Consider the following 57,671-nt stretch of genomic DNA (forward strand, 5'->3'; position numbering starts at 1 on the left):
TATGTAAAGCGTTTCAGTAACACTTTTCCTGCATTGTAAAGTTATTCAGTAAAGGAACAAAATGAGAGTGAAGTAAATTAGTAAAACAACAAGAAAAGTGTAAAGTAAAATCAGTTAAAGTCAAAAGTGGCGCTATTGCATGATAAAAGTGGCGCTATTGTAGTGTAAAAGTGGCGCTATTGCACCCTATTATGCTTGTTTATATCCCTTATTCATTGCACACTTCTTTCCCAGTCAGCATAATCGACTGTGCGTAAATAAGTTATCGCTGCACGCTCAAAATTCGAGAATTTCGCACCAAGGATTTCTTTGTGCGCTGAGCGAGGAGTATTGAGCGTTAGAAATGCAAATATTGTCTGGCAAACTAACCGATAAACAGGAATTTATCTAACGAAGTTGAGAGTTGAAATTTGAAATTTGAGAGTTCTTGCTAAGGCAAGCGGCAAAGCCGAGCGATGATTACTCTTATTAAGTATATTATAATCAATATGATTAACTATCATACATATCATAACTCTCAACTCTCCATTCTCAACTCTCAACTAAATAAACTGCAATTCACAAGCTGTCGAGGCAAACTTAGGAGGCTATGGCGTCCCGCCGTAGCCACGCACCCACCCATAGCAGAAACGCCAATCAGCGCCGTGTCTCGAGGGGACACGTATTCATCAGAAACCCACTACAAGCTCCGAAGGAGCGCAGCTGTGGGATAACCTCCACACCATCCCTTGGTTCCGCAAAGCGGGACCGACTATCATCCTAAACATCATACGGGATGCATCAGTCCCCCTTCGGGGAACTATATGTGGTGGAGGTATCGTACGTACCCACAGCTGCGCTGCTTCGCAGCTTGCAGTGGGTTTCATGATATAGGTCCCGCTCCGCGGAACCCGCAGCTCATACTCAATCTGCTTGCATTTGTGGCTGCGGGGCTACGGCGAGACGCCATAGCCTCCTAAGTTTGTCCCATAGCATACAGTCAACAAAAAAATCATGTCTTCATGTCTTCCTGTCTGAAAAATCATGTCTTCTTGTCTTCATGTCTAAAAATCCCGTCTTCATGTCTTCCTGTCAAAAGAAAACCTGCATTCTTGTCGGGAACCTTATTTTTTTCTGCTTTTACACAATAATTATATTACATAAGCGTTATACATACGTGTTTAAACGCAAGATAATTATAATATTCGGGCTTACGCTTGTCTCGCTTTTGAGCCATGCGCAGTACGACGTGTCCTTCAGTCACTACTTCGACATGGAACCGTCGTTTAATGCTGCGTCCGTAGGTAAACAGCCCAAGCTGAACGTCTCGGCAGCCTATGCCATCGACCTTGCCGGATTCAAGCATAACCCGCAGACCATGTACGCGGGCACCGACATGCCCTTTATGTTCCTCAAGACCACGCACGGAGCCGGACTCCAGTTTATGAACGACAAGATAGGTCTGTTCACGCACCAGCGACTCGCCCTGCAGTACGCCGTCAAGATGAAGCTATTCGGCGGACAACTCTCCACCGGCGTCTCGGCAGGAATGCTCAGCGAGAGCTTTGACGGTTCGAAGCTCGACCTCGAGGACTCCAGCGACCCCGCATTCACCTCGTCAAAGGTGGACGGCAACGCGCTCGACCTCGCCGTCGGACTCTATTACACCCACCGCAACTGGTATGCCGGCATCTCCGCACAGCACATCAATTCGCCCCTCGTCCGTCTCGGCGAGACCAACGAGCTGAAGGTGGACGCCACCTATTATTTGACCGGCGGATGCAATATTAAGCTGAGAAGTCCGTTTCTTACAATAAAGCCGTCCTTCCTTGTGCGCACGGACGGAGTGGCATATCGCGGCGACATCACCACGCGCCTCGTCTATACGCATGAGAAGAAGATGATGTACGTGGGAGCAGGATATTCGCCCACCAACTCCGTGACGGTGCTCGTCGGAGGAAACGTACACGGCATCGTGATGGGCTATTCCTACGAGATGTATACCTCCGCCATCAATCCCGGCAACGGCAGCCACGAACTCTTCATCGGCTACCAGATGGACCTCAACCTTCAAAAGAAGGGAAAGAATCTCCACAAGAGCGTACGCATACTATAAGAGACTGACAAACAGACCATAATACTAAGAAAGAAAATCAGATAAAACATAGATGAAAACAAGAAAAAGCATACTCCTACTTTGTGTCGTGGCATTCTCCATGATACTGACTGGCTGCTTCGGCAGCAAAGCCTCCTCGTCAGCAGGACGCGGCGGCGAAGTGGTCGGCGTGGGCGGACGTTCCTTCGCCGAACCGGCTCCCTACGGCATGGTGAAGGTCGCAAGAGGCTACCTGCGCATGGGACTTGAGAAGCAGGACTCGCTCTGGGGAAAGCAGACACCCGTGAAGGACGTCTCTGTGGACGGATTCTGGATGGACGAGACAGAGGTGACCAACTCAAAATACAAGCAGTTCGTCATGTGGGTGCGTGACAGCATCATCCGCACACGCCTCGCTGACCCGCAGTATGGTGGCGACGAGACATACATGATAACAGAGGACAAGAACGGCGACCCCGTCACGCCACACCTCAACTGGAAGAAGCCGTTGCCACGCAAGCCCAACGAGGACGAGCAGCGTGCCATCGAAAGCGTATATACACGCAACCCAATCACCGGCGAGAAGATGCTCGACTATCGTCAGCTCAACTATCGCTATGAGGTGTATGACTATACGGCTGCAGCTCTGCGCCGCAACCGCCTCAATCCTGAGGAGCGCAATCTCAACACCGACGTAAAGGTAAATCCCGACGAGGTGGTGATGATATCGAAGGACACGGCTTACATCGACGACGAGGGACGCATCGTACGCGAGACAGTCAACCGTCAGCTCTCCGGTCCGTGGGACTTCCTCAACACATATATAGTAAATGTATATCCTGATACGACGTGCTGGGTGAACGACTTCCAGAACGCCGAGAACGAAACATACCTGCGCAACTACTTCTCTAATCCCGCCTATAACGACTATCCCGTCGTGGGCGTGACATGGGAGCAGGCCAATGCCTTCTGCGCATGGCGCACCGACTATCTGCTTAAGGGTCTTGGCCCTGAGGCACGCTTCGTGCAGCGTTATCGTCTGCCGACCGAGGCGGAGTGGGAGTATGCTGCACGCGGAAAGGGCGGCAACGAGTTTCCGTGGGAAGACAAGAGCGTGAAGAGCGGCGACGGATGCTTCTTCGCCAACTTCAAACCCGACCGAGGCAACTACACCAAGGACGGCAACCTCATCACGTCAAAGGTGGGAATATATAACGCCAACTCTAACGGACTCTTCGATATGGCTGGCAACGTGGCAGAGTGGACCAGCACCGTATTCACCGAAGCTGGCGTGGAGGCGATGAACGACCTCAACCCGACGCTCTCCTATAACGCAGCCAAGGAAGACCCCTACCGTCTGAAGAAGAAGAGCGTGCGCGGAGGATCGTGGAAAGACCCCGAGTCGTTCATCCGTGCGGCATGGCGAACATGGGAATATCAGAACCAGCCCCGCTGCTACATCGGCTTCCGCTGCGTACGCAGTCTTGCAAGCACGTCCAGCGTGAAGGGTAAGCACAAGAAGAAGTAGAAAAAATCCTAAATAAACTCTAAACACCAAAGATCATGACAGTATATAGCAAATTCAACATAGTCTACCATCTCCAGAAATGGATGGACAGTGTCCCCGGACAGACCTTCCTCAACTATGCGTATAGCTGGGGCGCCTCTGTCGTTATCCTCGGTACGCTCTTCAAGCTGACTCACCTTCCGGGAGCCAACATCATGCTTTTCGCAGGTATGGGCACTGAGGTGTTTGTGTTCTTCCTTTCAGCCTTCGACCGTCCCTTCGACAAGACGCAGGACGGCAAGGAGCTGCCCACCCATATCGATGACGAGGAGATAGACAATGAAGAGGCAGAAGTGGAGGCAGCTTACGAGGCTGGCAGAAACGGAGAGTCGCCCGCTGAGGCAGCAGCCCACGTGGGTGCAGCCGTAGGTGGTGGCGGAACCATCATCATCGGTGGAGCCGTGTCATCTGGCGAGGCCGTGCAGGGTGGCGTATTCCAGGGCGGCGCAGCTGTTCAGAGTGGCGTAGCCGGAGCTGGCGTAGCTGCCGGTTCGGACGCAGCAGCCGTGAACGTGGCAGCCGCAGCAGCCGACTTTGCCGCCAACCGTGAGGTGGCTGTGCAGCTGGCAGACGCCCAGGCAAGCTACTTGGAGCAGCTCAAGAACCTCACCGAAACCCTTCAGAAGGTGTCGGAGCAGAGCGTCCGCCTTACACGAGACAGCGAGGAGATGGAGAATCTCAACCGTACGCTTACCGGCATCTGCAAGGTTTACGAGATGCAGCTCAAGGGAGCCAGCCAGCAGATTGGCACAATCGACCAGATTAACGAGCAGAGCCGCCACATGGCACAGCAGATTGAACAGCTCAACTCTATATACGCCCGCATGATTGAAGCCATGACTGTGAACATGAACCTCAATCAGAAGTAAAGAAAAAGGAGCAGACAAAGAATATGGCAATAAAGAAGAGAACCATATCACCCCGCCAGAAGATGATCAACCTCATGTATGTGGTGCTCATGGCTATGCTGGCGTTGAACATCTCGTCAGAGGTGCTCAACGGATTCTCCATCGTGGAGGAAAGCCTTAACCGCACCACTGCAAACTCTTCCAAGGAGAACGAGGTGCTCTATGGCAACTTCGCGGAGCAGATGAAGGCCAACCCGCAGAAGGTGAAGGAGTGGTTTGAGAAGGCCACGGCGGTGAAGCGCATGAGCGATTCGCTCTACAACTTCGCGCAGAGCCTCAAGGAGCAGATTGTGCTTGAGGCGGACGGCAAGGACGGCAACATCTACGACATAAAGAACAAGGACAACCTTGAGGCGGCAAGCCACGTGATGCTCGCTCCCGGAACAGGTCAGGGCAAGCGTCTTTACAACGCCATCATCTCTTTCCGTCAGCGCATCCTAAGCATGGTGACTGACCCGCATCAGCGCTCCATCATAGAGAGCAACCTTACCACCAAGCTGCCGAAGAACGCTCATACGATGGGCAAGAACTGGCAGGAATACATGTTTGAGGACATGCCGGTGGCTGGTGCCGTGACGCTTCTCTCAAAGCTTCAGAGCGACGTGCGCTACGCTGAAGGCGAAGTGCTCCACACTCTTGTTGCCAACATCGACATGAAGGACATCCGCGTCAACAAGCTCAGCGCCTTCGTCATTCCCGAATCGAAGACCGTCATAAGCGGCGACCAGTTCTCGGCACAGATTGTCATGGCAGCCGTGGACACCACACAGCAGCCCGAAATCTACGTCGGCGGACAGCGCATCAGCAACGGACTCTATCGCTTCACGGCTGGAGCGGTGGGCGAGCATTCCTTCGGAGGATACATCACCATGCGTGACGGCAGCGGCAATGTCATCCGTCGCAACTTCACACAGAAATACACCGTAGTGGCACCGAGCGCTACTGTTTCGGCAGACCTCATGAACGTGCTCTACGCAGGATATGACAACCCCATCAGCGTCAGCATTCCGGGCGTGCCTCTCAGCGCCGTATCGGCTTCAATGTCGGGCGGTTCGTTCCGCAGCATCGGCATGGGACGCTACATAGCACGTCCTTCAGCCGTAGGCAGCGACGTCACCATCAGCGTGGCAAGCAACGACAACGGCAAGTCACGCCAGATGGGCAAGTTCACGTTCCACGTACGCAAGTTGCCCGATCCGGCTGCTTACCTCAGCATAGGCACCGACCGCTTCCGTGGCGGCGGACTGGCAAAGGCTTCGCTTATGGGCGCTCACGGCATCAAGGCAGCCATCGACGACGGCATCCTCGACATCGAATTCAAGATAACCGGCTTCGAGACCGTCTTCTTCGACAATATGGGTAACGCCGTTCCGATGGCGTCAGCAGGCGCTTCATTCTCAGAGCGTCAGCGCGACACCTTCCGCAAGCTGTCGCGTGGCAAGCGCTTCTACATCTCGCGCATCACGGCAGTGGGCCCCGACGGCATCGCAAGAAAGCTGAACGGATCGATGGAAGTGATAGTCAAGTAAGTAAATACATAATACAGCACAACCAAATACTGAAAAATGAAGAAAGTAATAATGATACTGCTTGCAGCCTTCTTCGCTTCGGAGATGGCGACAGCCCAGCCGGCGGCACGCCGTCGTGAGCAGGCACAGCAGAAGCAGCAGAGCGACCAGGGTCTGAGCGTACGCGCCCAGATATCCTTCCCCACGCAGAAAGCGATGGACGAGGACGTGACGTGGCGCCGCGATATCTACCGTGAGATAAACCTCACCGAGGACGCCAACGCCGGACTCTACTATCCCGTGGAGCCGGTAGGCTCGCAGATGAACCTCTTCACCTACATCTTCAAGCTGGTGATGCGCCGCGCCATCACGGCTTATGAGTATCGTCTGGACGGCAACGAGGTGTTTGACGAAGCCTCGAAGGTGAACCTCAAGTCGCTTCTCGACAACTATCACATCTTCTATGAGCGCACCGACCGTGGCATCCGCATCGACGACAGCGACATTCCGTCGCGCGAGGTGATGGCATACTACGTGAAGGAGTCGGCTTATTACGACGACCGCAACTCGGCTTTCCACACGAAGGTGTTGGCTCTGTGCCCTATCTTGAAGCGTGAGGACGACTTCGGAGACGCTGCCACAAGCTATCCTCTCTTCTGGGTGAAGTACGACGATCTGGCTCCGTTCCTCACCAAGCAGACCATCATGACCTCCAATCTCAACAATGCCGCCACTATGTCCATGGACGACTTCTTCACGAAGAACATGTACAAGGGCAAGATATACAAGACCACGAACATGCTGGGCAAGACGCTCGCACAGTATTGTCCCACGGATTCTGCCATGAAGAAGGAGCAGAAGCGCATCGAGGGCGAGCTGCAGGCGTTCGAACAGAACGTATGGGGCAAGCCTGAGCCGAAGGACTCGCTGGACAGCATCGCTGCCGTGGACAAGAAGGCAGCCAAGGCATTGAAGAAGAAAAACCGCCGCGCCGGTGGAACCACCACTAAGAGAACAAAGGTGAAGAAGCAGCATCCCGCATCATCGTCTTCGTCATCGTCAGGTTCGGCACGTGTTACGGTTCGCAGACAAAGACATTAAAGCAAGGCGTAGGAGCTCACAGCTCCTACATTTGCCATTAAGTTATATTTATTAACTAACAACAAAAAAGGTATGAAGAAATTATTTACAGCAGCTATCGTTGCCCTTTCGATGATGTTCGGCGCCAACAACGCTCAGGCGCAGGTGCAGTTCGGTATCAAGGGTGGTCTTAACGTTACAAGCATGAGCCTCGACAAGGACAAGCTCCTCGACACAGAAAACCAGGCAGGCTTCTTCATCGGTCCGACCGTGAAGTTCACCCTTCCCATCGTAGGACTCGGCATTGACGCTTCTGCACTCTATGACCAGCGCGAGGCAAAGATCAAGGGCGACGGCGACGACAAAGACATCACATCAGCAAGACTGAAGACCCAAGCCATCAACATTCCTATCAACTTACGCTATGGCGTAGGTCTCGGTAGCGTAGCCAACGTCTTCTTCTTCGCAGGTCCGCAGTTCGGATTCAACGTAGGCGACAAGAACAAGTCAATCTTCAAGGACGCAGCAGAATGGAAGCTCAAGTCTTCCAACTTCAGCGTTAACGTAGGTCTTGGCTTCACCGTCCTCAGCCACCTTCAGGTGTCTGCCAACTATAACATCGCTTGCGGCAAGACCGGCGACGTTACCGTTTCTGACGCAGCTAGCACAGCTCTCCAGGAGATGATTGGCAACAGCGGCAAGGCCAATGCATGGCAGGTAGGCTTGGCTTACTACTTCTAAAGAGTTATTCACTCAACATAATAGCGGGGGCGTAAACCTCCGCTATTTTCTTTTTATCACACAATTACTGTCCGCAAGTATAAATCCAAACCATTAAATTCCCGTCTATACCAATTTTATTAGTCCATATTAGTTCTTATATCATTATTTTAACGTACCTTTGTCAACGTAAAATAATGGTATATATTTATGAGCAAGAAGGTTTATTTATTTGATTTCGACGGAACAGTTACTTCCGCCGACACATTACTCCGTTTCATACGATTTGCGTGTGGAACGTGGCGCTTTCTGCTCGGATTTTTTCTTCATTCCCCGATGATTATCGCAATGAAGCTAAAACTCTGTGATAACGGCAAGACTAAGCAGAAAGTCTTCTCGTGGTTCTTCCGCGGGATGAACATTGATGTCTTTGACAATCTCTGCAAGCGTTTTGCAACAGAAAACTTCAACTTAATGCGCCCTAAAGCCACAGACTTGCTCAACCGGCTCTTCCGTGACGACGAGGATATCGTCATCGTCAGCGCCAGTTTGGTCAACTGGGTTAGCCCCTTCTTCACCCATATCCAGCGCGACAGCAAGTCTAACTTCCACGTTCTCGGTACTATTCCAGAGGTAAAGGACGGAGTGATAACCGGACGCTTCCTTACATACAACTGCTACGGAGCAGAGAAGGTGCATTGCATACGCCGACTCTATCCCGACCGCGAGAACTATCATTTCATTGCTTTCGGCGACAGTAACGGCGACAAGCAGATGCTTGCCTTCGCAGACGAGAGCTACTATCGCATATTCTGATGCCCGCCAAACAAGGGCAACCCCAAACTATCATACTTCCTCCGCATGACTCATAACGATATACTGACACCCCAGCAACGCGACCGCCTCGGCGAGGTGGTACGCTTTGGCTTAGTCGGTGTTGCAGCCACCCTTCTTCAATACGCCATCTATTGGGTGCTGCTCCACTGGCTCTCGCCAAGCTTTGCGTTGACAATAGGCTACATCATAAGCTTCTTCTTTAATTTCTGGGCGTCCACCCGCTTCACTTTCCGCGTGAAAGCCTCGGCGAAGCGAGGCGCAGGATTCGCCCTATCGCACGTCGTCAACTACGTCTTGCAGCTCGCAACGCTCAACTTCTTCATCTGGGTTGGCGTCAACGAGAAGTGGGCACCCATCCCGATGTTCTGCATCTGCGTCCCCGTAAACTTCCTTCTCGTAAGGTTCTTCCTGAAGAGATAACGGCGTAAGAATCGCCACCTCCTATTTTTTATACCATCATTCACACCATATTAATCCGTATGCCAGCAAACAATAAATTATCAGAAATATTCCGTTCGCTCTCCGGCGTCTTCCGTTCGCTCTTCCGCATAAAGCGTGAGGAACGATGTCTCGCGTCTTTCCTCCTCATAGTGTTCCTTGTTCTTGATGCTTTAGTGGTGTGCAAGTATTACGACGTGTTCACACCGCAGACCCGACATTACTGGCATCTCTTCATATCGAAGTTCCACATATCCGGTTTCGACCCCATCACGTACAGCGTGGTGTCTGACTGGACGGCAGGATATAACGTCTATCGCCATCCCTTGCTGGCGTTCTTCATGTATGTGCCATACCTTATCAATCAGGCACTGATGTGGATTACGGGCATCAACTGCGCCATATTCATCGTCTCCGCCATCCAGACATTCTGCGCTTTCTATGCCTCAATGTTCCTCTATCGCATCTTCCGCGAGATAGTCGGAGTCAGCCGAACCGACTCATCCCTGCTCACCATATTCTTCTTCGGCTTCTCCTTCGTGATGCTCTCGGCGATGGTGCCCGACCATTTCATCATCTCCATGATGCTCCTTCTGCTTGCCCTTTATGTCTCAGGCAAGCTGATACTGAAGCGACGCAGCCTCACCATCTGGCAGTCTGCGCTCTACTTCTTCCTCACCGCAGGCACATCGCTCAACAACGGACTGAAGATCTATCTCTCAATGCTCTTTGTCAACGGCAAGCGAATCTTCCGACCAAAATATCTTTTCTTCGCCATTCTCCTTCCTGCCGCACTCACATGGGGAGCGGCACGCATGAGTTATGACCACATCGTCTGGCCCCGCGACGTGGCGGCAAAGGCTGCACGTGCCAAGGCAAAGGCTGCGAAGCAGAAGAAGCAGGAGGAGGAAAAGCTCCGCAAACAGCACGACGACTCGGTGCGCATAGCCTCTTTCACAGCCTATCAGCTCGACTCGCTCTCTGCCGACTCAGCCAGACGCGACTCCATAGCCAAGGCAAAGCCGAAGCCAGTTAGACGCCGCAAGAACGGCAAACCCATCAGCAACGGCGAGTTCCTCAGCTGGACAGACGTCACTACGTCGCGTACAGAATCGGTGGTGGAGAACCTTTTCGGCGAAGGAATACAGCTGCATGAAGACCATCTGCTTGGCGACGTGCTCAAGTCGCGCCCCATGATAGTGAACTATCGCCACGCCTTCAACTACATCATCGAGGCAGTAATCGTCCTTCTCTTCATCGCTGGCATCTGGTGCGGACGTCGGTCAAGGTTTATGTGGCTGGCAATGTCTTACTTCGCCCTCGACATGGCGCTGCACGTAGGACTCGGTTTCGGCATCAACGAGGTGTACATAATGTCCGCACACTGGATATACGTAATGCCTATAACAATGGCTTTCCTTATGAAGGCAATGGCAGTACGCCGCCGTCAGGCACTCGCACTGAAGACCCTCGTGGCTCTGCTTGCGACATATCTGTGGATATGGAACGTCAGTCTCATCGTCCGCTATCTCTATTTCACCAGATAAATCCATCTATACATTATGTTAGGACTACGTAAAGAGGAGCGGCGACTCGCCATAGTAGCCGCCGTCGTCTTCACCATACTGAACGGTCTGCTCATCTATTGTCATTACGACTCGTTCACACGCGGTGCACGTGTAGGGTTTTGGTCTGTGTTTTACAACCATCTCTGCATGTCGGGCTATGACGTCTTCTCGCTGATATTCATATCGTGCATGAGGCTTCACTGGAACGCCCTGCGCCATCCGCTCTTCGTGACTGTGCTCCTGCCGATGTACTGGATTAACCATTGGCTGATGCCGCAGACCGAATTCAACTTCGCCGTCTTCCTCATGGCGGCGCTTCTCATAGCCGCAGACGTTTGGGGAGCCGTACTGCTACATCGCATCCTGCGCGACATCGTAGGGGTGAAGTTCGGCGACGCCACTCTGCTCACAGCCCTCTTCTACGGCTTCGCCCATGTGATGACGGCAGCCATCGTGCCCGACCATTTCGCACTTTCGCTGCCCCTGCTGCTCCTCGCCCTCTTCATGACGGGCCGTCACCTGCAGCGCGGCACCCGCTTCACATGGCTGCAGCAGGCGCTGCTGTTCTTCCTTACAGCCGGCGTGACGCTCACCAACGGCGTGAAGATAGCTCTGGCGGCATGGATGGTGAACGGCAAGAAGGTCTTTTCGTGGAAGAGCATCCTTTCTTTCGTTGTGCCCACGCTGATGCTCGGTGCCGTCTTCGTATGGCAGCAGGAGACCATCATCAAGCCGCAGGAGCAGCGCATCAAGCACATTGAGGCTGCCGTGGCAAAGAAAGACCCTGCCCGCATAGAACGCCTGAAGACGCATGACGCCTTCGTCAAGAAGCAGAACGGCGAGGCACTCACCAAGGACGTGCCGCTCCTGGAATGGAGCGACATGACCACATCGCGCATACGATCCGTCGTTGACAACCTTTTCGGCGAGTCGCTACAGTTGCATAAGGACCATCTCATGGAGGACGTACAGCAGACGCGCCCCGTATTCGTCAGCTACGGGTCGACGATAAGCTACGTAGTGGAGGCATTGCTCGTGCTGCTCCTCGTCGCGGGAGCATGGGTGGCACGCCGCCAGCGCTTCTTCCTCATCGTCGCCACGTGGTTCGGTTTCGACATGCTTATGCACCTCGGCTTCGGCTTCGGCATCAACGAGGTATACATAATGACAGCCCATTGGGCATTCATCATCCCCATCGCCGCAGCTTACCTGCTCCGCCAACGTCAGGACGCATGGCTCCGCTTTGCCGTCGCCGCCCTCACAATATGGCTGTGGGCATACAACGGCACGGTGCTGGTGGGTTATCTTCTAACCATCTAAAACTATACAGACTTATGAGAATTTTCCATCTTATCACCCATTTCGATCTTGGTGGCGCCGAACGTGTGGCTGCCAACATCGCCATGTCGAAGACGCCCGACATGGAATATCATATTGTAGAGATAATGCGTGGCAAATCTCTTTACACCAATAAGTTCATAACCGAGATGAAGCAAGCCGGCGTAGTGTGTCATCGATCCCTTATGCCCGACGTCAATTTCCACTTCGTCTTCCAGCGCATAGCTGCCATTCTCTTCCCCCTGCGCATGCTCTACATCATGCTGCGCTGGCATCCCGACGTCATACACGTCCACACGGAGACACCCGACATGTGTATTTACGCCTTCTCGCGCATCTTCCCATGTCTTCTTCGCCACACCCGCATCGTGCGTACCATCCACAACACTCGTCTGTGGAGCGGTTTGCCTTCCATCGCCTCGCTTATCGAACCCTACTATATTCGCCATAACGCCAACATCGGCATCTCTGATTCGGTATGCCAGTCGTATAAGCAACGCTTCGGAGCCGATGCGCCCATCATCCACAACGGCGTGAGCGTAATAAAGCAGCAGATTTATCCGCGCCTTGTCCACAGCAAGCTGAACATCCTCTTCGCTGGACGCTTCGAGCCCCAAAAGGGCATCCCCGTGCTCTGCGACGTCATCTGTGCGCTTGCCAACGACCCGCGTTATCATTTCCATATAGCCGGCGACGGTTCGATGATGCCGATGGTGGAGGAACGGTTGGGTGGACTTGCCAACACTTCCATCCTCAAGCCCATCTTCGGTCTCTCCTCCTTCATGTCGTCCTTCGACTATCTCTTCATGCCTTCCGAGTTTGAGGGTCTGAGCATGCTGTCAATGGAGGCAAGCATGAACCGTCTCCCCGTCATTGCAAACCGCTGTCCAGGCTTGAGCGACACGCTTCCCGAGGATTGGCCCCTGATGGTGGACAACAACAGCCTCAACGCCTACCTCCATCTCTTCCGCGACATCCTCCCCACAGCCGACCACAACGCATTAGCCGACAAAGCCGCCACTTTCGCCGAGCAGAATTTCTCAATTAGGAAGATGCAGGAGGAGTATGAGAAGGTTTATAAGGGTATGTCAAAATAAGAAAAACACAAGGTTACACAGTAGCGGAGGTCTCCCCTCTATTTATTTAGTTATTACATCCTCATGTAACCTTGTGTTTTTCTTTGTTTTTCCGCTTGTGCTTTTCGAGAGAGGCGAAAGCCTCTCATTCATTTATGGCATATATGGGCGTGAGAACTTGTTCTCATAAGACCATATATACCATAAAGGAATTGCCGAAGGCTCGAAAAGCATAAGCGGTATGTGGATGAAGGTTCTTGTCAAAGCCCTGCCTAACAATAACGCCAATCAGCTCATGCCAGATTGGCTGCGTTCGTGGGTGCGTGGCTACGGCGAGACGCCATAGCCTCCTATGTTTGCATTATCAGCTGTAATTCCTAACTCTCTCACCCCTTCTTATACTGCGTCGGCGTCACTCCCATCACCAGCTTGAAGGTGCGGGTGAAGTGAGAGACGTCGTAGAAGCCGCACTTCATGGCCACCTCGTTGATGGGGAGGTCAGCATTGCTGTCAAGAATACGCTGTGCCATCTGCATCTGCCTTGTGCGGATGTAGACGGCTGGAGTGGTGCCGGAGACGGCGGTGAGCTTGCGGCGGAACTGCGCCGAACTCATGCAGAGAGCCACAGCAACGGTGTCGACGGTGACATTGCCCTCGTTCATCTCCTTGTCCACGATGGTGTTGACACGGTCGATGAAGGCACGGTCTTGCGGAGGAAGGGCAGCCTCGGCATTGGGCTGGTGCTCCGCAGCTGCCTGCATATAACGCTCGCGAAGCATACGGCTCTTCTCAAGAAGATTGCCTACGCTTACAGCCAGTTCCTCCGCATCGAAGGGTTTATAGATGTATGCGTCCACTCCCAGCTGCAAGCCGCGAAGCTTGTCCTCCTGCGAGGTCTTTGCCGTAACCATGATGACGGGGATGTGATTGAGCACTTCCGACTGCTTGACAGCCTGGCAAAGCTCGTAGCCATCCATGCGGGGCATCATGACGTCCGTGACAATTATGTCGGGCACAAGCTGCGTCGCCATCTCCAAGCCCTTCATGCCGTCGTGCGCTATTGCCAAGCGATAACGAGTCTTGAGCTGCATGGTCATATACTCTGCCACATCAGCGTTGTCCTCTACGATGAGGACAAGCTGACGGGTGTCGGACGGATTGTCGTCGTCGGCATCGTCGGCTTCTGATATAGAGTCAGAGCAGTCTGTTTCTGGCATGACATCGTTCTCGGCGTTCAAGAGGATGGACGTGGGGACGGAGCCAAGCGATTCCAACGACTTCACCTCTACTCCTTCCGGTGCCTTCACCGGAATGCGCACGGTGAACACCGAACCCTCGCCCACCTTACTGACGAGGCTTATGCTGCCGTTAAGAGCACTGACTATCTGCTTGACAAGCGCCAGTCCGACGCCCGAACCGACGTTCTTCTTGTCGCTCTCGGTCTGATAGAACGGCTCGAAGATGCGCTGCTGGTCGTCCTGCGAGATGCCGCTACCGAAGTCAGCCACACGCATCTGCAGCATATCGTCCTCCACATCGAGCGACACGAGCACCTCGCTGCCCTCCTTCGAGAACTTTATGGCGTTGGTGACAAGATTGCACACCACCTTTTGTGCGTAGTCAGGCACAAAGTCACACACCGCCTTCTGCTGCTTCGGCGCATAAAGCAGACGGATGCCGCGAGAGTGAGCCATGTTGAGATGGCTCTCAATGATGTTGGAGAGGAAGAGAACCACGTCGCCACGATGCCAGTCGCACTTACCCACAGCCGACTTCACCTTCTGTATGTCGAGGAGCTGATTGATGAGCGAGAGGAGGCGCGAGCCCTGTCGCGACACCATATTAGCAACTCGCGTGATGTCGCCCATCGGCACCTTGCCCTCCTCCATCATGCGTGAATAGCCGAGGATGACGGTCAGCGGGGTGCGAAACTCGTGGGTGATGTTGGTGAAGAACGAGAGGCGCATCTCGTCTAACTGGTGCTGCACCTCCTGCTTGCGCTTACGGGCACGGAGAGCATAGAGCATGAAGCACACGATGACGGCGGCGAGGATGATGACCAGCATACCGGCAGCGAAGCTAAGGCGCTTCAGCGTGCGCTCCGTACGATACTGCTGATTGACTGACTCTATCTCGGCGCGGTGCTGCTCATGCTCGTAGCGCACACGCATGTTCTGCATGTGTATGATGTTTTTCTCGCTCGATACGCTGTCGCCCAGCTCGTTGTAAATCTTATAGAAATGCAGCGCCTGACGGCTGTCGCCCTTGCGGTTATAGATGTCGTAATAGAGTCGGGCAATCTGCGACTGGTGTTCCAGCGAATGAAGGTCGTGAGCCAGGCGGTCTGCCGTGTCAAGGTATTGCATGGCAGTGGCATCGTCGCCCATCTTGATATAGATTTCAGCCAAAGCCAGACACGGTTCCATGGTGTGCCAGCGGTCGTCGGACGGCGCCATTATTTCGTAAGCCTTGCGATATTCGGCTATCGCCTCTGCCCTCCTACCCTGCTTCTCGTTGAGTCGTCCGAAGTGGGTGTAGCAGAGCGAAATACCGAGGTCAGACTTTGCCAGGCGGTTCTGCTCCATAGATCGGCGATAGAACGTCCAGGCAGAGTCTATCTGGCCGTTACGCTCGTAGAGCGATCCGAGGTTGGCGTAATTGATGGCCTGACCAAGATGGCTGCCAAGACGCTTCTCGCCTTCGAGGGCAGCGTTGAATACGGAGTCGGCTGTTTCGGTATCGCCGAGCGTGAGGCAGATATTGCCGATGCCGTTGAGCGAAATCACACGGTTCTTACGCGCCGTGCTGTCATCCTTAAGGCTGAACTCCTCACAGAGATGCAGTCCGCGGTAATGATAGTCTACAGCCTCATCAAGGATGCCCATGCGTCGGAAGTTGGTGCCGATGTTGTTAAGCGCCTGAACGGCAGCAATGGTGTCGCCGAGCTGCTCTGCCAGCTTGAGTTCGCGTGTGTGGCAGTCGATGGCTTTGATGAAGAAGTTGGCCTCGCGGTAGACGCGTCCGAGCTTCTTGCGTGCACGCATCTCCAGCATGCGGTCGCCCTTGCGCTCCGCCGCATTCACAAGACTGTCGAGGCTTTGCTCACCATCCACCTCGTCCACAATGCTGTCAGCATGTGAGCGCAGAGCCTGAAGATGACTGGGAGAAGGCGAAGAATGACAAGAAGTGAGGAGAAACACGACGGCAAGACACGTTACGGCAAGAAGACCGCATCGTGAGAGCAGGACGGGGGCAGTTTGGGGTGAGCTATATAATAATGTAAAACGTCTGATTAGCATAAGGCTTTTAGCGTGTTATCTGGTGAGAGGTTTATAGTATACGAATGCAAAAATACTACTAATTTTTGTTATCTCCAAGTAATATTTAAATGAATTATAATGGTAATTTGAACACAAATCTACCCTTTAAGAATACATTTTTGCACACATTGTAGCCGTTGTGTGCAGAAAATGTATTAACTTTGCACCGCCTAAGGCAAGAAATATCACATAAACGAAATAAGAAAGTTATGTCTTTTAATTTATTGAAAGGAAAGCGCGGTATAATATTCGGCGCATTGAATGACGCTTCGATAGCGTGGAAAGTAGCGGAACGCGCAGTAGAGGAAGGAGCACAGATTGTGCTTACTAACACAGCGGTGGCATGCCGTATGGGCACCATCGACGAGCTGGCTAAGAAGACCGGCGCAACCATTATCCCTGCCGACGCGACATCGGTGGAGGATCTGACCAACCTCTTCGAGAAGGCTCAGGAGGCTCTCGGAGGCAAGATTGACTTCGTGCTCCATTCTGTTGCAATGAGCGTGAACATGCGCAAGAAGCGCACTTACGACGATCTGGACTACAACTTCCTGAACAAGACACTGGACATCTCTGCCATCTCGTTCCATAAGATGCTGCAGGCTGCCAAGAAGCTGGACGCGCTGAGCGACGGCGCTTCAGTACTCGCACTTACTTACATCGCATCACACCGTACATTCTTCGGATATAACGACATGGCTGACGCCAAGTCGCTGCTCGAGTCAATCTGCCGTAGCTTCGGCTATATCTACGGACGCGAGAAGGGCGTACGTATCAACACCATATCACAGTCGCCGACATTCACGACAGCGGGTAGCGGCATCAAGGGCTTCGACGGCCTCTACGACTTCTCAGACCGCATGTCGCCGCTCGGCAATGCCAGCGCTGACGAGTGCGCCGACTACTGCGTGGTGATGTTCTCTGACCTCACGCGCAAGGTGACCATGCAGACTCTCTTCCACGACGGCGGCTTCTCAAGCATGGGTATGTCGCTCCGCGGCATGACGCAGTACAACAAGTCGTTCATCGACGAGAACCGCGACGCCGACGGAAACATCATCTACGGATAAGGATTTTTCAGACAAGAAGACTTTATATAATCCCCCAATGCGGGACGTTTCAGAAACGAAAAGATATTATCTTTCGCACGAAGCGTCCCACATTGGGGGATTTTTCGTATATTTGCACAAACATCAACTACTATCTATGCCAAGATTCATTAATCCATTCTCTGACTGGGGATTCAAGAAAATCTTTGGTCAGGAAATCAACAAGGACTTGTTGATAAAGTTTCTTAACGATCTCCTTGACGGCGAGCATCACATCACTGACCTCGTCTTCAAGGACAAAGAACAACAGCCGGAAGCGGCTGATATGCGTGGCATCATCTACGACATCTACTGCTCAACCGACAAGGGAGAGCATATTATCGTGGAAATGCAGAACCGTTACCAGCCCTTCTTTACGGACCGATCCATATACTACGCCTCACGCGACATTGTAAATCAAGGCGTAAAGGGCACGGTCAGCGACACACATATCAAGTGGGACTATCGTCTGGCTCCGGTCTATACGGTATGCCTGCTCAACTACGATGTAGGGGCGCATACTCCGACAAAGTTTCGTACGGACATCGCCCTTATGGACATGAAGGACAAGACGGTATTTTCCGACCGCTTGCGATTCATCTACTTGATGCTTCCTCTTTTCACCAAGAACGAAGAGGATGAATGTGAAAACGATTTTGAACGTTGGATTTATATCCTTAAGAACATGAGTACATTTGAAAGAATGCCGTTCCAGGCGCGCAATGCTGTATTCAAGAAGCTCTCCGAGATAACAGACATTGCCGCCTTAAGCAAGGACGAGCGAGAGAAATACGACGAGAGCTTGAAAGTGCTGCGCGACTATCATGCCACGCTCGAAGGAGCTGTCATGTTAGGAGAGGAAAAAGGGTTGGCAAAAGGTCGGGCGGAAGGCATGATGCAGAGGCAGCTCGATATTGCCAAAATGATGCTTGAGGACGGCGAGCCGATGGCGAAGATAATGCGTTATACTGGACTAACTGAAGAAGAAATAGAAAAACTAAAATAAATGAACAAAAGATTATTCTTTTCTATAACAGCCTCTGCCTTGCTTGCCTCCACAATGGTGCAGGCGCAGGACGTGAAATATCCGCAGACGCGGAAGGACAATGTCGTGGACGAGTATTTCGGCGAGAAGGTTGCCGACCCGTACCGATGGTTGGAGAACGACACAAGCCGCGAAACGGCGCAGTGGGTGGAGGCAGAGAACGCCGTCACACGTAAGTATATCGACCGCATCCCGCTCCGCAAGTCTATCCTGAAGCGACTGAAGGAGACTGCCAATTACGAGAAAATCGGTATGCCGTTCGAGCAGCACGGCAAGTGGTATGTATACCGTAACAACGGACTGCAAAACCAGTTTGTGCTCTATCAGATGGATAGCCCGGATGCAAAGGAAGACCAGCAGCGCGTCTGGCTTGACCCGAATACGCTTAGCGCAGACGGTACGGTGGCGCTGAAGGGAACCCACTTCTCACACGACGGACGCTATATGGCTTACGTGATTTCGCGTAACGGTTCGGACTGGGAGGAAATTTACGTGAAGGACTGTCAGACGGGCAAAGTGCTTGACGACCATATTGTCTGGGCGAAGTTTACGGGTGCCGAATGGCTCGGCGACGGATTCTATTATAGCGCATACGATGCTCCTGAGAAGGGAAAGGAAACATCGGCTAAGAACTCTGTGCAGAAGATTTATTACCACAAGATCGGTACGCCGCAGAGCGAAGACCGCCTGTTCTATCAGAACCCTACGCAGCCGCTGCGCTTCTATAGCGTAAGTATCGACCGCGACGAAACGGTAATGTACCTGACCGAGGCTGGTATGGCGAACGGCAATAACCTCTTCGTCCGCGACTTGAAGCAGCCCAACTCGCAGTTCATACAGATGTGCGCCAATGCAGACTATATCTATAATCCCGTGCAGACCATTGACGGCAAGATGTATATCCTTACCAATGCCGACGCACCACGTTACCGACTGATGGTGGCTGACATCAACAAGCCGGGATATGGCGACTGGAAAGAAGTGGTGGCGGAGAGCGAGAGCGTGCTTGACGGAGTGACTTTCGCCGGCGACCGCATGATTCTGAAATACATGAAGGACAACTGCCACCAGCTCTATGTCTACTCTCTGGACGGCAAGCGACTCTCGGAGATAGAGCTGCCGACATACGGTTCGGTCAGCGCAAGCGGCAAGCGAGGACAGAAGGAGGTTTATTATTCATTCACGTCATACACCACTCCTTCCACTGTCTACAGCTATGACATGACGGAGGGTACGAGCAAGGTCTGGGCAGCGCCGAAGACGTCGTTCCGTTCGCAGGACTACAAGACAGAGATGGTGTTCTACACGTCGAAGGACGGAACACGTGCTCCCATCTTCATCACCTATAAGAAAGGACTGAAGATGAACGGCAAGAATCCACTCTTGCTCTACGGTTACGGCGGTTTCAACCTCTCATACAATCCCTTCTTCCTCTCTAACTACATTCCCTTCATGGAGCGCGGTGGCATTTACGTGCATGCAGTTCTGCGTGGTGGCGGAGAGTACGGCGAGGAATGGCATGTGGCTGGAACGAAATTGCAGAAGCAGAACGTCTTTGACGACTTCATTGCAGCAGCCGAACTGCTCATCAATAAGGGCTATACATCGAAGGACTATCTCGCCATCCAAGGCGGTAGCAACGGCGGTCTGCTCGTAGGAGCCTGCATGACGCAGCGTCCTGACCTCTACAAGGTGTGTCTGCCCGCAGTAGGCGTTATGGATATGCTCAGATACCATAAGTTCACAATCGGTTGGAACTGGGCACCTGACTACGGCACATCGGAGGACTCGAAGGAGATGTTCGAATATCTCAAGGCTTACTCGCCGCTCCACACATTGAAGCCAGGCGTAAGCTATCCCGCCACCCTCGTCACCACAGCCGACCACGACGACCGTGTGGTTCCAGCCCACTCGTTCAAGTTCGCTGCTCGTCTGCAGGAATGTCAGGCAGGAAAGGCACCGGTCCTTATCAGCATCGGCGTCAACGCCGGTCACGGCGGAGGCAAGCCACTGGCAAAGCGCCTCCAGGAACAGGCCGACCTCCTGAGCTTTACGCTGTGGAATATGGGAGTGAAGAAATAAGAGGATAAGGAAAAGCAGCATACGAAAAAAGCAGAGCTTTAACCATAGAAAGTTAAAGCTCTGCTTTTTTTTATTATCATAGAAAGGCCTAGATAATCTAGAAAGCCTATAAAGTCTAGAACATCTAGAAACTCTAGAAAAGCTAGAAAAGCCAGAGCGTCTAGAGCGCCTATCCCCTTACTCTGCCTTCGGAGCAAATCTCATTGTTACGACGTGCTTGCCGGTTGGGACCTGATACTGCGGGAGACAAGAGTCGCCGCCGCATGAGTGGTTACCGATGCCACGCTGCCAGATGTCGAAGTGAGCGAACACCTGCGGGCTGCGTGTGAGGTCGTAAGGATGCTTGCCGCCGTAGAAGACGTCATAATTGAACTGCTGGTCATCTACGTGAGAGAGCGAGAATGCGAGCATTCCCTCTACGGTAATGTCGAGAGACGTGCCGTTGCCAGACAACTTCAGGTTGCGCAAGCCCTGACGATCGCCCATTGTCTGCGGAGCACTCTGCTCCTCAAACATGCCATCTACGGTTGTTGTATACCTGCCGAGCATTGAGCTGCGCTGACGGTCGATGTAGTTTGACCACGGACCCTTGGCGTAATACTCCACATTCTCCATACCCGGAGCGAACTGCATGGTGATACCGACACGACGAGTGTCTACAGACGAGTTCTCGAATGTCACCTTCATGTCCACCACTCCATTAGGATAGATGGTATATACGATGGCGTGTGTGTCCTTGCCGTTGCCCACTGTGGTCTCCACAACAACGTTCTTGCCCTGCTTTGTCGGAGCCTTTACGAGATGCTTCTGACCAGAGATGGCACCTTCTTCCTTGTTCTCGTTCTCTGCTACACCACCGGTTGCGCCGAGTGAGATGTTGTCGTTGGCGATACGGCGGAAACCGTTGAAGTCGGGACCAGCCTCAGGCATTACAATCTGCTTGCCGTTGAATGTCCAATCTGCTATTGTTCCGTTCTCTGCGAAGCTGATGGCGAAGTTCTTACCGACAACCTTGCGACCCTCAATCTTCAGCTTACCCTTCAGCTTGCCGATAACGGGCAGAGTGCCGTGGGGCTGCTCTACGAATGTCGGGTCAGCAACGGGAACGCTTGCTACAGCAGCGTCAGCACCAAGCTTAAACTGTGTTGCCACCATTGAATAGCCCTTCTTAGCCCATGAAGCGTTGTTCTTGAGATTAAGGCTAAGCTCCACCACATACTCCTTGTCAGCGCTTACGGCTGTTGTGTAAGGGATGTCCACCTCGCATGTTGCGCCAGGCTGGCATGAAGGAACTGCAGCAGCACCCTTCTCCACCTCCTTGCCGTCAGCAAGTATGCGGTATGTCAATGTATAGGCATCAGCAAGGTTGGTGAATGCGCTCTTGTTCTTAAGAGTGAGCTTATGGTTCTTGAAGCCAACAAAGTCGGCGTCGCGATATACGTACTTCACCTCCTCAAGCTTGGCTGTCCATTCACGTCCCGGAGTGATGATACCGTTGGACATGAAGTCGCCCTGGAATCCATTGTCACCACGATTCATGCGTGTGTAATCATAACCTGAAGTATAATAGTGAAGACCTGTCTTGCTGTCAACAAGAGGCTTGTGCTCCTTGATGCGACGTGTATCGTAGATACCCTGGTCCACCCAGTCCCAGATACAGCCACCCACGATGCCCGTGCTCTTCTCTATAACGTCCCAGTATTCCTGAAGGTTGCCAACAGCCTGACCCATTGCATGTGCATACTCGCAGATAAAGTAAGGCTTGCCGTGCAGACCGCTGCTCTGCTCGATGACCTTCTCCACCTTCGGATACATGTCCGAACCGAAGTCAGAATACTTCTCGCCGTGGTTGTAGCCCTCGTAGTGTACGAAGTTGTCACGACCCGGAAGCAGACGCTTCACGCAGTCGTATGTAGCCTGGAAGTTCTGTCCGCCACCCGACTCGTTACCCAACGACCAGAACACCACGCTCGGATGGTTGCGGTCGCGGAGCACCATACGTTCGGTGCGGTCCACGTAAGCATCCTCCCAAGACGGAGTGTCAGAGAGCGACTGGTTGTTATGGCACTCCACATCAGCCTCATTCATGCAGTAGAGGCCGTAGTAATCGAACATGGCGTACATACGCGGCTGACGCGGATAGTGGCTTGTACGAACGGTATTGACGTTAGCCTGCTTCATCAGCACCACGTCCTTAAGCATTGTCTCGGTGTCAATGGCGTGACCGAGGAGAGGATGGATGTCCTGCGTGTTCACACCCTTGAAGAAGACGCGCTCGCCGTTCACGTAGATAAGATTGCCGCGCTGCTCTACAGAACGGAAACCATACTTCGTTGAGAATACCATCTCTTCCTTGTCGCCCTGCTTCTGGCGCACTACGACGGTGTAGAGATAAGGATTCTCTGACGACCAAGGTGTCAGTCCCTTCAGACCTTCCATCTTTACGTTGAACGTCTTGTGAGAGTCCTTTGCTGTCATCACAGCCTGAACATTCTGGCTTGCGACGAGCTTGTCATTAGCGTCGAGAAGCTCCACCTCAAGGTTTTTCGTCACCTTGTCATACATCGGATTGTTGACGGTCAGAGCCACATTGAGCGAACCCTCTGTGTACTTGCTGGCTGCATCAAGCGTAGATGTGATGTAATGGTCGAAGACGAAGGTGCGCGGAGTTGACACCAGATATACGTCGCGGTGGATACCTGCGAGGTGCCACATGTCCTGACCTTCGAGATACGAACCGTCCGACCAGCGGTATACGCGTACAGACACGTTGTTCTCTCCCTTGCGTACATAGTTGGTAACGTCGAACTCGGCATCCGTATTGGCGCCCTGCGAGTAACCTGCGTACTGTCCGTTCACCCATACCACGATGGCACTGCAAGCTCCGTCGAAGTGGATAAACACGCGGCGACCGTCCTTCCAGTTCTCAGGAAGAGTGAAGTTGCGGCGATACGAACCCACCGGATTCTTGTCGAAGTTGTCGTCAAACGCCTTTATGAACGGTGGATTGTTGTGGAAAGGATAGCCCACATTGTTATATACGGGCACGTCATAACCAGCCATTTCCCAGTTGAGCGGCACACGGATGTTGTCCCAACCCGACACGTCAGCGTTGTCAGCATAGAAGTCGTCCTTGCCTGGACGACCTTTACTGCGGTCCGCTGTGTAATGGAATTTCCAGTCGCCGTTGAGAGAGAGCACGTCAGCGTGCTTCGGCTCGAGCCAAGGGAATCTGTAGCAGTCATCCTTCTGCATAAGTGCTGTAGACGAATAAGGGATGAACGTGGCGTGAGCCTTCTGCTTCCAGTGCTCAAACACCTTCTCGTTCTCCACCCATGACTCGTCAAACGGAGCCTCAGTCGAAACCTTCGGCACCGTCTTGAGGGGCATGGTGCGGTTAGGTCCGGAGGCTGTCTGCTGGGCGCGGGGCGCTGACTTGCGCGCCTCCTTCTTCTGCGCCATAGCCACATTGCCGAAAAGCAGAGCGGCAATAGTGGCGGTTCCAATCAAATAGTTTATTCTCATAGTTCGTTTTTAGTAGACAAGGTCTACTTGTTTACTGTTTTCTTTCCGTTACGTATTACGATTCCGCGATAGTTCTTGCCTACCTTCTGACCCTGGAGATTATAGGTTTGTCCGTTGCCCTTCACCTCGTTCTCGATGCGGTCGATGGCTGTAGGCGGATTGTATGTGCCCTCGAAGTCAAACACATACACGGTGCCAGCCTCGCCTGAGAGAGTGGTCTGGTCTGTAGAATCGAAAGCAAAATCGGTAGTAAGCACGTCGTTCACGTACACCTTTGCATTGCCAATACCCTCGCAGACGAGCGGAGCTGTCTGTCCCTGATTGCTTGTGATGGTCACAAGAGTGGGCTTGTTGTTCTTCCACTGGATGCTTACAGTGAAGTCGCCTACAGCCTTCATGCCGTCGATGTGTCCGGTCTTCCATGCAGAAGGCAGTGCGGGGAGGATGCGGATGGTGCCGCTGTTGCTCTGCATGAGCATCTCAGCCATACCAGCGCAAGCACCGAAGTTGCCGTCAATCTGGAACGGAGCGTGCGAATCGAAGAGGTTATAGAACACACCTGCGTCGCCATTGCTGTGGCGGAGGGCGTTGTTAAGAATCTTACGGGCATGGTCGCCGTCAAGGGCACGTGCCCAAAGATTTATTTTCCATCCCATTGACCATCCCGTTGCGCCGTCGCCACGGAGGCGGAGTGAGTTGACAGCAGCGTCAAAAAGCTCTGTTCCTGGCTCCACCTGAGAGAACGGATAGAGGCACATCAGGTGCGACATGTGTCTGTGGTCGCGGCCTTCGGTGGTGGCAGTATAGCGGCTGTACTTCCATTCGCGCAAAATCTGCGTGCCAGAGGCAATGCGGTCTGAGCCCCAGTTGCCCGTGTATGTCTCGGTATGCAGACCGTTGTCCAGCTTCGCGAACTTTGTCTTAAGGTCGGCAAGGTCTGTTTCTGTGACGTTAGCGTCGTCGCCAAGTACGTCAATGGCCTTGAGAGTATTGTCGAAGAGATCGTAAACGAGCTGCTGTGCGTGAGCCACACCGTTCTCGGCGTCGGGTCCGTGCTCCGGCGACCACTCGTCAGGAGTCTCGTAAGTGCCGTCGGAAGCCAATATCAGACGGTCCATCCAGAACTGTGATGCAGAGAGCATTGCAGGGAATACGCGCTTCAGATAGTCACGGTCGAGCGTATAGCGATAGTGCTGCCAGAGGTGTGAGGCGTACCACGCGTTGGCAATGACGTAGTTGTTCTTGAACGAGCTTACGCCGCCGAAGATGTTGTTCTCCGTGAAGCAGGTCCAACCACGGTCCTGTCCCTGCATCTGTGCCCACTGCTTCCATTCGGTGTGGTTCTCTGCGAGGTTCCAGATGTAGTTGAGGAACGGCAGGTGCATCTCGCTGAGATTGGTCGGTTCAGCCGGCCAGTAGTTCATCTGCACGTTGATATTAGAGTGGATGTCGGCGTTCCATGCCGGCTGCACCATATTGCTCCAGATGCCCTGAAGGTTAGACGGGAGGTCAACGCCGCGTGAAGAGGCTATCTCCAGATAACGTCCGTAGGCAAAATAGAGCTGCTCCAGCATAAGGGCATTGTCGCCGTTGCCGCTGTTGTATGTGTCGATAAGCTTGTTGGTGGGCAGCGTATTGGCTGTTCCGTCAAGATGGAAGTCCAGACGTCCGAAGAGTGAAGCGTAGTCTGCGAGGTGTTCGTCATAGAGTGCTCTCCATCCCTTGTCGGCTGCTGCCGTAGCACGAGCCTCGATGTCTGAGACGAGTGAAGAGGTGTTGGCGATGTATGTGGGTGAAGAGATGTCGTAGTCGGTGCCACCTGCGAGGATGACGAGCACTTCGTCAGCGTCTGTTACGGTGATGCCTTCCTCCGTTGTCTCCACTGTTCCACCATTGGGGATGACCTTCATGACGGCGCTATAGCTGACGAGATCCAGCTTGCCGTTAAACTTAGCCTCCTCGTTCTCGTATGTCACGTTGCTTGTAAGCACGGATCCTGGAACGAGAGTGAAGCGCATGCTTATCTTGCCCTTGGCGTCAGCTGCGTAGTGAGCGGCTACGACGCGAGCCGGATTTGAGGCGATATACTGACGGGTATAGGTGACGCCCTCGGGAGAAGTGAACTGTGTGAGTCCGGTTGCTGTGGTCAGATCCAGCTGACGGAGATATCCCGTAGCGGCTGTCTCGGCTGTTGTGCCGCAGCATCCGCTGAGGTCCTCGGCAAAGACCGAGCCGAAGTTCTCATACTTGCCATATCCCTTACCGCCGTAGGGCGAACGTGCTGCAGTTCCTGACCAAAGGGTCTTCTCGTTAAACTGGATTTCGTCCTTATAGGCACCGCCGAAGAGACTGGCTCCGAACTGTCCGTCACCGATGGGCAATGCATACTCCATCCAGTTGCTGTAGCCCTGTCCGCCGCTGTAAAGCTGTGCTGTTGTGGCTGGCTCGTCATACCAGAGGGTGAGCATGTTGGTGGGTGAATATCCCGTTACGCCGACTGTCTTATAGTCGAGTGCGCCGTTCATGGCACCGGGATTGGTGAACGACACCACGTTGTTCTGGTCGCCAACCTTCCAGAAGCCGATGGTATTGCCACCTCTCGGGTCGCCCCAAAGATTCATGTAGTTGTTGCCCGACTTCGAGTTTGCGATAACCTCAAAGCCAGCACCGTTGTCCATGCAGCTGCTTACCACGAGCTTGTAGCCGCCAGGCTGTGCCGACTTAGAAGCGCGGATAGGGTTGGGATTGGTGCCTCCCTCAGAAGTATAGATCGACTCTGAGCTGACAACGGCATAATTGCCGTTCTTGTTGACAAACTGGAAGTTGTCCTGCGTGCCCACAAGCTTCCACTGCTGCGAAGCGTCGCCAGTGGAGTTATAGAGTCGGATGCAGTTGTCCGTGCCGTTGGTGCTCTCACTCATGCACGTTCCCGAACGATTGAACGTCACGATGTAATACTGCGGATTGGCGTCCGTCTCGCTGCAGAACGTCGGCATCTTGGCGGCGGCACGCAACGGAGCAGCCTTCTTGCCCGCAGTCACATTAGCGGCAAACGCCGTTATGCTTGCTACGAGAAGAAAGAAAAGAAATGACAATTTCTTCATAGCTGGGTTGATTTTATGATTGTTAGTAATATAAGTGGTTGTTTATTTATAATGTGGTAAGGTATATAATGTTATGCAAAGTTACGTATTTTTTTTGCCTTATGGTCGCTTTAAACCAACTTTTACATAATTATATAGGATTAAGCCTAACTTTTTAAAAAATAGCATCAACCTTTATAGGTTTATATGATTATTTTCTTAATTTTGCATTTAGAACTAACTAAACTAACATGAAAATCTATTTCGACATCCAATACAAGACTGCCTTTGGAGAAGAACTTCTGCTGAACGTGGAAGGTCAGGACGAGTCTGCGGACAGCGTACTGATGTTCACGCGCGACGGCCTCAACTGGTCGTGCGACATTGACGTCCCGGAAGACACCACAAAGGTAAGCTACTACTATAGTGTGAGAAACTATCGCGGCATAAAGCGAACAGAATGGAAGATGATGAAGCATCTGCTATATCTTAACGCCACTGCCGCCAAACGATACGTCGTGCATGACCGATGGCACGATATCCCCTGCGACACTTATCTCTACAGCTCGGCATTCACCGACTGCGTCAACCGACGCGCTGAGGGAAAGGTAACGCCCACTGACCTGCCACGCGTCCTCAGATTGGTGGTGCGTGCTCCGCAGCTCCGCATAGGAAGCCGTCTGACCTTATTGGGTGCAGGCGATTTCCTCGGCAACTGGGACCTTACCAAGGCGATTCCTATGACTGAGCAGAACCATAACGAATGGATGGTGGACATCGACGTTGACAGCCTTGTGGCTTTGCAGCACGCCAAGCGTATAGAAGCCTTGAAGCGCACTCCCTACTACAGAACCTTGCAGCGCAACAAGAAGGCAAGCAACGTGAACGAGGTAGAGGCTGAGGATATGAAGATGGAGTTTAAGTTCGTGGCGTTCGACGACAAGGGCGACGAACTTTGGGAGACTTGCGAAAACCGCATGCTCGACATTCCAACTATGAACGAGGGTGAAGCTCACGTGGCTGTGCTCGACCAGGCGTTCTTCGCGCTTTGCGACGAGAAGGTGGCTGGCACGCTCATCCCCGTATTCTCGCTGCGTTCGGAAGGCAGCTACGGCGTGGGCGACTTCGGCGACCTGAAGCTTATGATTGACTGGGTGGCTAAGACTCATCAGCGCGTGCTGCAGGTATTGCCCATCAACGACAGCACGTCCACACACACCTGGACCGACTCTTATCCTTATTCCTGCATCAGCATCTATGCCCTGCACCCGCAGTATGCCGACTTGCGTCAGCTGCCACAGCTCAAGGACAAGGTGGAGGCTGACCGTTTCGAGATGTTACGCGAGGAGCTGAACGCTCTGCCGCAGATTGATTATGAGCGTGTCAACAACGCCAAGCTGCGCTATCTGCTCCTTCTCTTCCAGCAGGAGGGAAAGGAGATGCTTGCTTCGGACGACTTCAAGGAGTTCTTCGAGGAGAGCCAGCACTGGCTGGTGCCTTACGCACAGTTCTGCTATCTGCGCGACAAGTACGGCTCGTGCCTCTTCAATACATGGCTCGACCACAAGCAGTGGGACGAGGCTGACCGCAAACCTTTGTCAGACCCAAGCTCGAAGGCATACAAGGACGTGGCTTTCTTCTATTTCGTGCAGTACATCCTCGACCGTCAGATGCGCTCGGCTCACGAGTATGCCAAGGCTCGCGGCGTGATTCTGAAGGGCGACATCCCCATCGGCGTCAACCGCAACGGCTGCGACGTGTGGCACGAACCCGAATATTTCCACCTCGACTCACAGGCGGGCGCTCCGCCAGACGCTTTCTCTGCCAATGGTCAGAACTGGGGATTCCCCACATACAACTGGGAGCGGATGATCGGCGACGGATGTAAATGGTGGGAAAGACGATTCCAGAACATGCAGAAGTATTTCGACGCTTACCGCATCGACCACATTCTCGGCTTCTTCCGCATCTGGGCAATACCAACCGAATGCGTGCATGGTCTGCTCGGACAGTTCCAGCCGGTTCTCGGCATGACGTGCGAAGAGATTGAGAGTTACGGACTGCACTTCCAGGAGGAAGCGTTCACACGCCCGTTCATAGCCCGTTGGGTGGTGGACAGTTTGTTTGGAGAATTGGCTGAAGAGGTTGTCAATACTTACCTCGAAGCTGACCGTGACGACCTCTATAAGCTTAAGCCTGAATATGATACGGAGCGTAAGATTGAGGCTGTGTTCAAGGAGAAAACGTCGGAGAAGGACATAAAGCTGCGAGAAGGACTGTATAAGCTCGTGCAGGACGTGCTCTTCATCCGCGACCGTCAGAACCCAAAGCTCTTCCATCCGCGCATCACAGCGCAGACCACCTGCCGCTACGAGGCGCTGTGGGATAAAGACAAGGACGCTTTCAACCGTCTGTATAACGACTACTATTATCGCCGCAACAACGACTTCTGGTATACAGAGGCAATGAAGAAGCTGCCGCGTCTGGTGCAGGCAACGCGTATGCTGGTCTGCGGTGAGGACCTCGGCATGGTGCCCGACTGCGTGCCCTGGGTGATGCAGGAGCTTCGCATCCTTAGCCTTGAGCTACAGCAGATGCCGAAGGACCCGAACGTACGCTTCGGCCAGCTCTCGCGCAATCCTTACCGTTCCGTATGTACAGTCTCCACACACGACATGTCTACGCTGCGCCAGTGGTGGGACGAGGACGAGGAACGCACGCAAGACTTCTACAACTCCATGCTCTATCATGCCGGAGCCGCTCCTCACCCGCTCCCCGGATGGCTCGCCCGCGACATCATATCACGCCAGCTGACCTCTCCCTCCATGCTGTGCATCCTCTCGCTACAGGACTGGCTCGCCATCGACGAAAGCATCAGACTGAAGGATGCCAACGCCGAGCGCATCAACATCCCCGCCAACCCGAAACACTACTGGCGCTATCGTATGCATCTGACCATAGAGACTCTCCTCGCCGAGCGCGACTTCAACGACCAGATAAAGGAACTGGTGGACGAAGCAGGAAGAAGATTATAAACAGCAAAGAGGGTGTGCCAAAACGATTGTCGTTCTGACACACCCTCTTTTTATAAAGGTGTCTTGTATAGATTTCTGATTACTTTACGGCTGCGCCGTCGTACGCCCACTTATAGAACGAAGCTCCGTGAACGAAGCCTGCGCCGAAAGCTGTGAAGATGACGTTGTCGCCCTTCTTCAGGTTCTTCTCGTGGTCCCACAATGCCAAAGGAATTGTAGCGGCACTTGTATTGCCGTAGCGTTCGATGTTCACCACCACCTTATCCATAGGCAAACCGACACGCTTGGTCACTGCCTCGATGATGCGGAGGTTAGCCTCGTGAGGAATCACCCAGTTGACATCATCAACAGTAAGGTTGTTCATCTTCATCACCTCTGTAACGTCGTCGCCCATGTTGGTCACGGCATAACGGAACACGGTGCGTCCCTCCTGGTGGAGGTAGTGCAGACGGTGGTCCACCGTAAACTTCGACGGAGGACAAACAGAGCCACCTGCCTTCATGTGAAGGAAGGGCAGACCCTTGCCGTCCGTACGCATGTACGAATTGACAACGCCGACATTCTCCTCTTCTGTTGCCTCCAAGAGCACCGCTCCGGCACCGTCGCCGAAGAGCACGCAAGTGGAGCGGTCCTGATAATCGACGAGTGACGACATCTTGTCGGCACCGATAACGATAATCTTCTTGAAGCGACCACTCTGAATCATTGAAGCAGCAACGTCGAGCGTATAGATGAATCCGCAGCATGCAGCCTCAAGGTCGAAAGCGAAAGCGTTCTTCAGTCCTAATTTACCCAGAACGATGGACGCTGTAGAGGGGAACTTATAGTCAGGAGTTGTAGTGGTGACGATGAGCGCGTCGATAGTGTCGGGATCAACACCTGTCTTCTTGATAAGCTCCTTGGCAGCCTTACGCGCCATGTAGCTCGTACCAAGACCCTCTTCTGTGAGGATGTGACGTTCCTTGATGCCGACACGAGTCATAATCCACTCGTCGCTGGTGTCCACCATGCGCGACAGCTCCTCATTGGTGAGGACATAGTCAGGCACGTATCCGCCAACGCCGGTGATTATTGCGTTTATCTTACCCATCGTGGTAAAATTAATTATTCAGCAACTTCCTTTACGATAGCCACCTTGCCACGATAGTAGCCACAAGTAGGACATACTGTGTGGTATACGTAGTAAGCGCCACAGTTAGGGCATACTGCCAATGTAGGAGCTACTGCCTTATCATGAGTTCTTCTTTTGAGGGTACGAGTCTTTGACTGTCTTCTTTTAGGATGTGCCATTTTTCTTTAATCTTTAATTATTGTTTTTAATTTTTCAAGTTCATTCCATCGCGGATCTACCGCTGTCTCTTCGTCCTCATCACTACTTCGGGTAGCTGAGTGCTCTTCCAGAGCCTTAATCATCGCCGCGTTGCATTTTCCAGGTGCATGAACGTGCTTAATGGGAACGTTGAGCGCTATAAATTCGTAGACGAACCATGAGAGGTCGAGCGTGCCATCACCCTCTTCCACCGTCACGAGGTCGTCGTCCTCGGAATATTCTTCTCCAAACTTCACCACGAGGCGATCGTCCGTCTCGATGGGCTGGTCCATATCGTCGAGGCAGAGGTCGCACGGAATAACGACGGAGCCTTCAGTATGGATGTCGAGCTCAAAATAGCTTTCTGTACGGCGTATGTCTACAGACACACACACTTCTCCGCGCTTGATTTCGTCCTCTTCCAAGGAGCCGAACCAAGCGTCGCCAAGGTGGAACTGAAGGGCTGTACGGCCCTCGTCCAAATCCTTCAGATTTATCTTAAGTTGTTCTGAACTACACATTTGGTGTGCAAAGTTACGAATATTTTCCGACAAACCATATATTCTTTCAAAAGTTTTTGGGTTTATACGGGTTATTTCTTTAGTTCTATGCGGAATGTGGTGCCCACACCCACTTCTGACCACTTCACAAAGATTCGTCCTTTGTGATATTCCTCCACGATGCGCTTGGCGAGCGAGAGGCCCAGTCCCCAGCCTCTTTTCTTGGTGGTGAAGCCGGGTCGGAAGACGTTTCGGATGTCCTTGCTGCGGATGCCCTTGCCCGTATCAGTCACTTCCACGACGGCTTTCCTGTTCTCCTCGAACACCTTCAGCGTGATGGTGCCTTCGCCGCCCATTGCGTCCACGGCGTTCTTCGACAGGTTTTCTATCACCCACTCGAAGAGCGAAGCGTTTATCTTCACCTGTATGTCGTCGTCGGGGAAGTCGCGAATCATCTTCACCTTATTGGAAGTGCGTCGGTCCATATAGTCGATTACATGTTCGAGCGCCTCCTTGAGGTCGGTCTCCACAGGTTCGGGCAGGGAGCCAATCTTCGAGAAGCGGTCGGCAATGAGCTGCAGTCGCTTCACGTCCTTGTTCATTTCGGGTATGAGGTCGTCGTCGGGATAGGTTTCCTTGAGTATTTCCACCCATGCCATAAGGCTGGAAATGGGCGTGCCCAGCTGGTGCGCCGTCTCCTTTGACAGTCCCACCCACACCTTGTTCTGCTCGGCGCGTTTGGAGGTAAGGAGGGCGAATATGGCTATCACCACGAAAATCATCACCACACCCAACTGTATGTAAGGATAAGAAGCCAGTCGGCGCAGCATCACAGAGTCGTCATAGCACACGTTTATGTAGTCAGCGTAAGCCACGCCGTTTTCAGGATTGTCGTCGATGGCTATGCGGATGTTGCGTTTCTCGAGCAGGAGATGATGTCCCATGTCGGTCACGAAGCGCATCGTGTCGGCTTCGTTGGCGCAGTCCTTGATGATAAGATTTCGGTAAGCCTGTACGTCACCTTTCGAGTCGAGCACGATTACAGGAATGGTGTTGTTGCCGTTGATGACTTTCAGCACCAGATTGATGTCGGTGTTCTCGTCGGCGCGGTTAAGCGTACGCATAGCCTCCGCCCACACCTCCATCTTGTTATGCTCCTCCGTAGCGAGGTCGCGGATGAGGATATGTGACACGACAAGTGATGCCACGGCTATTATCACCGCAGCAAACACAAGAAGAATCTTGACTCTACGTATTTGGTCAGTCCATTGCATATAAATGTATAACGCAACAATCCGCAGATTATTATTATTTCGAAGAAGGAATTACTTTCACACCTCACCAAAGACTACTATCAATCACCTTATTGGTCGCTCCAACGGAAGCTGAGTCGGTGGGCGGCGTGCTTGTTGGGGCGGTCTGGCGTGCGTTCATCATCACGCCGATAACGACGAGCAGCACCAATGCCAATGCCACGAGTACAGCATTCACAACGGCTAATGACCTGACCTTGCCTGTCATCAGTCGCCTTACCTGTGCTATGTCGGCAGGACGGCGGGCACGGTCGGCAGCGGCACACTTCTGCCCCACCCTTGCCAGACTCTTGCTACGCACAGCCTCAGCCATATATTCCAGCACCTTTCCGAACGAATAGATGTCGGCGCTGGGATCGCTCTGGGCATCCGGCTTGAGCTGTTCGGGAGCCATATAGCCGCGTGTGCCAGCCGGAATCTTCAGCACGCAGAATGTCTCGCTGTCGGAAAGTCCGAAGTCGATGAGCTTCACGTCGCCGCCACGATGGGTGAGCATGATGTTTGAAGGCTTGATATCGCGGTGCACGGTCTGCTTGGCGTGCATATATTCCATGGCGTCGAGCAGTTGGGAGGCTATCTTGCGCACCTTATCCTCCGTCATATTGCCGCCTTTGACAGCCGCTTCGAGCGTCTCGCCGTCCACATACTCCATCACTATGCAGTCGCCCAGTTCGCCCACCGGCTCCATGCTTATGGTGCGGCAGATGTTGGGATGGTCGAGCTGCAGCCCTATCTCGAACTCCTTCATGAGTGCCTGGCGATATGTCGGTGTGTAGGCGAAGTCAGGCTTCAGGCATTTCAGCATATAGCGCTTGCCGTAACGAACGGCAGAAAACATGCGCGTGAAGCCTGATTTAGATACGTAAGCCTCGCTTATGTTCGTGAATCCGCCGTTATGACGCGTAGAATTGAAGTCGCTCTCGTCGCCTATGTCAGACACGAATCCTGATGTCGGTTGCTTGTCATTCATTGTCGCATGTCTTTAAAATTCTGACTATAGAGAGTCCGCCGTTGCGTCCAGCCACGAACGGAGGCGTACGCTCGCCGCTACGCTCGAGGAACGGCAGGTAAAGCGGTTGCTCGGCGATGAAACATCCCGTGACAAAGACGTCGCCAAACAACATCTTGCTGTTACTCGACTCAATGACTGTATAGCGGCTGTTTCCTAAGTATTCCAGACGTACCATGCGGTTAGGTCTCCACCCTATCTCCACCTCGTCGCCGCAACGAAGGTCGCTGCTCATGAGCTGGTCGGCATTGAAGAACGACGAGTTGTAACAAGGGCTGGTCTTCAGCCATGCCACGAACCTGCTGAAGTCAGGATGACCGATATAACGCGACAACGCATTCAGGGTGGAAATGCGTGGCTTGTGCTCGTCGCCGACATAGTCGTAGAGCCGTTTTAGCGTAGATGTCGACACATTGGCATTATATTTATTCTTAAGCATAAGCGAGAACACCTCGAAGTCGGTGGACGTGGCAAGTGTGTCCTCGTATTTCTCCTTGACGAGACGCTTGAGTTCTTCTATCTCCGGTGATTTCATTCTTCTACGATATTATCAAAAACATTCCATTTAGAATTGGCACGATAAAATTTCTTCTTGCCCATCGGCACATGCAGACGGCAGGTTTTGGTAAAGTCGGTGCCGGTTGTGGTAAACGTATTGGGGCTGCATACTGGCGGCGTAGGGGCGCTGATGTATAGATCGGCAAGCGGACAACCGTCAAACACGCGGTCTGACAGCAGCTCCACGTCGTCGCCTAAGCGCACAGTCTTCAGGCTGGCGCATTTCTGGAACACGCCCGTGGGCAACAGTTTCAGCGTGGAAGGGAGCACCACCTCCTTCACTTTACTGTTATAGAAGGCGCACTCACCTATCTTTGCAAGTCCTGCAGGGAAGACGAACTTCTCTAGGCTGCAGTCGCGGAAAGCATACGCTCCTACTGCCGTGATTGTGGCAGGCAACGAGTATTCGCCACGCTTGCCCATCGGGAACCACAATATGCTCTTGCCATCACGACTCATAAGCACTCCGTCGCGGCTTGCAAAGGCTGTGTTGGCTTCCGAGACGCTTATGTTCTCGAGCGACGTACAGCCTGCTGAGGGCACAATGTCGTTGACTGAGGCAGGAATGACGATGCTGCGCAACGAGGAACAATTAAGGAAAGCATCCTTTTCTATCCTAACGACATCCATGGGCAGGTTGATGTTCTTCAGATTTACGCATGAGGCAAACAGCCCCACTCCTACGACATTGTCCTCGGAATAGCGCGACGCGTCATACGTGCCGCCTCCGGCAACGATGCGGGCTCCGGAGATGTCGATGTCGGCGAGGCGTCCGTCTGTGGCGCTGCCGTCGATGCCGAGTCCTGCCATGTGGCGCAGAGTGCGCAGGTCGTCGCCGTTAAGAGGTCCGGCTATCGTGATGGTGGTGTATTTATATATGTCGTCGCCAATGACAACGGACAGCATGCCCGGCGTATCAAGGGTTACTGCCGAAGACGTGGTGTACGAAAGTGGTTCGCCCACCACCTCACCGTTCCTGTTTCTTGCGAACGCCGAGATGACGTATGTAGTGTTTGGCTGCAGATTGCCTATGCGCAGACGGAATAATCCATCAGCGCTTACTGAGCCTGTCTGCATTATGGTGATTTGCTTTTCGCTGCCGCCGTCCATGTCGGCTCCGTCCTGCCGCACCACTCGACAACCGCTTTCGGTTATATCGTCGCCACCGTCGTCGGCAATGCTGTAGCCCACAATCACACTCATAGGACTGCTGCTCAACACCTTCACCTCGCCCATTGTTGGCTGCAGGTTAGGAAGGGTCGTGAAACTGAGAGGCTCGCCGGACAGCACAGCCGTGCCGTTGCCGCCTTGCAGCATATAGTAATATGTGGTGCCAGCCGTGAGGTTGCGTAAGCGCATGCTCACACTTCCGTCCACGTTGTCAAGCACGTCCGAACGCTCAGACATACTCTCGTCCGTGCCGTAACGAAACCACAGCTGCGGCATCTGCGTAGCCTTGTCCGTTTGGCACATTCCGGAAATGGTGGCTTCCGTACGGGTTATGTCGGTGGCTTGCAGCGTATGCAAATGCGGCTCAAGGCTGTCCGGTCTGTCACTACTGCACGAACACATAAGCGTCAGGACGGCCATGAATGCGAAATATAAACGATGGAACATATTAAGATTTAAGTTATGATTCATATATATAGTTTGATTCACCGTATATATTTATACGGTCGGTCAAAGCTTGACGGGCTTTGTGGTCACGCGGTTTTTGCCTATACGTATGCCAATGCCCACGCATCCCTGCCATTGGCTGCCGCCGATGGTAAGCGTAGAGGCGCTCAGGCTCAGTCGTCCCGTTGTAAAGATGACACCTATCTCTGCCGCCACTCCCTTGTGGGTGAGTCCGTCATTGCGAAGCCATCCTCCGCCTTCGCTTTCTGCAAGCTGCCATGCCGTGGTCAGGCTACCGTAACCTGCTCCCTCAAAGATGTTAAGGTTGTCGTTTATGCGGTGTATCAGGCCCGCAGTAATGGCGTATTCGGATGTCTGCGTCTTGCCGGTGTAATACGGCTTAACGGCTGCAGCTCCGTTGCGATAGCCCTCGCGGTTGCATGTTCCTATGGTCTTTTGGGCGGAACGAAGATTGGTGCTGGCATGCACATAGCCACCATGACGGCTCATCATGGCTGCCATAACGCCCCACGAAGGCCCGTCGGTATGCATGGAGGCTGTGAGCAACGTGTAGGCATGTAGCGGCACCACGCGTCGGAGCGGCGCCACGGTTACGGTGTCGACGATGGTCTGGGTGTATACGATGGTGTCGTGCTTCTCCACCACCGCCGTCTGCGGCAGGCGAAGACGCATCTCATAGGTCATGCGGCTCTCCAGCTTTGTGCCGAACTGAAAGTCGCGCAGCACTCCCCATTGGGGATGTTTCAGCGTTATGCTCTTGCTGCCCTTGGGAAGGAAAAGCCATATCTCGCCCACCTTGTCGCGACGTTCCACGATGCCCAACGGCGAAGAGAAGGCGAAGTCGGCAGGAGCCACAACCTTCAGAAGGGCACAAGCCTCGTCGTTAAGGTCGCGGACGGCATCGATGAAGGCGCTCACGTCTGTGGGCAACTGACGGAAACTCTCCACAGAGAATGTGCTGTCCGTAGGAACGGCTGCCTTGGCATCGTGCAACGACAGACACCATAAAGCGGCTGTATACACCACAAGAAGCGCCACTTTACGTAGCGTAAAGCTCAACTTTATTGTCCGTGAACTATTGTTTAGCATAATACAATATTTTGTCTATTCAAGATTAAAGTCGGAAGTGACGGTCTATTCAAGATTAAAGTCGGAGATGTCTATCACTCCTTCGCCACCACCGACCGTGGCGGAAGGTTGCCATGTACGCACATGAATGAGCGGCATGGAGGCATTGCGGAAGTCCCATAGCAAGAACAGCCAGCCGTCGTCCGCATAACGATCGCTCTTATATTGTTGGCGCAAGGACACGCCGTAGATGCCGTCTTTCGTGGGATGGCGCATGATGCGGAAGTCGGAGAACTTGACGTCCACGCTCTTGTTCATGCCGAACACCTTGGAAAGGCGTGAGAGATAGTCAGCCTTGGTGTGCAGGGCGTAAGTAACGCGCTGGTCAGACCCAATGCCGGCAGTCGTAGCCGACTCTTTCACCACATTGCCAACAATAATCAGAGCCTCGTCGCTGAAGACCTGACGGAGGAAGTCGATGTCCTTGGTGGTGTATGCCGTGCGCAGATGTTCGCAGTAGTTGAGTATCTGCCGGCGGCGCGAAGCATCAGTCTCCGTGAGTTTTCCTTTCACTATCTTTGCCGCCTCGTTGTAGAACGGACTGCTTTGTGCTATCTTGCGGATGTCTGTCTGGCTCAGCCTTACCGCCTTGACATGGTTTTCACGACGTGGCTGGGCAGACGTAGAAGCAGGTTCGGTGGTCTGGCTTTGCATGTCCACACTCTGTTGCGTCAGATTGTCTTCGGGCACTACAGCCTTGGCTTGCCCCATTGTTCCAGCCGTGAATGTAACCATACCGTTTGTGTCTACATATCCTTCTCGTCCTGTCGCCATCTCGCGGAAGCGGAGTCTGCCGCTACGGAAGCGCGTGTCTATCATACATCCACGCAGCGGAATGCGGAAGAGCATGTTGCCGCGGGCGTCCTCCACTATATACTGACGTTGACCGTCAGCCACGGTCTGCTCCACCACTTCCATGCCTTCGTTCATTCCATAGCGCGTCTCCTTGACGTTATCATTATAATCACCAAAGGGCAGCAGCCATAAAGCTACTGCCCATAGGGTAAGTGCCAGCACTACGGCTGACAATATGCAGGTTATTTTCTTCATTCAAATAGAGTTATTGCCAGTCCTGTATCTCTCCGCCGATATCTATCTTTACCTTATCCGGGTTGTCGGATATGATGAGATTTACAAGGTGCTCTGTGCCTGGCTTAAACTGGAACTTGCTCTCGAAAAGATAGCTCACACCCTTCATCACCACCTCGATGAGCGGCTGTCGGTTGTCAATGCGCTGCGGCACAATGATGGCCGAATAGCTCGTATCGCCGTCCTGATGTGCCGTGATGGTCTGGCGCGTGCCCTTCACATAGCGTGTAGCCACTCCAGCCTGAAGGTCCACGGTGGCTGTTGGCACGGTGTTGTGGATATACACCGTGGCGGTGGTGGGCATGTCGCCCTCGAAATCCTCACCCTTTATCAGACGTATCTTCAGCTTGCTCATGATATGCTTGAAGGTGAGTCTGATTGGGGAAACCGAAGCCATGATGTTCTTGCTTGTTGCAAAAAGCAGGTCGCTCGCCTCATAACCGCCGAGAGCGGTGGCCGTCTTGGCTGTGCTCTGGTCGGTGCTGACGCTGAAGGGCTGGTCGGTAATGCTGCTTATCTCTTTGATGTACGGATAGTAAGCGTAAGCATTGAACGAACCTTTGTCCCAAAACAGGGTGCGGCTGGCAGCCCATTTGTTGCCGTCAAAGGTGAGAGCCTCGTTGTTAACCAGATTGCCGCCCAACTCCAACGGGGCATTTACATCAGCTACATACAGACCTATTCTGTCATCACGCTCAAAGGCTGTAGCTGTGGCACGGGTCTGACCCGGATGAGTCACCACGAAAGACATCGGCGTAGACTTGGCGTCTTGACTCGGAACCGTTTCATGCTCCTCACTGCAAGCCACCACTCCTAATATAGCTAACGCCAAACTGGCATATCTTATTATATAGTTCTTCATATTTATTCTTTTAGAAATTCAAGTTTATGACTTACTCAACGGTGTCTTCTCACTTTCTTCATATTCAGCGGACTGCCCTTATGTATAACGGGGGTATGCTGATAGGTATGTGCATTGAGCTTGTTGTCCGTGTTCACACCGCGTGTCACGTCCCCTGCATCGCGCTTGTCATACTTGACAAACTCCTCAAACGAGAATGTCTCGCCGGCATATCGCTTGATGCGCTTCACGATGCTCTCACGGCTGATGGTGCTGTAGTAGGGTATGTCGTTGTTCATGCAGGAGTTCTGCTCCGAGCGGAACACGCCACGATTGTGCATATAGCCGCCCTCGTAGATGTCAACGATGTCGCTGTAGCGGTCGTCGAAGATGAGATGGCTCCAGCCTACATTGTGCATCTTGCCCGTAAGCGAGAGATTGTCATACCAGCCGAGCGACTTCGCACTGTTAAATTCCATGACATGACCGCAGCAGGTACAGCTGCAAGCATCGATGAAGGCATTGTGATAGATGTATTCATCGCCGAGCTTGCCGAATCCGTGACCGCCTGCCTCATGCTGCACCACGCCACGCGTGTCGAGCGGATAGCCGTATGTGCTAAGAGGGCAGAAGGCTATGGCTGAACCGTCTGGCCACATCTGGCAGATGCCGCCGTAGTCGGTGGAGTTGGGCACGATGATTATCAATGTCTCTTTTAGGTTGTCTTTGTTTACCGTCGGTGCGCCAAGAGCGTAGCTGAATATCTCGTCATAGTCAGCCTTCAGACCCACGCCACCGGTGAAGGTGGTGCTGAATCGGTTGTAGCGTATGGTGTTTACAGTTCCCACGCCAGTCTCTGTAGACAATGGCACGGCTGTATAGACATTGAAGTAATTGCGATAAGTCTTGTAAGGCTCTATGCCGAAGAAGTGTTCCACCTCCTGCTTGATGTGCTTCAGGTAGTCGCCATCGGCAATGTCCTTGGCGTTATATCCGTCGCCGAGAAGCACAATATTGATGCCGCCGTTGCGTCCCTTGGTGGCTTTTTGCAGGGGTATCCATTCATCCTCGCCATATTTATAACCATATTGCGACACGCTGCATTCGTGGGTATAGTCCTTGTTCTTCAGTCGGAACACCACCTTGCCCTCGCGGTTGCCAGAGGTCATTGCCATACCCTTGATAGTCAGGGTCACCTCAGTCTTCTTATTGCCGCTGGCAGGAGACACCTCACACCAGCTGGGCTTGCTTGCCACTTCCCACTCGCCCTCGGCATTAATCACCAGTTTCTGCTTATGCTGTGTGCTCAAGGCGCATGCCACGGACGGACGACATACCAGCTCGTGATGGGCTGCAATGCGCTTAAAGTCGCACCAACCGCTGGCTGCCTGATACTGCGAAATGGCAGACTCCGGCACTTCAAGGGTGAAGTTGTCCTTGGCTACGCCATCGAAGGCACCGCTCTCTATATATGCAGGCATTGTTCCCTTACATACAATCGAACCTATACCGAAGCAGTTCTCGAATGCTCCTCTACGTATGGTTTCCAACGATTCAGGCAATACCAGACCTTCCAACATTTTACAGTTTGCAAACGCACTTTCACCGATACTTTCTACTTCATCAGGAATATCAAGAACTCCCATCAATCGCCAATTGTTGGCAAAAGCGTTGCTAGCGATATGGGTAAGGGTAGATGGTAATGTTAACTTTCCAGAAAAATCATTATTACAGAAGGCGTTTTCCGAAATGACTTTTAGTCTTTTTGGCAAGTGTAATTCGCCTTTGAAATGACAGTTAGCAAAAGCATCGTTTGCAATATTTGTTATACCATCATGTAAAGTTAGTGTTCCGTTAAAACCACAGTTATGAAATGCTTCAGATGGTAGGGCGGTAATACCTTGTGGTATTGATAACGAGCCTGTGAGACCAGAACAATAACTAAACGCACAATTACCCAATCTCTTAAGTTTAGAAGGTAACCTTAATTCACCATAAAATCCATTACATCCAGAGAAGCAATATCCTCTAATTAATTCCAAATTATCTGGCAAATTTAAATTTCCTGTAAGATTTCTACAATCTTGGAATACGCCTCCATAATAGTCAGTTCCTTCATCACTCATGTCATCTTTGCCTCTATTTCCTAATTTTTTTAGAGTAGATGGAAGAGATAAGATTCCATTTAGACCGGTACATCCTTTGAAAGCTCCACGTTTAATTTCTGTCACACCTTCAGGGATTATAAGAGAACCTGACAGATATTTGCAGCCGTAGAACGCATTTGAACCTATAGATTTTAAAGTGTCAGGAAGAACTATTCTATTGAGACTATTACTTCCTCCCACAGTCTGAATGAAATAGAAAGCACTATTTGGAATTTGATCATCCATATTCTCTTCATACTCTTCGTTCATTCCCCATCCTTTTATTCGAACTTCTTTCAAATTCAATGCCGACAGACGGCTCATAGAATCTCTCATGAAGTAGAAATCCTTTGCATTAATATTTCCAGTAATCTTGAGATTTCGGACCTTCGTATAGTCCTTATTAGCCGCAGTTATGGCTTCCTTCAGATGTCCGGCAGTGGAATTGACAATCACATACTCCTTGGCGGTGGCATCATGGCTGACGAGGTCGTTCTCCCACGGCGTGATGCTCTCGCTCACCAATGTCAGCTTATACTGACCTGATGCAGCCTTCTTGTCCACCTTGATGCCGAAGTTCATCATCTTTCCGGCAACGTACGTAAGAGCCTCGTTCTTGGCAAACTTGTAAGGCACGCCGCCAATGGTGATACTGAACAATGTGGTGCTGGGCTTCAGGGTCTGGGGCACTACAATGGTACGCCATTCGTCGCCTACGCGCGAGGGTATTGTGGCTGTACTCTCCACGCTTCCGGCTGGCTTCACCTCTCCGTTGGCGAGGTTGATGCTTGCCTTGCGCACCAGGTTCGGCGCAAGCACTATCTTCTCTGTATTCGCCCACTCGCCTTCTGCGAAGCCCGAACCCTGAATCAGTGTTACACGGGCATTGGACATACGGTGAGACAACGGCAGACGGATGACGTTGGTCGTTGGAGCCACGTCGCCCACCTTGCCCCATAGGAAGTCGCTCGCCTCATAGCCGCCCATTTCGCCGTCCTCCGAAGCCTTGCTCTGGTCTTTCTGCACCTCAAACTGATAGTCGTCGATGCTCTCGGGATTGGCGAAGGGATAGTAACCATACACATCGATATGTGTGTGCTTGTCCTTCCAGAAAAGGTCGTAAGCAGAATTCCAATGGTTGCTGGCCTCTTCATACGTGTGGCGAACATTGTCACCACGATTGCCGTCGGGCTTCAATGTGCCAGGTGTGCCGCCATCATAATCAACAACATACACACCCATCACATCGCCGTCACAGAAGCCGCTGTCATTGACGCGCGTCACCGAGAGCTGTGTGATGTCGCCCGACAACTGTATGCGATCTTCACTGTTCAGCTTGCCGCCTGCCTCATCGAAGAGCGAGTCGGAACAAGCGGCAAGCATCATGCAAAGAGCTAATACAACTGTAAATATATAAGAGTTTTTGTGTGTCTTATAATCCATATTAAATGCAATGTTTTTAAAAGTTCATATATACATTACTTTATATCATAATTAGCTTGTAATGCCACCATAATCAACGTCGTCGTCTTCCCATTCTCCGATAGTGACATTCACGCCGTTGCTTATCTTCTTGACAGTCACATTAATCGTGTGGCGCTTTCCGCTTACGAAGGTAATGTTCTGGGAGAGCTTATATTCATATCCGTCAATCGTCACGGTTATAAGCTTGGTGCCTGTCACCGTCTGCGGAACAACAATGGCGCGATAGACATTGCCGTCCTTGTAAGGTATGACATTGCTTGCTGTTCCGTTCATTGTTACTTCCGACGTGCTGAGGTTAACCGTTGACGAAGTGATAAGATTGTTGATCCTCACCGACGGATTTGAAGCAGCAAGCGAGCTTTCTGTAAATCCCGCTCCTGCCTTGAGCACAATCGCTACCTGGCTCATGATATGCTTTGCCATGATGTTCACGGGGGAAGCAGTTGGAACAACATCGAATGTAGAACCTACTATCAGGTCAGAGGCCTTGAAAGCAGCCTCGCTGCTTTGGTCTGCATTGACCTTAAAGGGCATTGCGTCAACACTTGTGATGGTCGAGGTGTATGGATAATACATATAGAAGTCGGCATGCGTCTCGGCGTCCTTCCAGTATAGAGCATAAGCTGGATTCCATGACGTTACGTAAGTATAGAGCATGTTGTGGCTCAGTGGAAATTTAGTGGGGATAAGCATAAATCTTTGCAAGTCGATACAGAAAGAACTTTTCATCAACGATACCCCTTAGTGATGCTCTGAAGGCTTTGATTTTCGCATTAAAGGATTCAGCTGCAGCATTAGATGATCTATTTTTATAAAAGTTAAGAATATCATCGTAATGTTCATAGAATGTTGCAGCAATAACATTGAAAGAACGGAAGCCTGCTTCTTCCACTTTATTGTACCATTTAGCCATAGAAAGTCTTGCAGCATCCTTAATAGTATTTTTTGAGAAAATCATTCTCAAAGAATGCGAGAGTCCATATGCTGTTTTCAAATCTGGATATTCTCTAAATAGAATCTCTGCTCTCTTGCTTTGTGATAGTGTCCATTTCTCTCCTGATTTGAAAAGAAGATACCTACTCCTTGCTAGCAATTCCTTTTTCGTATCTCCGTTCTCATATCGAAAAGGCACATATTCGCGTCCTTCAAGTTTTGCATTCTCCATGTCGTCATTGGCCTCTTGTATAGCATCCCAACGATGCTTAATGCGCATTTCTTGCACAGCATCGCAAGCAAGCTTCTGTATGTGAAATCTATCTATTACTCTCATTGCTTTGGGAAAGCATGTGCGAACAATCTTTCTCATGGAGTCTGACAAATCTAATGTGACCTCATCAACCATATTCAGAAGTGCTTCAGGTATATGCTTCAAGGCATTGATAACGTCCTCTGACTTAACGCCCCTGACAATTGCAACCAGACATTGGTCTTTTCCGTGTCTGTCCCTGTTGGTGACGATTGTGCGCAATTCTCCGTTAGACATAGAGGTCTCGTCTATTGCCAAATTACGCCCCATGTTGTCAGGAAAGACAAGCCATTCATCGGCATGTTCTAGTTCTGACCAGGTACGATAGTCACTCAAGACATCCTTGTATTGTTTATCCAATGTATTGGAGTTTACATGGTAGTATTGCTCAAGCGTACGGCAGGTCGTCGGGGATATGTCCATACGTCTCTTTTAAAAAAGCCGCAAACTCTTTCGAGTAGCGGGTTCCTGATTCGGTAACACTAATACGGTCGACAAATGTCTCTCCAGTTTCCTTGTTTTTCCATCTACGACGACGAAGTACAAGAATTACCTTATGGTCACGAATCGGAAAATCAGTTATGCGTACAGCATCCATAAACCCTTTGGATTCATACTCCTCAGATTTTTGGAGATAAGCATTCATACGCTCGTCTAGATGGATGGTCAGACTCATTGCGTCAATATCAGACTCATCTGTTTCTATCTTGACGATATCGAAATTGTCTAGTATTTCTTTGGGAAGAACTAGATGGGCTAATTGTTCAAGCATGTTCATAATGCAAAGATACAAAATACTATGAAACTAAAAAAACTCCCCAGTATTTTTCCACTGAGCCCTTATTATATCTTATACATTATATATAATATAAAATATGATAACACTGGAAAATAAAACATAAAAAAATGGAGACTCTCATTATTGAGAATCTCCACTCTGTCGGGGCGACAGGATTCGAACCTGCGACCACCTGGTCCCAAACCAGGCGCGCTACCGGACTGCGCTACACCCCGTTTGACGTTAACTTGCATATGTCAGAACCTTTGAAAAAAGGCTCATTTCTCATTTGCGAGTGCAAAGGTAGTAATAACTTCTGACACGTGCAAGTAAACGTTCAAATATTTTTATTTATTTAATTATTCCAAGATCCTGGAACACCTTCTTCAGAATCTGCACGCCTCTCTCTACCTGCTCCTCTGTATGAGTAGCCATAAGTGCGAAGCGTACGAGCGTATCCTGCGGTGCGCAAGCTGGCGGGATAACGGGGTTGATGAACACGCCGTTGTCGAAAGCGAGCTTCGTAACCTGGAATGTCTTGTCCACGTCATGCACATAGAGAGGGATGATGGGGCTTTCAGTCTCACCAATCTCGAAGCCTTCCTCGCGGAAACGCTTGAGAGCATAGTTGGTAACCTTCCACAACTTCTCGATGCGCTCCGGTTCCTTCTTAATGATATGCAGAGCCTCAAGAGCTGCAGCTGTAGCGGCAGGAGTGTTAGAGGCACTGAAGATGTAAGTACGTACTGTATGACGGAGATAGTTGATGGTATCCTTGTCGCCAGCGATGAAGCCACCGATACTTGCCATCGACTTAGAGAATGTACCCATGATAAGATCCACCTCGTCAGTGAGTCCGAAATGGTCGCAAACACCGCGTCCTTCTTTACCGAATACGCCGAGACCGTGAGCCTCGTCCACCATGATGGAGCAGTTATACTTATGCTTCAGCTCTACGATCTTGGGAAGATTAGCGAGGTCGCCCTCCATAGAGAACACGCCGTCCACAACGATGAGCTTCACAGCCTCGTGTGGCAGACCCTTGAGGATGTTCTCCAAATCCTCCATGTCGTTGTGCTTATAGTGAAGCTGACGAGCAAAAGAGAGTCGGCGTCCGTCTACGATGCTGGCATGGTCGCGGTCGTCACAGATAATATAGTCACCACGTCCCACTACAACGGCAAGCACGCCTGAGTTGACGAAGAAACCAGTAGAGAAACAGAGTGTTTCGTCTTTGCCAATATATTCAGCCAATTCTTTCTCCAGCTGAACATGCAAGTCGAGGGTTCCGTTCAGGAAGCGGCTTCCCGCACATCCTGAGCCATACTTATCGAGCGCTTTCTTAGCTGCGTCGATAATGCGCTGGTCTCCCGTGAGACCGGTATAGGCATTCGAACCAAACATAAGCACCTTATGCCCTGCCATTTCTACTTCTGTGCCCTGCTTACTCGTTATCTCACGAAAATAAGGATACACGCCTTCCGCCATATACTTCTGCGGAATGCGATAGCTTTTGTATCTTTCCTGTAATTGTCCCATTTTTAAATAAATGTAGGTATACTACCCAAAATTTGTAATTTCAATGTGCAAAGTTACAAAAAAGAAGTAAAATAGCGTTTCATTTTCTTAGAAATCTATGTTTAAGGCAAAATTAGTGTGCAAAAATAGGGCCTACATTATAAAAATAGCTATCTTTGCAATGAAAATATAAGTCTTAAATACACTTTACACAGACTATACATTATATATAATATATAAGAGCAAGCACATGAAGAAGAAAGCCATTTTCATAATCAACCTTATTTCCGGCACGTCTGACAAGTCGGGCATACCAGCTCTCATCGCCGAGCACATCGACCATGAGAAGTTTGACTATGAAATAGCCGTGACGCAATATGCCGGCCACGCCTCAGAGATAGCCACAAAGGCAAAGAACGATGGTGTGGACGTCGTTGTGGCTGTAGGCGGAGACGGCACCGTAAATGAGGTGGCACGTGCCATCGTACATTCCAACACCGCCCTCGGCATCATCCCTTGCGGCTCTGGCAACGGCCTTGCACGTCACCTTCTCCTACCTATAAACGTGCGCAAGTCTATTGACATTATCAATACTTGCGAGATACACGACCTCGACTACGGCATCATCAACGGCTATCCGTTCTTCTGCACCTGCGGCATGGGCTTCGACGCCTTTGTGAGCATGAAGTTTGCGGAAGCAGGAAAGCGCGGGCCCATCACCTACGTGGAGAACGTGCTGCGCGAGGGTCTGAAGTATAAGCCAGAGACATACGTCATCCAGGACGAGAACGGCACCAACCAATACAAGGCATTCCTCATCTCGTGCGCCAATGCGTCCCAGTACGGCAACAATGCCTACATCGCACCGCAGGCATCAATGAGCGACGGACTCATGGACGTAATAATCATGGAACCCATCGACCTCATCGAAGCTCCGCAGATAAGCATCGACATGTTCAACAAGACGCTGGACAAGAACTCCCGAATAAAGACATTCAAGTGTCAGAAGCTGCACATTCACCGCAGCCAACCGGGCGTCATTCATTACGACGGCGACCCTGTAATGACCGGTGAGGAAATCGACGTGGAGATACGTCCGAAGGGAATAAAGATAATAGTCAATCCCTTTGCCGACCGCAACGCCCGTAAGCCCAACGCCATCCAGAGCGCAGCAGCCGAACTCTTCAATCAGATGAACGAAATACGCGACGACATCAACCGTCAGGGCAGACGCTTCCAGGCTTGGAGCAAGCTGATACAGCGCAAACTAAACCTATAAGCGATGGCATCCCAGAGTTTCACATTCCGCCAGTTTGCCGTCCATCAGGACCGTTGCGCCATGAAGGTGGGCACGGACGGCGTGCTCCTTGGGGCATGGGCAAACGTCAAAGGCGACATCCTCGATATCGGCACCGGCACGGGGCTAATCGCCCTTATGACGGCTCAACGATCTCCCTCATCCAAGGTAACAGCCATTGAGATTGACCCTGACGCCGCCGTGCAAGCCACAGAAAACGTGGCGTCATCGCCGTTCGCCGACCGCATCAGCGTGGTGCAGAGTTCCATTCAGGACTATCGCCCGGCAATGACCTTCCATACCATCGTCTCCAACCCCCCGTTCTTCGAGTCGAGCCTGAAAAATCCCGACCCGTCCAGAGCCACAGCCCGCCACACCGACTCGCTCTCATATCGCGAGCTGTTCCAAGCCGTTGCCCGACTGCTGGCAGACGAAGGAGAGTTCAGTGCTGTCATTCCGAGCGACTGCCTATCTCCTTTCATAGCCGAAGCCTATCTGTCAGGTCTTCGTTCCACACGTCAGACAGCCGTCCGCACCACACCGCGCAAGCAGCCAAAGCGTTACCTTGTGGCTTTCAGCCGACAAGCCACCGTCAGCATGGAACGCTCCGAACAATGTCTGCAAAACACCGACGGCAGTCGTTCGGAATGGTATGACAAACTCACCTCCGAATTCTATATAAAGTGAAAACATCGAGGCAAATACGTTAAAAACAGCAAAAGCACTATCGTATGAGAAAAGAATTATGATAAAAGTTGCACACTCACCCTTTTATTATTACTTTTGCCAACAGATAGGAATAAACAAATCTAAACATAACCATCAACAAGACACTATAGTTTAACAATATACACAAGAATGTCATGAAAGATATTGCATGGTCAGAGTTGTCATTCGGCTACATGCCGACAGACTACAACGTGCGCTGTTGCTATCGCAACGGCAAGTGGGGCGAAATTGAAGTATGCTCCGACGAGTATTTGAAAATCCACATGGCAGCCACCTGCCTCCATTACGGTCAGGAAGCTTTCGAAGGTCTGAAGGCTTATCGTTGTCCTGACGGCAAGGTACGTCTGTTCCGTGTAGAAGAGAATGCAGCCCGCCTTCAGTCTACATGCCGTGGCATCATGATGCCTGAGCTTCCCACAGAACTCTTCGTGGAAATGGCAAAGAAAGTGGTTCGTCTCAATCAGGAGTACATCCCGACATACGAGAGCGGCGCCACACTTTATCTCCGTCCTCTCCTCATCGGCACATCAGCACAGGTAGGCGTTCATCCGGCAGAAGAATACATGTTCCTTATCTTCGCCACACCGGTAGGTCCTTACTTCAAGGGCGGATTCTCTACCAACCCGTACGTCATCATTCGCGACTTCGACCGTTCGGCTCCTCTCGGAACCGGTATCTATAAGGTAGGCGGCAACTATGCAGCATCTCTGAGAGCCAACCACCTTGCACACGAGAAGGGCTACGCTTGCGAGTTCTATCTCGACGCAAAGGAAAAGAAATACATGGACGAGTGTGGTGCAGCCAACTTCTTCGGCATCAAGAACAACACATACGTCACACCGAAATCGACATCCATCCTCCCCTCAATCACAAACAAGAGCCTTATGCAGCTCGCTGAGGACTTTGGCATGACAGTGGAGCGCCGTCAGATTCCGGAAGAGGAACTTGCCACATTCGAAGAGGCAGGTGCTTGCGGAACAGCAGCCGTTATCAGCCCGATCTCATACATCGACGACCTCGACACAGGCCAGCGCTTCACATTCAGCAAGGACGGCAAGCCCGGTCCTGTCTCTACCAAGCTCTACAACCACCTGCGTGGCATACAGTACGGCACAGAGGAGGACAAGCACGGCTGGACAACTGTGGTAATCGAATAACAAAACCACACCGCTAAAATAAGGCAAAAGCTGTATAAACATAACATTATAGAGGCAGTAGAGACACGCACGCCGTGAGGCAATGCAAAGTCTCCGCTGCCTCTTTTTTAATATCAAAAAAAGCGAAAATGCAAGAACCCAACAGCCACATCGCATACCTCTCGCTCGGCTCCAACCTTGGCAACCGCCATGCCACCATGCAGCAAGCCATCCTCCTCCTCGGCAAGCAGGCAGGCAGCGTAGACCGCGTGTCGTCAGCCATTGAGACCGAACCGTGGGGCTTCAAGTCGGCCAACAAATTCCTCAACATGTGCGTCCGCATCATCACCACCCTGTCGCCAGAACAGCTCCTCGCCACCACCAAGGACATAGAGCAGCAGCTCGGCCGCACCACCAAGTCGGTGAACGGACAATACCATGACCGCCCCATAGACATCGACATACTCACGTACGACGACCTACACATCAATACGCCGTCGCTCACCCTCCCCCACCCCCACATGCACGAACGCGACTTCGTGATGATTCCGCTGCGCGAGATACTTGACAAGTAGGGGCAGCCAAGCCTGTGAAAGGGACGTTTTTCGGCAAAACACATTGATATATTAATATAAATGCCTAACTTTGCATACTGCAATATATACATAAGACAAGAAATGGGCAAAGGAAAACTGGCGAAGTTCGCCGACATGGAAAGATATGAGAACGTATTTCAGTATCCGTTCTCTGTAGCCGACAACGTGCCGTTCGACATGAAAGGCCATTGGCGCGAGACGTATTTCAAGAACCAGAACCCTATAGTGCTGGAGCTGGGCTGCGGCAAGGGTGAATACACCGTAGGGCTTGCCAAGATGTTCCCCGACATCAACTTCATCGGAGTGGACATCAAGGGAGCACGCATGTGGACAGGTGCCACACAGGCATTGGACGAAGGACTGAAAAATGTGGCGTTCCTACGCACCAACATAGAGATAATCGACCGCTTCTTCAGCAAAGACGAGGTGCAGGAGATATGGCTCACATTCAGCGACCCGCAGATGAAGAACCCGCGCAAGCGCCTCACATCCACATACTTCCTCGAGCGTTATCGCCACTTCCTCACCGACGGAGGAACCGTACACCTGAAGACCGACTCGAACTTCCTCTTCACTTACACCACTTATATGCAGCAGCACAACAACCTGCCGCTGCTCTTCCGCACCGAGGACCTATATCATACCGACGGCCTCGATCCGCAGACAAAGGAGATTCTGAACATCCAGACCTACTACGAGTCGATGTGGATAGAACGCGGACTGAACATCAAGTACATGAAGTTCAGCCTGCCACAGGAAGGCGAGCTGACCGAACCAGACGTAGAGATACCGCTCGACGAATATCGCAGCTATCACCGCGACAAGCGCAGCTCAAAGGAAACAGCGAAATAAATTAGGAATTAGGAGTTATGAGTTAGGAATTAGAACAACTCAAAATTCAAAAATCAAAACTTTACATAATGACATTATATCCGAAACTGATAATGGACGCGCTCGCAACCGTCACCTATCCCGGCAACAAGAAGAATCTTGTGGAAGCCGAAATGGTGGCAGACAACCTGCGCATTGACGGCATGAAGGTGTCGTTCTCCCTTATCTTCCCCCGTGAAACCGACCCCTTCCTCAAGTCCACCGTCAAGGCGGCAGAGGCAGCCATCCACTACCACGTATCGAAAGACGTGGATGTGACCATCACCACCGAATTTCTCTCAAAGCCGCGTCCCGAAGTGGGCAAGCTGCTTCCTGACGTGAAGAACGTCATAGCTGTCAGCTCAGGTAAGGGCGGCGTGGGCAAGAGCACCGTGGCAGCCAACCTCGCCATCGCTCTGGCACGCTTAGGCTATAAGGTTGGTCTGCTCGACTGTGATGTCTTCGGACCTTCAGTTCCTAAGATGTTCCACGTAGAGGACGCTCGTCCTTACGCTGTAAAGAAAGACGGTCGCGACCTCATCGAGCCGATTGAGAAGTACGGCATCAAGCTGCTCTCCATCGGATTCTTCGTCAATCCCGACACAGCCACACTCTGGCGTGGCGGCATGGCGTCAAACGCTCTGAAGCAGCTCATCGCCGATGCTGACTGGGGCGACCTCGACTACTTCATCCTCGACACTCCTCCGGGCACCAGCGACATCCACCTCACCCTTCTCCAGACTCTTGCCATAACAGGAGCCGTGATCGTGTCCACCCCGCAGAACGTGGCACTCGCCGACGCTCGCAAGGGCATCGACATGTATCAGAACGACAAGGTGGGCGTGCCCATCCTCGGTCTTGTGGAGAACATGGCATGGTTTACGCCTGCCGAACTGCCGGAGAACAAGTATTATATCTTCGGTCGTGAGGGATGTAAGAACCTCGCAAAGGAAATGAACGTTCCCTTGCTTGCCCAGATTCCTCTCGTGCAGAGCATCTGTGAGAACGGCGACAACGGTACGCCAGCTGCCACAGACAGCAGCTCAATAACAGGTCTTGCCTTCATCAATCTTGCCCAGGCAGTGGTGACAGTTGTCAACCGCCGCAACAAGGAGCAGGCACCGACAAAGATCGTGAAAGTAACGAAAGAATAGCAGACGGGCATACCGTCCGAATTTTGAATTAGGAATTTTGAGTTTTGAATTGGTAGGATGGATTCTACCAATTCAAAACTTAAAACATCCTAATTCTCCTCAAGCACTTTCTTTATGTTTTCCTCCGTGCTTGTGAGTTTATCCTTACACATTTTTATGAGTTTCTGAGCAGTCTTGAGTTGTTCGCAGAGCGAATCGATGTCAAGTTCTCCGTTCTCCATTTTCTCAGCAATGGTCTCCAGTTGTCGCATTGCCGTCTCGTATTTCATTTCTCTTGGCATATTGTTTTATGTTATATCTTAGTTTGAACAACAAAGATATTTATTTCCTGTTAAATACACAAATCCGTCCGACACAATATTTGCATTTCTGATGCTCAATACTATGAGCCCGGCGCACAACAAAATCTTTGGTGCGAAATTCTTGAGTTTTGAGCGTGCAGAGATAGTTTACTGACACACAGCTGCTTATGCGGACAAGAAAAGAAATGTGCAATGAATGACGATACCAAACAAGCATCATTAGGTTGCAATAGAGCCACTTTTACACTCCAATAGTGCCACTATTATCATGCAATAGTGCCACTTTTACTGTCTAATAGTGCACTTTCGCAGTGTAAAAGTGGCTCTATCGTATGGCGTGGGTGCTGTTTGCACAGCAAAACACCATAAAAACAGCTTTTCGATTCTCTAGAATCAATTTTTATTTTGTAACAGCTTTTTACTCTTTGTACGATATTTGCATGGCAAGACAGATGATTAAAACGACAATACTCCGTTACTGTATGACAGTATGAGCGGCGCCGTGTCCCGATGGGACACGTATCTATCTGAAACCCACTGCAAGCTCCGAAGGAGCGCCGCTGTGGGTAAGACGCTCACACACTCTTTTGGTTCCGCGAAGCGGGACCTATGTACTGTCCTTAATATCATCGTGGATATGTCAGTCCCGCTTCGCGGAACTGTTTGTGGTGGGGTGTGTTGTCCGTACCCACAGCTGCGCTGCTTCGCAGCTTGCAGTGGGTTTCTGATGGTAGGTCCCGCTTTGCGGAACCTTGCTGCTTGTGGTTCGTGGGCGCATGCCATGCACAAATAAAAGGCTTTACGTTAGGTTGTCGAGAAATGATTCTCGTAAGACCTAACGTAAAGCCTTTTGTTTAAACCCGATTAGGAGCTGCGTTTACTCAGCCGTCAAGGCAATCTTTCTCTCCTTGTCACCGACCTTCAGCAGATAGATGCCCTTTTTGGGTAATGTAATCTTTGTATTTCCCGCCTCTGCCATTTTGCTTTGCAGCAAAGCTCCGTCTGGCGAATACACCGTAAGGCTGCATGGCGACTTGATGCCACTGACCTCCACTGACAGACCGTTGACTGTCACCTTTAGTTCCGCACCCTCGATGTCTGTCACTTGTGTAGAGTTTCTCGAATACAGCAAGGTGTTGTTGTTAGAACACTCAAGCAAGCTGCTTCCTATGCCGTCAATACTGAATGAGCTGTTTAACAGCACTCCCCTTGTGGAAGCAAGACCCTTCAGCCATTTTCCAGAACCACTGTACTCATCGCACGTCTCATCATAATACTCTTTTAATTCCATTGCCGTCAGTCCGCTTTCTGTGGTATTAGTGCCCGTGTACATAACGTAACTTCTGCGTGGTTCTTCCTCTGCATTCATAGATTCGCAGCTGTAGACGTAGCAACCTTCACCCACTTTAAGACCGAAATCATACATCAAGTACCATGCCTTCGACTTTGTTTCCGGATTCATGAAGAACACCTTGTCTCCATCTGTACGGATGTAAGCCACCAGTTTTCGTGACGTAGCATCATTCTCATATTCACTATACATTTTCATGGAAGCATAACCGTCGATGGTCTCCGTACCGTCCAACGAAACAATCTGAATGTGAATCTTGGGGTTAGGTTCCATGTTCCATAGCTCCGTCTTCCATGACGTGCCCTCCTTAAAGAAGGTCTGGGCATTCATTAGTGTTGGCGCAAATGCCAACAATCCTACGAGTAAAGCTATTACTCCTAAAGTCCTAAATTTTAATTCCTTTTTCATAATCTTTAGAATTTGGCTGTTGATAGATGTTAACTAATTGGTCTTCGTTTTATTGCAAATATAGACATAAAAACGTGTTTTACTAACAAAAATGCCATTATTTATTCGTTTTTTTTATAATATTTAACGGGGGGGGTGCTTCGCATCTTTTTTTTATTTATATTTGCAAAAGCTTAATATTCACGTTAAAGTATTAACCATTATGAGAATCATTCTTTTAACCTTATTTGTGTTATTTGCAAGAGTTGCAGAAGCACAAGACTATCTTCCGATGCTTACGGATGGCAAGGAATGGCATTGTATGGAAGATGTTAAATATTCACTGCGTGACGGTAAGTTTCCTTTAACCATCAAAGTGGTGAAGGACACTATCGTGGGGAATCAGACATATAAGTTGATATGTAAAGAGTATACTGACTCTGTACCTGACGTTATAAGCAGGCAAAATTGTTGGCTTGCTTATGAGTGTGACTCTAAAATCTACAGATACGACCTGCCGGAAAAAAACAGCGTGCTGTTGTTGGATTTCAGTCTTCGCAAAGGTGATATTGCCACGGAGGTTGGTGCTGTAGTGGCTGAGGAGGATACCATATATTGTTATGGGCAGTATCGCCGTCGCCTGAGATTGTCTATTCCAAATAGAGAGGAAGATGTCTATTGGGTTGAAGGAATAGGTAGCAATACTGATGGCGGTCTTATTCCACAGCAGGTTATGTCATATGTGCATGAGGCGCATATCGTAGCTTGCTACGAGAACGGCAAACTTGTTTTCGACGAAAATTGCTTCACTTCTAAGACAGCTGCTATAGATGGCGTTCTGATGGATGCCGAACAGAATGGCAAGGTGTATGACTTGTCGGGTAGGATGGTGTCTGGAAAGCGGAATGGTGTTTACATCCAGAATGGACGCAAATATGTTTCGCAGCCATAGCCCTGCCATCGCCAGTTATTATTTTTTAATTAGTAGTTATTAATTGGCTACGCCATCAGTCAGTAAAAACGTGTTAAATTATTAGCTTAATTATCATATTATGAGGGAAATAATCAGAGAAATTGTCTACTATGGCAATTGGGTGTTGTTGCTTGCCATAATGATTATGATAGTGATGTACTTATATCGCATTATTCGTGCATTAATATCTGGAAATACAGACCGCATAAAGATAAATCTGCTTTTAGGAGCAATAGGTTTAGTGATACTGTTCACAATACTTTCTTGTGATGATGGTCAGTTTAGCCGCCAGTTAGAAACAATCAAGAGTCTGTTCTGAAAAAATACAGCTGACAAGACAAACCTGCGGGGCTATGGCGTCTCGCCGTAGCCCCGCAGTCTCCCATAGCAAGCGCACTCCGCAGATTGCTTTGTCAGCTTGTCCGTGGCCACTCGCAGCTAATGCTTGATCGTTCGTGGGTGCGTGGCTACGGCGAGACGCCATAGCCTCCTATGTTTGTTCTGCTGCTTGTGGCTCCTTAGTGTTGCTGCGGAGGCTGACTGTAATACGTAACTTTTTACCACTGGCGACCTCCGTTACTGTATGACAGTATGAGCAGCGCCGTGTCCCGATGGGACACGTATCTATCAGAAACCCACTGCAAGCTCCGAAGGAGCGCCGCTGTGGGTAAGCAAAGACGCTCACACTCTCTCTTGGTTCCGCGAAGCGGGACCTATGTACTGTCCTCAATACCATCGTGGATATGTCAGTCCCGCTTCGCGGAACTGTTGTGGGGAGGGGTTGTCGTTCGTACCCACAGCTGCGCTGCTTCGCAGCTTGCAGTGGGTTTCTGATAGTAGGTCCCACTTCGCGGAACCATGCTGCTTGTGGTTCCTAAGTTTGCATTGTCTGCCGTAATTCTAAACTGAATAATTCACAATCGCAGGCGAAGCCGAGAACAATTCAAAACTCAAAATTCAAAACTCCTAATTCGCGGAGCGATTCTGTCCGATTGTCTCCTTTCTGAGGAAGTCCTCAAACTCCTGGCGGTAACCGTTGAAGACGTTGATATCCACTTCGGGGTGGATACCCTTAACCCTTCCGTCGGGACATAGCTGCCAGATTACGAGGTTGATGTCGGGCTTGTATTCGCCGTAGCGGGCTATCCATACGTTGTAGTCGTGCTTCAGGTCGGGAGCGGTGGAGAGATATCTGTTGACGAAGCTTTGCGAAATGTAGAGGACGGGGCGTGTGCCGGTGTGTTTGCCTACGATACGCAGCCAAGTCCTTATCGCCTTGAACATCACCGCCGGTCCACCCATCGCCTTTATCTGAGCGTGCGTCGGCTCTACGTCGAGCACGGGAGGCAGGTCGCCCTTGCGAAACTTCGAGTTGGCTATGAAGAAGCGGGCTTGCGCCGCTGCCGGCGTGCGTGTGGAGAAGAAGTGGTAAGCGCCGCAGGGGATGCCCTTCGCACGTGCAGCCAGATAGTCGGCGGAGAAGTAGCGGTTGCGTATGGAGGTGCCCTCCGTCGACTTGATGTAGCAGAAGGAGATGGGATAGTCCACGGTGCCCTTCACGCGCTTCTTCGATATGGTGCCGAGGTGCGTGATGCGAATCTTGCTCCAGTCGATGGGGTAGTGGCGTCGTCCCACGTCGTGCTGGAAGCGCGAGATGTCGATGCCGTAGATGCGGTCTGTGGTGTATTCCAGACGCTCTCCGAGATAGCGGTCAGCCCGCCATTCGCCCACTCTGAGGCGCTTGTTTCTTGCCAGCGCAAAGCCGAAGCCCGTGCGCTTACCGTCCACCCAGTCGCCGAGATAGACGCTGTTCTCCGGACTCGTGAACAGGCCGTAACCGTCAGCTATGGCGTCGCGGTTCATCGTGCCCGAGTAAGTGCCCGTCGAGTCGGTGCGCGTGCCGCTTACCAGCGTGTCCGCCCGCCATGTTCCGACGATGCGGTGGCCCAAAGAGTCGTGGCAGACACCCTTGCCCGAGCGCTTGCCCATGTGCCATTGTCCTGCGTAAATGACGCTGTCGCCGAT

General features: G+C 51.5%; 43 protein-coding genes and 1 tRNA gene (1 of these 44 running past the window's edge). 22 read left to right on the plus strand and 22 right to left on the minus strand.

Annotation, left to right across the window (positions count from 1 at the left end):
• The first annotated feature begins 1,156 nt into the window (after positions 1–1,156).
• From CHL74_RS05550 to CHL74_RS05600, 11 genes are all read left to right on the plus strand, one after another.
• Entirely contained in the window at positions 1,157–2,095 is a 939-nt protein-coding gene (locus CHL74_RS05550) for a PorP/SprF family type IX secretion system membrane protein (RefSeq protein ID WP_254923229.1), read from the plus strand.
• Positions 2,096–2,147: 52 nt separating this feature from the next.
• The gene (locus tag CHL74_RS05555) at positions 2,148–3,602 is read left to right on the plus strand and encodes an SUMF1/EgtB/PvdO family nonheme iron enzyme (RefSeq protein ID WP_094880178.1); all 1,455 of its coding nucleotides are present in this window, start codon (positions 2,148–2,150) and stop codon (positions 3,600–3,602) included.
• 35 nt (positions 3,603–3,637) lie between these two features.
• The gene (gene gldL / locus CHL74_RS05560) at positions 3,638–4,510 is read left to right on the plus strand and encodes a T9SS inner membrane protein PorL/GldL (RefSeq protein WP_094880179.1); all 873 of its coding nucleotides are present in this window, start codon (positions 3,638–3,640) and stop codon (positions 4,508–4,510) included.
• Positions 4,511–4,533: 23 nt separating this feature from the next.
• Positions 4,534–6,078, plus strand: a complete 1,545-nt coding sequence (gene gldM, locus CHL74_RS05565) for a type IX secretion system protein PorM/GldM (protein ID WP_094880180.1) — start codon at positions 4,534–4,536, stop codon at positions 6,076–6,078.
• A 36-nt stretch (positions 6,079–6,114) separates the two neighbouring features.
• On the plus strand, positions 6,115–7,158 hold the full coding sequence (gene gldN, locus CHL74_RS05570) for a type IX secretion system protein PorN/GldN (RefSeq protein ID WP_094880181.1): 1,044 nt from the start codon (positions 6,115–6,117) through the stop codon (positions 7,156–7,158).
• Between the two features lie 72 nt (positions 7,159–7,230).
• Positions 7,231–7,878, plus strand: coding sequence for a porin family protein (locus CHL74_RS05575; RefSeq protein WP_094880182.1), 648 nt, complete (start codon positions 7,231–7,233; stop codon positions 7,876–7,878).
• A gap of 189 nt (positions 7,879–8,067) precedes the next feature.
• The gene (locus CHL74_RS05580) at positions 8,068–8,673 is read left to right on the plus strand and encodes an HAD-IB family phosphatase (RefSeq protein WP_094880183.1); all 606 of its coding nucleotides are present in this window, start codon (positions 8,068–8,070) and stop codon (positions 8,671–8,673) included.
• A 45-nt stretch (positions 8,674–8,718) separates the two neighbouring features.
• A complete protein-coding gene (locus tag CHL74_RS05585; protein ID WP_094880184.1) occupies positions 8,719–9,114 on the plus strand; it encodes a GtrA family protein in 396 nt (131 codons plus the stop codon).
• A gap of 59 nt (positions 9,115–9,173) precedes the next feature.
• A complete protein-coding gene (locus tag CHL74_RS05590) occupies positions 9,174–10,679 on the plus strand; it encodes a DUF6080 domain-containing protein (RefSeq protein WP_094880185.1) in 1,506 nt (501 codons plus the stop codon).
• A gap of 15 nt (positions 10,680–10,694) precedes the next feature.
• A complete protein-coding gene (locus CHL74_RS05595; RefSeq protein ID WP_094880186.1) occupies positions 10,695–12,020 on the plus strand; it encodes a DUF6080 domain-containing protein in 1,326 nt (441 codons plus the stop codon).
• Positions 12,021–12,034: 14 nt separating this feature from the next.
• Positions 12,035–13,135 (plus strand): glycosyltransferase family 4 protein, encoded by a 1,101-nt coding sequence (locus tag CHL74_RS05600; protein ID WP_094880187.1) that lies wholly within the window; start codon positions 12,035–12,037, stop codon positions 13,133–13,135.
• Between the two features lie 365 nt (positions 13,136–13,500).
• On the opposite strand, the gene CHL74_RS05605 is transcribed toward CHL74_RS05600, so the two are convergent.
• Positions 13,501–16,413 carry a hybrid sensor histidine kinase/response regulator transcription factor gene (locus CHL74_RS05605; RefSeq protein ID WP_094880188.1) on the minus strand — a complete coding sequence of 971 codons (2,913 nt, stop codon included), beginning with the start codon at positions 16,411–16,413 and terminating at the stop codon, positions 13,501–13,503.
• Between the two features lie 230 nt (positions 16,414–16,643).
• Here CHL74_RS05605 and CHL74_RS05610 point away from each other — a divergent pair, with 230 nt between their 5' ends.
• The 3 genes from CHL74_RS05610 (at position 16,644) to CHL74_RS05620 (ending at position 20,649) form a co-directional block, all read left to right on the plus strand.
• Complete coding sequence (locus CHL74_RS05610; protein ID WP_094880189.1) at positions 16,644–17,504, plus strand: enoyl-ACP reductase FabI; 861 nt, start codon at positions 16,644–16,646, stop codon at positions 17,502–17,504.
• A gap of 136 nt (positions 17,505–17,640) precedes the next feature.
• The gene (locus tag CHL74_RS05615) at positions 17,641–18,528 is read left to right on the plus strand and encodes an Rpn family recombination-promoting nuclease/putative transposase (protein WP_094880190.1); all 888 of its coding nucleotides are present in this window, start codon (positions 17,641–17,643) and stop codon (positions 18,526–18,528) included.
• The gene (locus tag CHL74_RS05620) at positions 18,529–20,649 is read left to right on the plus strand and encodes a prolyl oligopeptidase family serine peptidase (protein ID WP_094880191.1); all 2,121 of its coding nucleotides are present in this window, start codon (positions 18,529–18,531) and stop codon (positions 20,647–20,649) included. It abuts the gene before it with no gap.
• A 177-nt stretch (positions 20,650–20,826) separates the two neighbouring features.
• Here the strand turns inward: CHL74_RS05620 and CHL74_RS05625 are convergent, their stop codons facing one another.
• Both CHL74_RS05625 and CHL74_RS05630 read right to left on the minus strand, forming a co-directional pair.
• A complete protein-coding gene (locus CHL74_RS05625) occupies positions 20,827–24,174 on the minus strand; it encodes a glycoside hydrolase family 2 TIM barrel-domain containing protein (protein WP_094880192.1) in 3,348 nt (1,115 codons plus the stop codon).
• 23 nt (positions 24,175–24,197) lie between these two features.
• On the minus strand, positions 24,198–27,278 hold the full coding sequence (locus CHL74_RS05630) for a glycosyl hydrolase family 95 catalytic domain-containing protein (RefSeq protein ID WP_094880193.1): 3,081 nt from the start codon (positions 27,276–27,278) through the stop codon (positions 24,198–24,200).
• Positions 27,279–27,508: 230 nt separating this feature from the next.
• On the opposite strand from CHL74_RS05630, the gene CHL74_RS05635 reads away from it, so the two are divergent.
• Positions 27,509–30,292: a 4-alpha-glucanotransferase gene (locus CHL74_RS05635; protein ID WP_094880194.1), complete on the plus strand. Its 2,784-nt coding sequence runs from the start codon at positions 27,509–27,511 to the stop codon at positions 30,290–30,292.
• Between the two features lie 79 nt (positions 30,293–30,371).
• On the opposite strand, the gene CHL74_RS05640 is transcribed toward CHL74_RS05635, so the two are convergent.
• The 16 genes from CHL74_RS05640 to spt form a co-directional block, all read right to left on the minus strand.
• Complete coding sequence (locus tag CHL74_RS05640; RefSeq protein ID WP_094880195.1) at positions 30,372–31,382, minus strand: beta-ketoacyl-ACP synthase III; 1,011 nt, start codon at positions 31,380–31,382, stop codon at positions 30,372–30,374.
• Between the two features lie 14 nt (positions 31,383–31,396).
• A complete protein-coding gene (gene rpmF, locus CHL74_RS05645) occupies positions 31,397–31,582 on the minus strand; it encodes a 50S ribosomal protein L32 (protein ID WP_021993472.1) in 186 nt (61 codons plus the stop codon).
• Between the two features lie 6 nt (positions 31,583–31,588).
• Entirely contained in the window at positions 31,589–32,122 is a 534-nt protein-coding gene (locus CHL74_RS05650) for a YceD family protein (protein WP_094880196.1), read from the minus strand.
• A gap of 71 nt (positions 32,123–32,193) precedes the next feature.
• The gene (locus tag CHL74_RS05655) at positions 32,194–33,375 is read right to left on the minus strand and encodes a sensor histidine kinase (RefSeq protein ID WP_094880197.1); all 1,182 of its coding nucleotides are present in this window, start codon (positions 33,373–33,375) and stop codon (positions 32,194–32,196) included.
• Positions 33,376–33,439: 64 nt separating this feature from the next.
• Positions 33,440–34,384: a serine/threonine protein kinase gene (locus CHL74_RS05660; RefSeq protein ID WP_094880198.1), complete on the minus strand. Its 945-nt coding sequence runs from the start codon at positions 34,382–34,384 to the stop codon at positions 33,440–33,442.
• The gene (locus CHL74_RS05665; protein WP_094880199.1) at positions 34,377–34,958 is read right to left on the minus strand and encodes a hypothetical protein; all 582 of its coding nucleotides are present in this window, start codon (positions 34,956–34,958) and stop codon (positions 34,377–34,379) included. Before CHL74_RS05665 ends, CHL74_RS05660 begins: the two co-directional genes overlap by 8 nt.
• Entirely contained in the window at positions 34,955–36,622 is a 1,668-nt protein-coding gene (locus tag CHL74_RS05670; protein WP_094880200.1) for a leucine-rich repeat protein, read from the minus strand. The genes CHL74_RS05665 and CHL74_RS05670 overlap by 4 nt, the downstream gene beginning before the upstream one ends.
• Positions 36,623–36,661: 39 nt before the next feature.
• Positions 36,662–37,708, minus strand: coding sequence for a hypothetical protein (locus CHL74_RS05675; protein ID WP_141241245.1), 1,047 nt, complete (start codon positions 37,706–37,708; stop codon positions 36,662–36,664).
• A 45-nt stretch (positions 37,709–37,753) separates the two neighbouring features.
• On the minus strand, positions 37,754–38,797 hold the full coding sequence (locus CHL74_RS05680) for a hypothetical protein (RefSeq protein WP_094880202.1): 1,044 nt from the start codon (positions 38,795–38,797) through the stop codon (positions 37,754–37,756).
• Positions 38,798–38,807: 10 nt separating this feature from the next.
• The gene (locus tag CHL74_RS05685; RefSeq protein WP_094880203.1) at positions 38,808–39,698 is read right to left on the minus strand and encodes a fimbrillin family protein; all 891 of its coding nucleotides are present in this window, start codon (positions 39,696–39,698) and stop codon (positions 38,808–38,810) included.
• 35 nt (positions 39,699–39,733) lie between these two features.
• Complete coding sequence (locus CHL74_RS05690; protein WP_094880204.1) at positions 39,734–43,267, minus strand: fimbrillin family protein; 3,534 nt, start codon at positions 43,265–43,267, stop codon at positions 39,734–39,736.
• A gap of 51 nt (positions 43,268–43,318) precedes the next feature.
• Positions 43,319–44,002 carry a fimbrillin family protein gene (locus CHL74_RS05695; RefSeq protein WP_176452178.1) on the minus strand — a complete coding sequence of 228 codons (684 nt, stop codon included), beginning with the start codon at positions 44,000–44,002 and terminating at the stop codon, positions 43,319–43,321.
• On the minus strand, positions 43,986–44,978 hold the full coding sequence (locus CHL74_RS05700) for an ISAon1 family transposase (RefSeq protein WP_094880206.1): 993 nt from the start codon (positions 44,976–44,978) through the stop codon (positions 43,986–43,988). The genes CHL74_RS05695 and CHL74_RS05700 overlap by 17 nt, the downstream gene beginning before the upstream one ends.
• Positions 44,944–45,333: an ISAon1 family transposase N-terminal region protein gene (locus tag CHL74_RS05705; protein ID WP_094880207.1), complete on the minus strand. Its 390-nt coding sequence runs from the start codon at positions 45,331–45,333 to the stop codon at positions 44,944–44,946. The genes CHL74_RS05700 and CHL74_RS05705 overlap by 35 nt, the downstream gene beginning before the upstream one ends.
• Before the next feature lie 162 nt (positions 45,334–45,495).
• Positions 45,496–45,569, minus strand: a tRNA-Pro gene (locus CHL74_RS05710).
• 115 nt (positions 45,570–45,684) lie between these two features.
• Entirely contained in the window at positions 45,685–46,872 is a 1,188-nt protein-coding gene (spt, locus tag CHL74_RS05715; RefSeq protein WP_094880208.1) for a serine palmitoyltransferase, read from the minus strand.
• A gap of 229 nt (positions 46,873–47,101) precedes the next feature.
• Between spt and CHL74_RS05720 the strand changes: the two genes are divergently transcribed.
• The 6 genes from CHL74_RS05720 (at position 47,102) to CHL74_RS05745 (ending at position 52,633) form a co-directional block, all read left to right on the plus strand.
• Entirely contained in the window at positions 47,102–48,130 is a 1,029-nt protein-coding gene (locus CHL74_RS05720; RefSeq protein WP_094880209.1) for a diacylglycerol/lipid kinase family protein, read from the plus strand.
• Positions 48,131–48,133: 3 nt separating this feature from the next.
• Complete coding sequence (locus tag CHL74_RS05725) at positions 48,134–48,835, plus strand: tRNA1(Val) (adenine(37)-N6)-methyltransferase (protein ID WP_094880210.1); 702 nt, start codon at positions 48,134–48,136, stop codon at positions 48,833–48,835.
• A gap of 176 nt (positions 48,836–49,011) precedes the next feature.
• The gene (locus CHL74_RS05730) at positions 49,012–50,034 is read left to right on the plus strand and encodes a branched-chain amino acid aminotransferase (protein ID WP_094880211.1); all 1,023 of its coding nucleotides are present in this window, start codon (positions 49,012–49,014) and stop codon (positions 50,032–50,034) included.
• A gap of 128 nt (positions 50,035–50,162) precedes the next feature.
• Positions 50,163–50,588, plus strand: a complete 426-nt coding sequence (gene folK / locus CHL74_RS05735; RefSeq protein ID WP_094880212.1) for a 2-amino-4-hydroxy-6-hydroxymethyldihydropteridine diphosphokinase — start codon at positions 50,163–50,165, stop codon at positions 50,586–50,588.
• Positions 50,589–50,690: 102 nt separating this feature from the next.
• A complete protein-coding gene (gene trmB / locus CHL74_RS05740; RefSeq protein WP_094880213.1) occupies positions 50,691–51,461 on the plus strand; it encodes a tRNA (guanosine(46)-N7)-methyltransferase TrmB in 771 nt (256 codons plus the stop codon).
• A 68-nt stretch (positions 51,462–51,529) separates the two neighbouring features.
• A complete protein-coding gene (locus tag CHL74_RS05745) occupies positions 51,530–52,633 on the plus strand; it encodes an Mrp/NBP35 family ATP-binding protein (protein WP_094880214.1) in 1,104 nt (367 codons plus the stop codon).
• Positions 52,634–52,722: 89 nt separating this feature from the next.
• Here the strand turns inward: CHL74_RS05745 and xseB are convergent, their stop codons facing one another.
• Positions 52,723–52,914 carry an exodeoxyribonuclease VII small subunit gene (xseB, locus tag CHL74_RS05750; protein WP_094880215.1) on the minus strand — a complete coding sequence of 64 codons (192 nt, stop codon included), beginning with the start codon at positions 52,912–52,914 and terminating at the stop codon, positions 52,723–52,725.
• A gap of 898 nt (positions 52,915–53,812) precedes the next feature.
• Complete coding sequence (locus CHL74_RS05755) at positions 53,813–54,694, minus strand: T9SS type A sorting domain-containing protein (RefSeq protein WP_141241246.1); 882 nt, start codon at positions 54,692–54,694, stop codon at positions 53,813–53,815.
• A gap of 202 nt (positions 54,695–54,896) precedes the next feature.
• On the opposite strand from CHL74_RS05755, the gene CHL74_RS05760 reads away from it, so the two are divergent.
• Positions 54,897–55,625 (plus strand): hypothetical protein, encoded by a 729-nt coding sequence (locus tag CHL74_RS05760; protein ID WP_141241247.1) that lies wholly within the window; start codon positions 54,897–54,899, stop codon positions 55,623–55,625.
• Positions 55,626–56,612: 987 nt separating this feature from the next.
• Here CHL74_RS05760 and CHL74_RS05770 read toward each other — a convergent pair.
• On the minus strand, positions 56,613–57,671 hold the 3' portion of the coding sequence (locus CHL74_RS05770; protein WP_094880219.1) for a GH25 family lysozyme. Its footprint extends 177 nt past the window's final position; only the last 1,059 of its 1,236 coding nucleotides appear in the window; the start codon falls outside the window, past its right edge; its stop codon occupies positions 56,613–56,615.

Source organism: Prevotella sp. 885, assembly GCF_002265625.1.
Lineage (GTDB): Bacteria > Bacteroidota > Bacteroidia > Bacteroidales > Bacteroidaceae > Prevotella.

Coding starts and splice junctions, on each gene's coding strand:
- CHL74_RS05555 (WP_094880178.1), top strand. CDS start 2,148: ATGAAAACAAGAAAAAGCATACTCCTACTTTGTGTCGTGGCATTCTCC.
- gldL (WP_094880179.1), top strand. CDS start 3,638: ATGACAGTATATAGCAAATTCAACATAGTCTACCATCTCCAGAAATGG.
- gldM (WP_094880180.1), top strand. CDS start 4,534: ATGGCAATAAAGAAGAGAACCATATCACCCCGCCAGAAGATGATCAAC.
- gldN (WP_094880181.1), top strand. CDS start 6,115: ATGAAGAAAGTAATAATGATACTGCTTGCAGCCTTCTTCGCTTCGGAG.
- CHL74_RS05575 (WP_094880182.1), top strand. CDS start 7,231: ATGAAGAAATTATTTACAGCAGCTATCGTTGCCCTTTCGATGATGTTC.
- CHL74_RS05580 (WP_094880183.1), top strand. CDS start 8,068: ATGAGCAAGAAGGTTTATTTATTTGATTTCGACGGAACAGTTACTTCC.
- CHL74_RS05585 (WP_094880184.1), top strand. CDS start 8,719: ATGACTCATAACGATATACTGACACCCCAGCAACGCGACCGCCTCGGC.
- CHL74_RS05590 (WP_094880185.1), top strand. CDS start 9,174: ATGCCAGCAAACAATAAATTATCAGAAATATTCCGTTCGCTCTCCGGC.
- CHL74_RS05595 (WP_094880186.1), top strand. CDS start 10,695: ATGTTAGGACTACGTAAAGAGGAGCGGCGACTCGCCATAGTAGCCGCC.
- CHL74_RS05600 (WP_094880187.1), top strand. CDS start 12,035: ATGAGAATTTTCCATCTTATCACCCATTTCGATCTTGGTGGCGCCGAA.
- CHL74_RS05605 (WP_094880188.1), bottom strand. CDS start 16,413: ATGCTAATCAGACGTTTTACATTATTATATAGCTCACCCCAAACTGCC.
- CHL74_RS05610 (WP_094880189.1), top strand. CDS start 16,644: ATGTCTTTTAATTTATTGAAAGGAAAGCGCGGTATAATATTCGGCGCA.
- CHL74_RS05615 (WP_094880190.1), top strand. CDS start 17,641: ATGCCAAGATTCATTAATCCATTCTCTGACTGGGGATTCAAGAAAATC.
- CHL74_RS05620 (WP_094880191.1), top strand. CDS start 18,529: ATGAACAAAAGATTATTCTTTTCTATAACAGCCTCTGCCTTGCTTGCC.
- CHL74_RS05625 (WP_094880192.1), bottom strand. CDS start 24,174: ATGAGAATAAACTATTTGATTGGAACCGCCACTATTGCCGCTCTGCTT.
- CHL74_RS05630 (WP_094880193.1), bottom strand. CDS start 27,278: ATGAAGAAATTGTCATTTCTTTTCTTTCTTCTCGTAGCAAGCATAACG.
- CHL74_RS05635 (WP_094880194.1), top strand. CDS start 27,509: ATGAAAATCTATTTCGACATCCAATACAAGACTGCCTTTGGAGAAGAA.
- CHL74_RS05640 (WP_094880195.1), bottom strand. CDS start 31,382: ATGGGTAAGATAAACGCAATAATCACCGGCGTTGGCGGATACGTGCCT.
- rpmF (WP_021993472.1), bottom strand. CDS start 31,582: ATGGCACATCCTAAAAGAAGACAGTCAAAGACTCGTACCCTCAAAAGA.
- CHL74_RS05650 (WP_094880196.1), bottom strand. CDS start 32,122: ATGTGTAGTTCAGAACAACTTAAGATAAATCTGAAGGATTTGGACGAG.
- CHL74_RS05655 (WP_094880197.1), bottom strand. CDS start 33,375: ATGCAATGGACTGACCAAATACGTAGAGTCAAGATTCTTCTTGTGTTT.
- CHL74_RS05660 (WP_094880198.1), bottom strand. CDS start 34,384: ATGAATGACAAGCAACCGACATCAGGATTCGTGTCTGACATAGGCGAC.
- CHL74_RS05665 (WP_094880199.1), bottom strand. CDS start 34,958: ATGAAATCACCGGAGATAGAAGAACTCAAGCGTCTCGTCAAGGAGAAA.
- CHL74_RS05670 (WP_094880200.1), bottom strand. CDS start 36,622: ATGAATCATAACTTAAATCTTAATATGTTCCATCGTTTATATTTCGCA.
- CHL74_RS05675 (WP_141241245.1), bottom strand. CDS start 37,708: ATGCTAAACAATAGTTCACGGACAATAAAGTTGAGCTTTACGCTACGT.
- CHL74_RS05680 (WP_094880202.1), bottom strand. CDS start 38,797: ATGAAGAAAATAACCTGCATATTGTCAGCCGTAGTGCTGGCACTTACC.
- CHL74_RS05685 (WP_094880203.1), bottom strand. CDS start 39,698: ATGAAGAACTATATAATAAGATATGCCAGTTTGGCGTTAGCTATATTA.
- CHL74_RS05690 (WP_094880204.1), bottom strand. CDS start 43,267: ATGGATTATAAGACACACAAAAACTCTTATATATTTACAGTTGTATTA.
- CHL74_RS05695 (WP_176452178.1), bottom strand. CDS start 44,002: ATGCTTATCCCCACTAAATTTCCACTGAGCCACAACATGCTCTATACT.
- CHL74_RS05700 (WP_094880206.1), bottom strand. CDS start 44,978: ATGGACATATCCCCGACGACCTGCCGTACGCTTGAGCAATACTACCAT.
- CHL74_RS05705 (WP_094880207.1), bottom strand. CDS start 45,333: ATGAACATGCTTGAACAATTAGCCCATCTAGTTCTTCCCAAAGAAATA.
- spt (WP_094880208.1), bottom strand. CDS start 46,872: ATGGGACAATTACAGGAAAGATACAAAAGCTATCGCATTCCGCAGAAG.
- CHL74_RS05720 (WP_094880209.1), top strand. CDS start 47,102: ATGAAGAAGAAAGCCATTTTCATAATCAACCTTATTTCCGGCACGTCT.
- CHL74_RS05725 (WP_094880210.1), top strand. CDS start 48,134: ATGGCATCCCAGAGTTTCACATTCCGCCAGTTTGCCGTCCATCAGGAC.
- CHL74_RS05730 (WP_094880211.1), top strand. CDS start 49,012: ATGAAAGATATTGCATGGTCAGAGTTGTCATTCGGCTACATGCCGACA.
- folK (WP_094880212.1), top strand. CDS start 50,163: ATGCAAGAACCCAACAGCCACATCGCATACCTCTCGCTCGGCTCCAAC.
- trmB (WP_094880213.1), top strand. CDS start 50,691: ATGGGCAAAGGAAAACTGGCGAAGTTCGCCGACATGGAAAGATATGAG.
- CHL74_RS05745 (WP_094880214.1), top strand. CDS start 51,530: ATGACATTATATCCGAAACTGATAATGGACGCGCTCGCAACCGTCACC.
- xseB (WP_094880215.1), bottom strand. CDS start 52,914: ATGCCAAGAGAAATGAAATACGAGACGGCAATGCGACAACTGGAGACC.
- CHL74_RS05755 (WP_141241246.1), bottom strand. CDS start 54,694: ATGAAAAAGGAATTAAAATTTAGGACTTTAGGAGTAATAGCTTTACTC.
- CHL74_RS05760 (WP_141241247.1), top strand. CDS start 54,897: ATGAGAATCATTCTTTTAACCTTATTTGTGTTATTTGCAAGAGTTGCA.